The sequence below is a fragment of the Streptomyces beigongshangae genome, from assembly GCF_019710745.1.
Lineage (GTDB): Bacteria > Actinomycetota > Actinomycetes > Streptomycetales > Streptomycetaceae > Streptomyces > Streptomyces beigongshangae.
The window spans coordinates 56818-105427 of sequence record NZ_JAHKJW010000005.1 but is presented as its reverse complement, the minus strand read 5'-3'; the positions used below and the strand labels follow the sequence as shown (position 1 = coordinate 105427).

Below are 48610 nucleotides of genomic sequence, written 5' to 3'. Positions count from 1 at the left end.
GGTGGGAGCGGCGATCCGCCGCCCCCACCCCACCCCACTCCCTCGCAGCCCGCAGCCCGCAGAAAAGCTCTCGTACGTCGTACAAGGGTTGTTCTACGGTGTATGACATGCCAACCTCGCAAGGCCATCCCCAGCGGTGGCTGATCCTCGGTGTCATCTGTCTCGCGCAGCTGACCGTGCTGCTCGACAACACCGTGCTGAACGTCGCGATCCCCTCCCTCACCGAGGAACTGGACGCGGGCACCGCCGACATCCAGTGGATGATCAACGCGTACTCGCTGGTGCAGTCGGGCCTGCTGCTCAGCGCGGGCAGCGCCGCTGACCGCTACGGCCGCAAGAAGATGCTGGCCACCGGTCTCGTCCTGTTCGGCGCGGGATCGCTGACCGCCGGACTCGCCGACACCTCCGGGCAGTTGGTCGCCGCCCGCGCGGGCATGGGCGTCGGCGGCGCGCTCCTGCTCACCACGACGCTCGCCGTCGCGATGCAGATATTCACGCCCGAGGAGCAACCGAAGGCCATCGGCATCTGGAGCGCCGTCAACGCCCTCGGGTTCGCGACCGGTCCCCTGCTCGGCGGGTTCATGCTCGACCACTACTGGTGGGGCGCGATCTTCCTGGTCAACCTGCCGGTGGTGGCGCTGGCGCTCGCCGCGGTCATCTCCCTCGTACCGGAGTCGAAGAACCCGCGCGGCGACCGCCCCGACCTCCTCGGCGCGCTGCTCTCCACGATCGGCATGACCGCCCTCGTGTACGCGATCATCTCCGGCCCGGAACACGGCTGGACCTCCGGCCGCGTCCTCGCCACGGCGGCCCTCGCGGTCGTCGTCCTGGCGCTCTTCGCGTACTGGGAGAACCGGATCCCGTACCCCATGCTGGACCTGCACTTCTTCAGGAACCGGCGTTTCACGGGGGCGGTCGCCGGTGCCGTGCTGATCACCTTCGGGATGGGCGGCGCGCTCTTCCTGCTGACCCAGCACCTCCAGTTCGTCCTCGGGTACGGGCCGCTGGAGGCGGGACTGCGCACCGCGCCGCTCGCCCTGGCCGTGGTGGCCCTCAACTTCACCGGCCTTGCGGCGAGACTGACGGCGAAGCTGGGCACGCCGGTGTCGATCATCCTCGGCATGGTGCTGATGTCGGGCGGGCTGGTGTCGCTCGCGACCCTCGCCACGAGCGGTTACCCCGGCACACTGCTCGGCCTCCTGCTCATCGGCGCGGGCGCCGCGATCGCCAACCCCGCCATGGCGTACGCCATCATGAGCGCGATCCCGCCGGAGAAGGCGGGCGTGGGCGCGGGCGTCAACGGCACACTGGCCGAGTTCGGCAACGGCCTCGGCGTGGCGGTGCTCGGCGCGGTCCTCAACGCCCGCTTCGCCGCGCTGATCCCGTTCGCCGCGGCCTCGCTGCCTGCGACGCTCGCCGCCGCCGGCTCGGCGGACGAGCGCGCGCGGGTCACGGACGCGTTCGCCTCCGGTCTGGAGACCAGCCAGCTGGTGGGCGCGGTGGCCGTGCTGGCGGGCGGACTCCTGGCCGCCGGGTTGCTCCGGCGGGCGGAGAGGGAAGACTCCGCGGTGGCGGCGCAGGTGTGAGGCCCGTCGGCATCAGGGCGGGGCGGCCCCCGGCGTTCCGGGCGCCCTTCGCCGAGAGTTCCGAGGAAGGTGCGCCATGGTGAGGGCAGCCGACCGGGCCGGGCGCCCGGCGCGGACCAGCGTCTGGCTGGAGAGCAGGGCCCCGCGAGGCGGCGGCGCGCGGGGCGGCCAGCCGGCGCCGCTCGACCGGGAGCGGATCACCGGGGCCGCGGTACGGCTGCTCGACGCGGAGGGGCTGGCCGGGTTCTCCATGCGGCGGCTGGCCGCCGGGCTGAACGTGACCGCGATGTCCGTCTACTGGTACGTGGACACCAAGGACGACCTCCTGGAGCTGGCGCTCGACGCGGTCCACGGCGAACTGGAGCTGCCCGACCCGGACTCGGGGGAGGACTGGCGGGACCAGCTCCGGGCGATCGCCACCGGCTACCGGGCCCTCCTCGTACGGCATCCCTGGGCGTCGTCGCTCGCCGGGAGGTTCCTCAACATCGGACCGAGGTCGGTGGCGTTCTCCCGCACCGTGCAGCGGGTGATCCGCAGGACGGGGCTGCCCGCGCACCGGCTGACGGGGGCCATCTCGGCCGTCTTCCAGTTCGTGTACGGGTTCGGGACGATCGAGGGCCACTTCACGCTGCGCTCCGCCGAGGCGGGGATGAGCCCGGACGCGTACTTCCAGCAGGCGCTCAGCACCCTGCGGGAGGCTCCCGGGCTGGACGACGTCCTGGAGGAGTCCAAGGAGATCATGCGGGCGCGCGGGGGGAGCACGGTGGAGGAGATGTACGAGCGGGACTTCCACTTCGCCCTCGACGTGCTGGTCGCCGGGATCGAGACGATGGCCGCCCGGGAAGCGGGGGCGGGGCCGGTGCCGGTGCCGGAGGCCGGGGAACGCTGAGCTGAGTACGCGGGCCGGCGGCGGGTACCGGGCACAGTCGTTCCGCGGGGACGCTCAGGTCGGCTCCGGTCCGGGGGCAGCACCGCATCATGCGGGGAAACGAGTCGCCGCGGGAGGGTGGGGCGCTGGGGCGGTTGGAACGGCTTGGGCCGGAGCCCGGCCACCGGGGTGGGACGGCGACGGGACGGACCCCCCCGGTCTCCCCTCCGGTTCCCCTTCCCGGCTCCCTTCCGCCCGCCTCCCGGCTCCCTCCCGACTCCCTTCCGCCCGCTTCCCGGCTCCCTCCCGACCACCTCCCGGACCGTCGGCTAGCCCTGCTCCGCCGGCCTCGCGGGGAAGCCGCCGGTGGCCACCGGGCCCCACTTCACGGGCGTGATCCTGATGATGGACTTGCCCTGCTTCAGCATCGCCTCCCGGTACTCGTCCCAGTCCGGGTGCTCGCCGGAGATGTTGCGGAAGTACTCGACCAGCGGCTCGACCGAGTCGGGGGCGTCGATCACCTCGGCCGTGCCGTCGATCTGGACCCAGGGGCCGTTCCAGTCGTCGCTGAGGACGATGAGGCTGACCCGGTCGTCGCGCTTGGCGTTGCGGGTCTTGGCGCGCTCCGGATAGGTGGAGACGACGATGCGGCCCGAGTCGTCGACCCCGCAGGTCAGGGGCGAGCCCTGCGGGCTGCCGTCCGCCCTGCGGGTCAGCAGGACGGCGCGGTGCCGGGGCCGTACGAAGTCCAGCAGTTCGTCGAGCGATACGGAGGTGTTCGTCGCGATGTTCGGTGCCATGCGAGCAGCCTAGGCGGTGGACCGCGGCTGATCCTGCTCCTGCCGGGCCTACGCCTGCGGGAGTGTCTCCCCCTGCACGGCCTGGATGTCCAGCTCGACCTTCAGCGTCGTGCCGATGGCCGCGATGCCCGCCGCGACGACCTGGTTGTAGTTCATCGCGAAGTCCTCGCGGCGCAGCTCGGCGGTGGCGCGGAAGGCCGCCCGGGTCCCGCCCCAGGGGTCGGCGCCGGTGCCCAGGTAGGCCAGCGACAGGTCGACCGGGCGTACCACCCCGTGCAGGGTCAGCTCGCCGTGGACCGTCCAGCGGTCGGTTCCGCCGGCCGGGACCAGGCCCGTCGAGACGTACTGGATCTCCGGGTACCGCTCGACGTCCAGGAAGTCGGGCGACTTCAGGTGGCCGTCGCGCAGGGCGTTGCCCGTGTCGATCGAGTCGGCCCGGATCACCGCCTCCACGCGGGACTTGCCGACCTCGTCCGGCGCGATCTCGATCGAGCCGGCGAACTGCGTGAACCGCCCGTGCACGCTGGAGATCCCCAGGTGCTGCGCGACGGCGCCCACCGAGGAGTGCGCCGGGTCCACGGTCCAGGGACCGGGCGGCGGCAGCTCGGTGCCGCCCTGCCGGGCGAGGGTCACGGTGCCGATCTCGGCCCGGCCGCTCGCCGTGACGATGGCGCTCGACGCGACGGGCGCGTACCCGACGGCCGTGACGATCACCGTGTACGCACCGGGCGCGAGCGCGGTCGCGTCCCGCACGGTGCCTTCCTCGTCGGCCTCGGCGCGCACCACCTGGGCGCCCGTCATGTCGGTCACCGTGACGACCGCGTGCGACACGGCCCAGCCGTCCCGCGTACGGATCCGCGCGGTCAGTCCCATTTCACACAACCTCATCTCATGGAACCGGCCCGTGGAGCGCCTCCGCCAGGAACGCGCTCCACGGGCCGGGGTTCTCTGCTACTCGCCGGGGTGGGCGAGCCGGATGTCGTGGCCCTCGACGCCGCCGCCGCTGACGGTCAGTGCCGTGGCCACCGGCGGGTAACCGGTCGCGATGACCGTGTACTCGCCGCCGTCCAGGTCGGTGAAGGCGTACGCCCCGTCCGTCCCGGTGGTGGAGGTGGCGACCACGTTGCCCGCGGCGTCGACGAGCGTGACGCGGGCGTCGCCGAGCGGTCCGCCGGGTGCGTGCACGACGCCCTGGAGCCGCGCCCCGGAGGTGAGCTCGATCTCGACCCGGGTGACCCCGGTGCCGCCGACCTCGACGGGCAGGGCGCGGGGCCGGTGCCCGGCGGCGTTCACCGCTACGGTCACGGCGCCCGGCACCAGCTCGGCGAAGGCGAACTCGCCCTGCTCACCGGTGGTCCCGGTGGCCAGCACATCGCCGCGCACATCGGTCACGATGACCATCGCGCCCGCGACCGGCCGGCCGCTCTCGGCGGCCCGCACCGCACCGGACAGCCCGCTCGTGCCGCTCAGCAGGATGTCGTACGCGAGCGGCTCACCGTTCACGACGACCGTCGACGCCTGCGGCTGGAACCCGTCCGCGGAGGCGATCAGCACGTACGAACCCGTGCCGGGCGCGTCCACCGTGTAGGCGCCGTCGGCCTGGGCGACCGAGCGGCCCAGCTGACGGCCCGCGAGCGAGATCAGCGTGACGGCGGCCCGGGGCACGGGCGCGCTCTCGGCGCCGCGTACGAACCCGTGGACCGGGACCCCGCCGGAGGCGGAACCCGTTGTGGAGGCGGTACCGGCGGCCAGGGTGGCGACCGCGGAAAGGCGCTGGGCGCCCCCGGGGCCCGTACCGTCGACACTGCCGGTGCTGCCGACACCGTTGGTGCTGCTGACACTGCTGACACTGCTGACACTGCTGACACTGCTGACACTGCTGACGTCGCCGGAGCCGCCGTCCGGGACGGCCCGGCTCATGAGTCGCTCGTCGGCCTCGGCCGGGAACGCGCGGGCCGCGCCGGCCGCGGCCGGGGTGACCCCGGCGACCGCCGGGACATCGGCCTGGGTCTCGGCGGCCTGCGCCAGCCCGCCCGACGTACGCAGCGGGACCTCCTTGATGAAGATCGTGACGACGAAGGCGATGAACGCCATGGCGGCGGAGATCAGGAAGATGTCCGCGATGCCGTGCCCGTAGGCGCTCTCGACGACGGTGCGCAGCGGACCGGGCAGCGAGTCCACGTCCGGGATGCTGCTGCTGTCACCGGCGCCGCCGGCCGCGGCGGAGTACTTCGGGTCGATGCCGGCCAGGCCGTCCGTCGTGTAGTGCGTGATGCGGTTGGCCAGTACGGCGCCGAGCGCGGAGACACCGATCGCGCCGCCGAGGGACCGGAAGAAGGTGACCACGGAGCTGGCCGCGCCGAGGTCGGAGGGGGCCACCTGGTTCTGCGTGCAGAGCACCAGGTTCTGCATCATCATGCCGATGCCGAGACCCATGACCGCCATGAAGACGGCGACCTGCCAGTAGTCCGTGTCGTACCGGATCGTGCCGAGCAGTCCGAGGCCCGCGGTCACGAGCGCGCCGCCGGCGACCAGCCATGCCTTCCACTTGCCGGTCTTAGTGATGATCTGACCGGAGACGGTGGAGGAGATGAACAGTCCGCCGATCATCGGGATCGTCAGCACACCGGACATGGTCGGCGACTCGTCCCGGGCCAGCTGGAAGTACTGGCTGAAGAACACGGTGCCGGTGAACATCGCGATGCCCACGAAGAGCGAGGCGACGGACGACAGGGTGATGGTGCGGTTGCGGAACAGGCGCAGCGGGATGATCGGCTCGCTCGCCCTGGACTCGACGAGCACGAAGAGCAGGCCGAGCACGACCGCGCCGGCGACCATCGTGTACGTCTGCCACGACACCCAGTCGTACTTGTCACCTGCGAAGGTGACCCACAGGAGCAGCAGCGAGACCGCGGCGGAGATGAGGAACGCGCCGCCCCAGTCGACCTTGACCTCGCGCTTGACGACGGGCAGGTGCAGGGTCCGCTGGAGGACGATCAGCGCGATGACCGCGAAGGGCACGCCGACGTAGAAGCACCAGCGCCAGCCGAGCCAGCTGGTGTCGGTGATGACACCGCCGAGCAGCGGGCCGCCGACGGTCGCGACTGCGAACGTTGCGCCGAGGTAGCCGGAGTACCGGCCGCGCTCGCGCGGGGAGATCATCGCGGCCATGACGATCTGCGCGAGGGCGGAGAGACCGCCGACGCCGATGCCCTGGACCACACGGACGGCGATCAGCATCCCGGGGTTCTGGGCGAGCCCCGCCACGATCGACCCGGCGACGTAGATGACCAGGGCTATCTGGACGAGGGCCTTCTTGCTGTAGAGGTCGGCGAGCTTGCCCCACAGGGGCGTCGTCGCGGTCATCGACAGCAGCGTGGCCGTGACGACCCAGGTGTAGGCGGACTGGCCGCCGCCCAGGTCGCCGATGATCTCGGGCAGTGCGTTGGAGACGATCGTCGACGACAGGATCGCGACGAACATGCCCAGCAGCAGCCCGGAGAGGGCCTCCATGATCTGCCGGTGCGTCATCGGAGTGCCGTCGGGGGCACCTCCGTGCTTGGCGTGTGAGCCCCGCACACCGGCTGGTGTGGTCGTTGCCATGGGCTTCCTTTTCTTGTGGTGCGTCATAGGGGTGTACGGGTGGTCCGCGCGGCGGGTGCCTCTACGGGCTCCCCGGGCGGGACGGGAAGGACGGGCGGTGCGGCGGGGGGCGGCACGGCTGGTGCGGCCGGTGCGGCCCGGCAGTCGCCGAAGCTCGCGCGCAGTCGTCCGAGCAGGGCGTTGAGCTGGTCGACCTCGTCGTCGGACCAGTCCGCCAGGTGATGGGCGAGTGCGTTCATGTAGCGCTCGGAGAGGTCGGCGAGCATGTCCCGCCCGGCGGGGGTGAGCCGCAGGATGCGGGAGCGCTTGTCGGCCGGGTCGGCGGAACGGTCGATCCAGCCGCGTTCGGCGACGTGTGCCACGTGCCGGCTGGTCACCGACATGTCGATGGCCATCAGCTCCGCGAGCCGGCTCATCCGCATCTCGCCGTGCCGGTCGAGCAGCCCGAGCACGGCGGCCGACCCGGCCGGGCACTCGGACGGGAGGACCCGGCCCAGGCCCCGCTTCACGGCACCGATGGCGCTGAGCTGCTGGGCCAGCTCCTGGTACTGCCGTCGAGCGGCCATCGCACCTCCCTCGCTTGTTGCTTCAGGCAACTATAAAAACGGTTGGTTGCTGCAGGCAAACGAAATGAGGCCCAAGGGGATAAAACCTTGGCAAAGGCAAGTATTGGCAAACGTAAACCTGCTGGTGGCGGGGTTCGGAGGGCGGATCCGCTGGCCGGCACCACCGCAGAGGGACGCGCACCTCAGTGAGAGGCGCGCACCTCGGTAAGAAGGGTGGGCGCCATGAGGAGAAGGGTGTGCGCCACCGGAAGACGGCCCCCGAAACTTGGGGCCGCCGAACGCACCCGATAGGGTCACGCGCATGGCAAACACCCAGGGCCCCGAGGGCAACTACGACCCCGCGGGTAGCACCCAGATGTTCCGAGCGTTCGTCGACGACCCGCAGAGCCGCCGGCAGCAGGCTGCCTCCCGCGGCCCGCGCGTGGGCCTGATCGTCGGTGTGATCGTGGCCGTCGCGGTCGTCGCCGCGGTCGCCTGGCTCGCGCTCAAGTAGGCGGAGGGCGCCACCGGCGCCCTCCCTGTCCTCGGCCGCGCCCGTCCGAGAGAACCCGTCGCGCCGAGGCGCACCGTCCGGGTCTTCTTCCGGCTGCCCGCAGCGACCGGTGCGACTGGTGCGACCGGTACGGGCAGCCGTCCGCCCGTCCTTCCGTTCGGCCGGCTCGGCGATCACCCGGTCGACGCCGAGTGCGCCGCCAGGTCAGGAGGGCGAACTCCCGCGCTCCGAAACGCTCTTGTGTGTTGCCGCCCCTCCAGCGGCGCCGACTCCCCGCCTCACGCGGGCGTCACGGCTGCGGCGGACGACGCAGATGAAGCGGCTGAGGTGGTTGAGGTGGTTGAGGCGGCGGAAGCGGCTGAGCGGACGCCGGCATCCCCGCCTTCGCGGACGACAGCCGCCGAGGCGCCCGTGAGGGCCCCTCGGCGGCCACGTATCGACTGCGGCCCCACCTGCCGACGCATCGCATCACATTGGTGGCCGGAGCTATTGACGAACCGTCAATTCAGCAGCTTCATCAGGGTCGTCGGCCTCGTCGGCCTCGTCGGCCTCGTCGGCCTCGTCGGCCTCGTCGGGGTCGTCGGCCCTGTCAGGGACGGCGCCCCCGTCAGGGCGACACCGGGTCAGTCGGAGATGAGACCTTCCCGCAACTGGGACAGCGTCCGCGTGAGCAGCCGGGAGACGTGCATCTGCGAGATGCCGACCTCCTCGCCGATCTGCGACTGCGTCATGTTGGCGAAGAAGCGCAGCATGATGATCCGCCGCTCGCGGGGCGGGAGTTTGGCGAGCAGGGGCTTGAGGGACTCGCGGTACTCGACGCCCTCCAGCGCCGTGTCCTCGTAGCCGAGGCGGTCCGCGAGCGAGCCCTCGCCGCCGTCGTCCTCGGGGGCGGGTGAGTCGAGGGATGACGCCGTGTAGGCGTTGCCCACGGCCAGGCCGTCGACCACGTCCTCCTGCGACACCCCGAGCACGGTGGCGAGTTCGGCGACGGTCGGGGAGCGGTCCAGCTTCTGGGAGAGCTCGTCGCTGGCCTTGGTCAGCGCGAGCCGCAGTTCCTGGAGCCGCCGCGGCACCCGCACCGACCAGGACGTGTCCCGGAAGAACCGCTTGATCTCCCCCACGACCGTCGGCATCGCGAACGTCGGGAACTCCACGCCCCGTTCGCAGTCGAAGCGGTCGATCGCCTTGATCAGGCCGATCGTGCCGACCTGGACGATGTCCTCCATCGGTTCGTTGCGCGACCGGAAACGGGCGGCGGCGTAACGCACCAGCGGGAGGTTGAGCTCGATGAGCGTGTCTCGTACGTAGGCGCGCTCGGGGCTGTTCTCGTCGAGTGCGGCGAGCCGCAGGAACAGGGAGCGGGACAGGGTGCGGGTGTCGATCGCTTCCGAGGTCGGGGGGAAGGCCGGGGCTTCCGCGGCCGGGACGGCCGGAACCTCGACAACGACACTGTGAAGCACGTCGGGTGCTGATTCGCTCTTGTCGAGCGTGAGCACCTTCGAGCTGCCCTGGTCTGCGGACATGCCACCCCCTTTGGGTCGCGGACGGTCGCGGCGGACGCTCCCGTCGAAGGAACGCAGCCTCCACCTCAATACCGGCGGCGGGGCTGCGGCAAACGCGTCAGCGGAAGAATGTCACATGTCGGCAACACGCTGTAGTGACATGTCGACACAACAAGGGCGAATAGGCCCTGGAAAAAGGGGGTCTGACGGTTTTTCACCGCAGAAACGTCGGGAAAGGTTCTTGGGAGCGATTCGCTCCCCGGGGTTATGCCTCGATCCTGTTTGCGGATCGTAGCCTGGCGAAACTGCGGGCGAGCAACCTCGACACGTGCATCTGCGACACGCCCAGCTCCGCACTGATCTGGGACTGCGTCAGATTGCTGTAGTAGCGCAGCAGGAGGATGCGCTGCTCCCGCTCGGGGAGCTGGACGAGGAGGTGCCGTACGAGGTCCCGGTGCTCCACGCCGTCCAGCGCGGGGTCCTCGTAGCCGAGCCGGTCGAGGAGGCCTGGCAGTCCGTCGCCCTCCTGGGCGGCCTCCAGGGAGGTCGCGTGGTACGAGCGTCCGGCCTCGATGCAGGCCAGGACCTCGTCCTCGGTGATGTGCAGCCGTTCGGCGACCTCGCCGGTCGTGGGGGTGCGCCCGAAGGCCGTCGTGAGGTCCTCGGTGGCGCTGTTCACCTGCACCCACAGCTCGTGCAGCCGGCGGGGTACGTGGACCGTGCGGACGTTGTCGCGGAAGTAGCGCTTGATCTCGCCGACCACGGTGGGCATGGCGAAGGTCGGGAACTGCACGCCCCGCTCGGGATCGAAGCGGTCGATGGCGTTGATCAGCCCGATGGTGCCGACCTGGACGACGTCCTCCATGGGCTCGTTGCGGGAGCGGAAGCGGGCGGCGGCGTACCGCACCAGCGGAAGGTTCGCCTCGATCAGCGCGGCCCGCACCCGGCCGTGCTCGGGGGTGCCGGGCTCCAGGTTCTTGAGCTCGCCGAAGAGGACCTGGGTGAGGGCCCGGGTGTCGGCCCCGCGGCGGCGCTGCGGCCCCGGTTCCTGGGACTCGCCCGGTTCGTCCAGTCGTTCGAGGACCTGCGGCTTCTGCTGGGGAGGTGCTTGAGGCGCGGTACTGGCCGGCACGGTCAACTCCACCTCTGGGTTCGTCAACCCGTGAAAACACAAGTCCGAACGACGTTCGTCAGACACATGCATCAACTCATCGGTCAAAAGCGGTCATAGCATCACAAGACATGTGCACTGTGTGCAAGCACCTAGTCGCTTCGTGTTGCCCCGGACATACGGCGGCCCCCCGCCGTTCGGGCGGGGGGCCGTGGGTCCGTGCGGGGTGGGACGCGGTGCGGCCGGGTGTGCCGGGCGCGGGTGGGGTCGGACGCGGTTCAGATCTCGTAGTCGGCGATCACCCAGGTGGCGAACTCGCGCCACAGGGCGACGCCCGCCTGGTGGGCGGGGTGCTCCAGGTACCGCTTGAGCGCGTCCGTGTCCTCGACCGCCGAGTTGATCGCGAAGTCGTACGCGATGGGCCGGTCGGTGATGTTCCACTCGCACTCCCAGAACCGCAGTTCGGGGATCTGCCCGCCGAGTGCACGGAAGGCGGCGACGCCCTCCACGACGCGGGGGTCTTCCCGCCCGACGCCTTCGTTGAGCTTGAAGAGGACCAGGTGGCGGATCATGAGCACTCCATGGCGAACGCGGGCACGACGGCGGACAGGGCGAACAGGTGGGAAACTACGGGGAACGACGTCGGACACGCGGAAGAGGGCGAAGGTCGCCCGACGCCGACGCCGATATCGGTGCCGATATCGGTGCCGAGCAGCACGGCCGGCCGTCCGACCGTCCTGACCGTCCCGGCCTAGTCCTTGGCCCCGTCGGCAACCCACGTCATGAAGTCACCGACGGACTGAGCGGCGTTCGATATGCCCTCGAAGCCTATCTGGACGTAGTCCGCCGCCTTCTCGGGGTCGGTGATGATCACGTACAGCGCGAAGACCACGAGCACGTAGACGGCGATCTTTTTCGCGTTCACCGCCATTGCGGCCTCCCCCTGCGCCTGCCGGGACCCCTGTTGTCGGCGGTGAGTGTAACCCGACAGTTGATCCGATGATCTTTCAAACCCGTCGGAGTGATGCCGGAGGCCGGGAGGCAAGGAAGGAGACGTAACCACCGACGATCATCAGGGTCACACCCGCGAGGGAGAGGAGTGTGTGCGTCCACGCCGCTGCGTCGACCCACCACGAGCAGACGAAAAGGCCCAGACCCGTATCACCGGTCAACGCGCCGTAGCCCCAGAGGCGCGGACGGTAGGTGCGGCGCCGCAGCCACGGCACCGTCCAGCCCGAGCGGATCGCCGCGGCGGCGCCCACCGCGGAACAGACGGCCAGCACCCCCACGGCTCCGGTCGCCACCTGTCGCAGCATCGACCCCACCCCCCTCATCGCACCCGTTGCGGCGCGCGCACTCCGTCCGCGCTGATCATGACATCCGAGCGGCCGGTCACGCAGCCGACGCACGCGGCCGACGGCGGGCCGTACGGGGAACGGAACAGCGCGAAGGGCCCGGTCCATTGGACCGGGCCCTTCGTCTACCTGCGGTAGCGGAGGGATTTGAACCCTCGGTGACTTGCGCCACACTCGCTTTCGAGGCGAGCTCCTTCGGCCGCTCGGACACGCTACCGAGAGAGATCCTAGCCCACGATGGGCCGTGCTCGGAAATCCGTGTGCGGCGACCGATCCGGGCGGGACGGGGGCGGAACAGGGAGCGGTACGCAAGGGCGGTGGAGGGGTGGTGAGGAGAGTGGCGAGGGGGGCGGTAAGGGGTCTACCGGCTGCGGAAGAAGTCGGTGAGCAGCCTGGCGCACTCCTCGTCGAGCACACCGGCGATCACTTCCGGGCGATGGTTGAGCCGGCGGTCGCGTACGACGTCCCAGAGGGAGCCGGCCGCGCCCGCCTTCTCGTCGCGGGCGCCGTAGACGACCCGGTCCACCCGGGACTGCACGAGCGCGCCGGCGCACATCGTGCAGGGTTCGAGGGTGACGACGAGCGTGCAGCCGGTGAGCCGCCACTGCCCGGTCCGGGCGGCGGCCCGGCGGATCGCCAGCACCTCGGCGTGGGCGGTCGGGTCACCGGCGGCCTCGCGCTCGTTGTGCCCGGCGGCGAGCACCGTCGTGCCGTCCGGGGACAGCACGACGGCGCCGACGGGCACGTCGCCGCCGCGGCCCGCCAGCACGGCCTCGGCCAGGGCGAGCCGCATCGCGGTCCGCCAGGGGTCGCGCACGGGATCACCGACGGGATCACCGACAGGACCGGACACGGGACCGGACACAGGACCGGACACGGGACCGGACACAGAGGGCATGCCGACGGGATCGGGTACGGGAATGCCGACGGGACCGAGGACGGGGACGTCGGCGGGACCGGGTACGGGGTTCTGTTCCTCCGCTGCGTTCGACGGGCTCAGCGAACGGCCTCCAGGACCTCCGCCGCCCCGAGGACATCGGCGATCTCGCTGAGCGCGTCGGTGCTGTCCAGGGTCAGCAACTCCTTCTCGCTCACGCCGAGATCGGCGAGGACCTCGCGGTCTCCGATGGGTCCGGACGGCACGATCCGGCCCTTGGCGGTGGTACCGACGTCGTCGTCCTCGTCGTCGTCGGCCCCGTCCTCGGTCTCACCGTCCTCCGTGCCGTCGAGGTCGAGGGAGTCCAGATCGGCGACGCCGTCGTCACCGGGATCCCTTCCGAGCAGTTCGTCCGTGAGCAGGATCTCGCCGTACGAACTGCGTGCGGCGGCCGCGGCGTCCGAGACGTAGATACGAGGGTCCTCCTCGCCGTCCACGCGGACGACTCCGAACCACGCATCCTCCTGCTCGATGTAGACGAGGACCGTGTCGTCGTCGACCGAGGCTTCACGGGCCAGGTCGCTCAGATCCGACAGGGTCTCCACATCGTCGAGCTCTGTGTCGCTCGCTTCCCACCCGTCTTCGGTGCGCGCGAGCAGTGCGGCGAAGTACACCGTGACTCTCCCACTGGTCCTAGGCGTGCCGGTTGGGGGTCCTCCCGGCGGAGGTCGGGTGGGGGCTGCGTGCTCCGAGCCCCACCCACTCGGAATCGTGGCAGAAACAGAGCGTTCAGGAGAGGTCTTCGGCTCGCTGTGTCCCGGTCGCGTCCTCACGCCCGGTCGCGTGGCGCGTGCACCGCGCCGCCGTACGGCCTCACCTGGGCGCCCGGCGCCCACCGACAGCGGGATCGTACGCCGCCGGAACGTCCGCTCCGTACGCGGCTGTCCGAGGACTGCCCGGCGGGTCGCGCCGCGGGGGCCGTACGGGCGCGCCGGGGGCGGGCCGTGCACGGCACCGGGGCACGAACCGCTGCCGTACGGCTACCAACGGAATGTCCGCATGCGCATGGCGTGGCGAAGCCGGGCCGTCTTGGCCCGCCGCGGCTGCACCCTGTCGCGCAGCTCCCGCGCCTCCTTGAGGTCCCGGAGGAACTGGGCCCGGCGCCTGCGGCGCTGGGCATCACTCTCCAGGTCTTCCCGGTTCCACTGCTCCGGGTCCGGCATCGGCAACACCCCCAGTCGGTCATTCCCACTTTCCCTCCGGCAGGCGGTTTGATGCCACCGGTGATTTGCGCAGTGGCAGCGGCGAACTCCCACCGAACCGGCAGACCGGGTCAGGCGGGGTCAGGTGGGGTGACGAGGGCGGCCGGAAGCGGCGACGGGGGCACCCGGGGACGACCCGGATACCCTTGCGGCATGCGTCTCCACGTCGTCGACCACCCTCTGGTCGCCCATAAGCTCACCACGCTGCGCGACCGCCGCACCGACTCCCCGACCTTCCGCCGGCTCGCCGACGAGTTGGTCACCCTGCTCGCCTACGAGGCCACCCGGGACGTGCGCACCGAGCAGGTCGACATCGAGACCCCGGTGTCCGGCACCACGGGCGTCAAACTGTCCTACCCGCGGCCCCTCGTCGTACCGATCCTGCGGGCCGGCCTCGGCATGCTCGACGGCATGGTGCGCCTCCTGCCGACCGCCGAGGTGGGTTTCCTCGGCATGATCCGCGACGAGGAGACGCTGCAGGCGTCCACGTACGCGACCCGCATGCCGGAGGACCTCTCCGGGCGCCAGGTGTACGTACTGGACCCGATGCTCGCCACCGGCGGCACCCTCGTGGCGGCGATCCAGGAACTGATCAAGCGTGGTGCCGACGATGTGACGGCGGTGGTCCTCCTGGCGGCTCCCGAGGGCGTCGAGGTCATGGAGCGCGACCTCGCGGGCGCCCCGGTCACGGTCGTGACCGCGTCGGTCGACGAACGCCTGAACGAGAACGGCTACATCGTCCCGGGCCTGGGCGACGCGGGAGACCGCATGTACGGCGCGGCGGAGTAGGCGGCCCGCGCCGGGCTAGCAGTTCCTCTTCCTCGGCGAGGGCGCCGGTGCGGGGTCGGACAGGACGGTCAGGGCCCTGGCGGCGGCCTTCTCCGGCGCCAGGGCCTTGAAAGCCTTGCCGAGGATCAGGTCGACCTCCGCCGGCTTCACCCGGCTGTCGGTCTTCTTCTCGGCGCCGGTGACCTGCGTGGCGAGGACGGTCAGGGCGGTGTCGGCGGCAGCCTTCGCGCCGAGCACCACGCCGGGCCCCTCGACCTTCTTGTCGTACGCCTTCGAGGCGTTGCCCACCTCGCCGATCCTGAAGCCGCGCTTCTTCAGCGCGTCCGCGGTGTTCTTGGCGAGGCCGGTGCGGGACGTGGCGTTGAGGACGTTCACCGTGATCTGGCCGGGCTCCGGCACGGCCTTGACCGGACTCGCGGAGGGGGAGGGGGACCTCCCGCAGCCCGCTGCGGCCGCCGCGGCTGATGCCTTGTCGCCGCCGCCCGTGAAGACGTCGATGAGCTGCAGGGTCCCCCAGCCGACCAGACCGAGCGCGGCGACGGAGGCGACGACCGCGAGCACGAGGCGGCGCCCCCGGTTCCGGCGCATCCGCGGGTACTTGTCCCCCGTGATCCGGTACTGGCCGCCCATGCCAGGGGGAGTGAGCATGCTCATGAGCGCAGCGTAGTGCGCCGAGGCCGTGATGCCTACTAGATGATCATTGACCTGCGTTCAGTCCAACCCGAAAGGGTCAACCCGAACGTGGATAGCCTTCCGTGCGGGCTAGCCCACACGGGATACGTAGGAGACACGTAGGGACGCCTACGAGACGCGCACGAGACCGTACGAACGAGTGCGAACCGGATGCGAGTCAAATGCGAGCCGGAGAGGTCCTCGGTCAGGGCAGGCGGCGGCGCCCCGGGGCCCCGGCGCCGGGGCCTGGGACCCGGGGGTGAACCGAGCGGCGGGGACTCAGTCCAGTTCGAGGACGCGGGCGTGCAGGACCTGGCGCTGCTGCAGCGCTGCGCGGACGGCGCGGTGCAGGCCGTCCTCCAGGTACAGGTCGCCCTGCCACTTCACGACATGCGCGAAGAGGTCGCCGTAGAACGTGGAGTCCTCGGCGAGCAGTGTTTCCAGATCGAGCTGGCCCTTGGTCGTCACCAACTGATCGAGGCGGACCGGGCGCGGCGCGACATCCGCCCACTGCCGGGTGCTTTCCCGGCCGTGGTCGGGATACGGCCGGCCGTTTCCGATGCGCTTGAAGATCACACGGAAAGCCTACCGGCCAAGAGCTTCCGGGCGCAGCCATGGCGACGGAGTGCGGCGCTGGAAATGGCCTCGTAAATTCGGGCAAACCGGTAATAGTCCCGGATTGGACCCGGGGCGCGTCCGAGCAGGCTCCGGACACGTTGGAGGAAGTGCCTGAAGTGGCAGATGGTGGTGCTCTTGCCGGTCGAGCCGGTCGAGCCGGTCGAGCCGGCCCTCCGAAGTCGCGGACGGTGCTCCCTCGATTTCCTGACGACCCGGAAATTGCTCCCGCATGAATGTGTACGGGCCTTGCGTCCGGCCGGTGCGGTCAGGTCGCCCGCCAGTACCCCAGCGCGTTCACCCGCTGCTTCGGCAGGGCCAGTTCTTTGCGGAAGTACGCCGCCAGCGACCGCGTCGTCGCCGTGTCGCAGGCGATCCAGACGTAGGGGTCGGCGGTCTCCTTCAGCAGCTCCGGCGCGGCGGCCCGGACCTGGGTCACCAGATGGGCGCCCCCGTCGAGGCGGGGCACCGTGCGGAGGTCGTGGAGGGTCGTGTCCACCCGGAAGGGCAGGCCGTACGTGCCCTTACCGGCGCCTGCCCCGGTATTCGCGGCACGCCCCACCGTGCCCGCGGTGTCCACCGTGTCCACGGCGTCGGCGGAGCCGGCCGTGCCAACACTGTCGGCACGGTCGTCGGCGCCCGCGGCCGTCTCGAACCAGATCGTCGCGGGCACCCGGCCCAGTGCGTCCAGGAGGGAGTTGAGTGCGGGGAGGGACGCCGCGTCGGCGACGGCCAGCACCCGGGACGGAGCCGGGTCCGGGTGTGTGAAGCCCGTGCCCTGGACCGTGGCCTCGATCGTGTCCCCCGGCTTCGCGGTCCGCGCCCAGTCGCTCGCGCACCCCTCGTGCAGGGCGAACTCCAGGTCGAAGGTCCCTGCGGCCGGATCCGGGTCCACGAGGGTGTACGCCCGCTGGTGCGGTTTGCCCGCGTTGCCGAACCACAGGCGTACCCACATGGTGGGGTGCACCCCGGTCGCCGCGAGCATGCCGCCGTCGTCGAGGCGCAGCCGGCGGTAGTGCTCGGTCACGTCCTCCGCGCCCAGCACCGTGAACGTGAAGTCCTTGCCACGGAACAGTTTGAGGACCGCTCCCTCCCAGCCGTGCCCCTGCCCCATGGCGTTTTCACCCTTCGCGTACGATTCCGGCACACTTACTTAGGTGAGCCTAACCTAAAGCCCATGGGGGACACAGGGTGACTGTCGAGATCTACCGCGATACCTGGGGTGTCCCGCACCTGCGCGCGGACGACGTGCTCGAACTGGCCCGTGCACAGGGTCTGTCCACGGCGCTCGACCGCGCCTGGCAGATCGAGGTCGAGCGGCACCGGGCCCGCGGCACCTCGGCCTCGTTCCTCGGCGCGGACGCGCTCGCCTGGGACCGGTTCGCGAGACGGGCCCGGCTCGACGACACGGCGAGACGTTGTTTCACGGCCTTGGAGAGACGGGACCCCGAGACCGCCGCCTGGGTCCGGGCGTACGTCGACGGGGTCAACCAGGGCCTGCCCGAAGGGGCCCGCAGGACACCCGAGTTCGCGACGGTCTCCCTCGCCCCGGGCCGGTGGGAACCATGGACGCCGCTGGGCGTCTGGCTCGCCACGCACATCCTGTTCGCCGGGTTCCCCGCCAAGTTGTGGCGCGAGGAGGTCGTACGTCACCTCGGTCCCGACGCGGTCGGCCTGTTCGCCACCGACGGGACCGGGACGGCCGGCAGCAACGGCTGGCTGGTCACCGGCGAACGCACCGTCACGGGACGGCCGGTCCTCGCGGGCGACCCGCACCGCTTCATCGAGGCGCCGGGTGTCTACCAGCAGATCCGGCTCGCCTGCCCGGAGTTCGACGTCGTGGGCCTGGCCGTGCCGGGTGTCCCCGGCATCGCGCACTTCGGCCACACGGGCACGGTGGCCTGGTCGATCACCAACGCGATGGCCGACTACCAGGACCTGTACCGGGAGCGGCTCAGGCGGTCCGGCGCCGGTGCGGGACAACGCGTCGAGGCTCTCGGCCCGGACGGGAGGTGGCACCCCGCCTCCCGTCACGTCGAGACGATCGAGGTGGCCGGTGGCGACACGGCCGGATCCGGGGGCGGATCCGAAGCCAAGGCCGAAGCCGAGGTCGAAGTCGAAGTGATCGAGACCGCTCGCGGCCCGATCATCATCACCGGCGCCGACAACGACGGCGATGGCACCGGCACCGGCACCGGCAACGACGGCGATGGCGATGGCAACGACAGCAACGGCGATGGTGAGACCGCGGCCGGACCCATCAGCCTCCGCTACCCGCCCCGCGTCTCCGAGGACCTGGGCTTCAGCGCCCTCCTCCCCCTCCTGCGCGCCCGCCGCGTCGCCGACGTGGACCGTGCCTTCGACGACTGGGCCGAACCCGTCAACGTCGTCCAGGCCGCCGACACCGAAGGCGGCCTGCTCCACCGCGTCGCGGGCCGGGTGCCGTCGCGGAACCCGGTGAACGGCATCCGGGTCGTCGCGGCCTGGGAGCCCGGCCACGAATGGCGGGACCGGTACGTGGACATGCCGCGGGGCACGATCGAGGACGGCATCGCGGTCATGGCCAACCAGCGGGGCCCCGCCACCCCGCTCGGTGTCGAGTTCGCGCCGCCTCACCGGGCCGCCCGCCTGCGCGCCCTCCTCGTCCCGAGGAAGGACTGGAGGGCCGCCGACATGGCCGCCCTCCACATGGACACCCACCTGGCCTCCGCGACTCCGCTGCTGGACCGGATCGCCGCCCTCGACGGTCTCACCCCCGCGGCCGCCGCCCTGCGCGGGCGCCTCCTGGGCTGGGACCGACACATGGCCGCGGACAGCGAGGAGGCGGCCGGTTACGCGGCGGTCCGCAGCGCCGTCGTGCGCCGGCTCGCGGGCCACCCCGCCCTGGCCCCGCTGACCCGGCCCCCGTCGTACCCCGAGGTGCTCCGGCCCTGGCTCGCTCTCGCCCCCCGTGTCGCCTTCGCCCTGGAGAACCTCCTCAAGGCGCGGGACCTCTACGGGATCGACCGCGCCGAGGTCGTCGGAGCGGCCCTGGAGGAGGTCGCCGGGGACCCGCCGACGGGCACCTGGGGCGACACCCACCGCCTCGCGCCCTGGCGGGCGGTGCCGGACCCGGCGTACGACGAGGAGGAGCCCGCGCTCGCCGGTGACCACGACTGCGTGCTGTGCACCTCGGCCGTGCCGGGCCTCACCGACCGGGCCGCCCGGGGTCCCGCCGCCCGCTACGTGTGGGACCTGGCACGGCGTGAGGACAGCCTCTGGGGGGTGCCGTTCGGCGCGTCGGGCGTACCGGGCTCCCCGCACCACCGCGACCAACTGCCCCTGTGGCTGAGGGGAGAACTCGCCCCTGTGATCACCGACTGGAACCAGCTCGGCAAGAAGAACGAGGACAACCGTGACGAGTACGACGAGTACAACGAGTACAACGACCAGCGCGACCAGTACGACCAGCGCGACCAGCGCGACCAGCGCGACCAGTACGGCAACGACGCCGTACACGACCGGCCGTGATCGCGCCGCCGTCCACGAGGAGGCCGTCGAGGGCCTGGGCACCGTCCGCGTCGTCCCCGTGGACCCGGAGGCCGACCTGGACGTGCTCCACCACTGGGTGACGGCCGAACGGGCCCGGTTCTGGGGCATGGGCGGCTTCACCAGGGAGCAGGTGCTGGAGACGTACCGGCACCTCGGCTCGCTCGACACGCACCACGCGTACCTCGCCGTCGTGGACGGCGAACCGGCCGCGCTCTTCCAGACGTACGAACCGGAGGCCGACCGGGTCAGCGAGTGCTACGCGGTGGAACCCGGCGACATCGGCGTCCACCTGCTCATCGGCCCGCCCTCCGAGGGCGTCGGCCGGGCCGGCTACAGCAGCGCTCTGCTGAAGGCATTCACCACGTACGTCCTGCGCGTCCTCGACCGGCGGCGGGTCGTGGTCGAGCCCGACGTCCGCAACGAGCGGGCCGTCGCCCGCCTGCTCCGGCAGGGTTTCGTGCTCGGCCCGCCCGTCGTGCTGCCGGAGGTCGACCTGCCGGGGGTGTACCTGCCGGAGAAGGAGGCCCAACTGGCTTTCCTGCACCGGGACCGCGTCCACCCGCGGGGCGCCGCCGGGGAGCTGTAACGTCGGCGGGTGCCCGATGACATCACTCCCGAAGCCCTGGCCGCCCACTACCGGCTGGAACCCATTCCCAGGGAGGGCGGCCTCTTCCGCCGTACCTGGGCGGGTCCGGAACGGCCCGACGGGCGGCCCGAGGGTTCCGCGATCGTGGCCCTCCTGACCTCGCGGCCCGGTGACTTCTCGGCCCTGCACCGCCTCCCGTCCGACGAGACCTGGCACTTCTACCTGGGGGACCCGCTGGAGCTGCTGCTCCTCGCCCCCGACGGCACGTCCCGTACGGTCCTGCTCGGCCCGGACGTCCTCGGCGGCCAGCGCGTCCAGTTCACCGTGCCCGCGCGCACCTGGATGGGCGCGCGGGTCGCCGCCGGCGGCGCGTGGTCGTTCTTCGGGTGCACGATGGCGCCGGGCTTCACCTACGAGGGGTACGAGCACGGGGACGGGGCCGGACTCGCCGCCCGCTACCCGGCGGAGGCAGCGCGGATCGCCGCGCTGAGCCGCCCGTGACCGGCCGCACCGACCCCGCCCTCGCCCCCGGCGGGGGACCGTTCGGCGGACTGCTCGCCGGGCAGGTGGCGCTGGTCACCGGGGCCGGGGCGGAGGGCGGCATCGGGCGGGAGATCGCGCTGGGGTTCGCGGCGGCGGGGGCGGCCGTGGCCGTCCACTTCCGTACGAACGCGGAGGCGGCGGGGGAGACCGTCGACCTCGTCGCGCGGTCGGGCGGACACGCGGTGGCCCTGCGCGCCGACCTGACCGTGGAGGCCGAGTGCCACCGGGTCGTGCGCGAGGCCGCGGACTGGGGAGGCGGTGAGCTGACGGCCCTGGTCAACAACGCGGGCGTACAACCGGTCCAGGGGCTGCCGGGCATGACGGTGGCGGACTGGCGGGCGGTGGTCGACACCAACCTGTCGAGCGTCTTCGCCTGCACGCAGGCCGCCGCCGAACTGATGCGGGACGGCAGCCGGGGGAGCGGCGGGAGGGTCCAGGACGGTGGGCACGGCGGGCACGGTGGGCACGGTGGGCACGGCGGGCACGGCGGGCACGGCGGGCACGGCGGGCACGGTGGGCACGATGGGCGTGCGCGCAGCATCACCCACATCGCGTCCATCGAGGCCACGCATCCCGCCCCGCACCACGCGCACTACTCCGCGTCGAAGGCCGCCGTCGTCATGCACGCGCGCTCGGCGGCCCTGGAGTACGGTCCCTACGGAATCCGCGTGAACACCGTCTCCCCGGGACTGATCGACCGCGAGGGCCTCGCCCAGGCGTGGCCGGAGGGTGTACGGCGCTGGCGGCAGGCGGCTCCCACCGGGAGGCTGGGCCGCCCGGAGGACGTGGCCGACGCCTGTGTCTTCCTCGCCTCGCCGATGGCCTCCTGGATCACGGGGCACGACCTGGTCGTGGACGGAGGGGTCTCGGCACGGCCGACGTGGTGAGGCGGTCAGCCGGGCGGGGGCGGCGGTCGGGCGGCGCTGAACAACGTGCCGCGTACATCCGTATCCCCACGGAGGCCGCGGACGTACGGGACGGACGTACAGGGCTGACGTACAGGGCTGACGTACGAGCAGAGAAGCAGGACGTAGGAGAAAGAGAAGCGGGGAGAGGCGACGTGGGCCGAGTGCGCCGTACACACCGGGTGCCGCGGGGGCAGCGAATACGCCGGGCACAGCGGGTACACCGGGCACAGCGGGTACACCGGGCGCAGAGGCCGGGAGGGCCGCAGGCACCGCACGCACCGCAGGCGCTGGGGACGCCGGGGCCCCGCCGGGCCGCCGTCGTCGCCGCTCTCGTCGTCCTGCTGGGCACGCTGTTCCTGCTCGGCGGCGCCACTCCCGCGTCCGCCCACTCGGCCGTGCGGGACACCGACCCCCGTGAGGGGTCCGTCCTGCGCTCCGCGCCGCGGGAGGTCACCATGACCTTCACCGAGTCGGTCGGCGTCGGAGACGACTCGCTGCGCGTCCTCAGCCCGGAGAACCGGCGGGTGAACGCGGGCGGCGCCGAGCACGTCCCCGGCCGCTCCGACCGGGTCCGCGTACGGCTGCGCGACGATCTGCCGGACGGGACGTTCACCGTCGCCTGGCGCGTGGTCTCGGCGGACAGCCACCCGATCTCCGGCGCCTTCACCTTCTCCATCGGCGCGCCCTCCGAGACGACGGTCTCCCTGTCCGCCGAGCCGGCCGTGAACCCCGCCTCGGGCGCCCTCTACGACATCGCCCGCTACGCCGCGTACGCCGCCGTCGCCCTGCTCATCGGCGTCACCGTCTTCGTCCTCGGGTGCCGTCCGCCCGGTACCCGGCCGTTGCGGGGACTCGTACGCACCGGCTGGTGGGCCCTCCTGGCCACCACGGCCCTGCTCGTCCTCCTGCGCGGCCCGTACGAACGGGGTACCGGCCCGTCGACCCTCCTCGACCCGGCGCTCGTCGAGAACACCCTGACGAGCAGGCCCGGCTGGGCCCTGCTCGCCCGGCTGGCGCTGCTGGCGGGGGTGGCGGTCTTCCTCGTACGGACGGAGGCCGCCCTGCGCGGGTCCCCGGAACCGAAACCCGCCGTCCTCGCCGTCGGCGGTGTCCTGGCCGTCGCCCTGGCGGGCACCTGGGCCGCCGCGGAGCACGCGTCCGCGGGGATCCAGGTCCCCGCGGCGATGACCTCCTCCGTACTGCACCTCCTGGCGGCGTCGGTCTGGCTGGGCGGCCTCGGTGCCCTGCTCACCGCCCTCCACCGGTCGGAGACACCGCTCCCGGCCGCTTCCGTGCGCCGCTTCTCGCGCCTCGCGTTCACCTCGGTCGTGGTCCTGGTGCTGACCGGCGTCTACCAGTCCTGGCGGGGCCTCGGGTCGTGGGACGCGGTGACCGGCACCTCGTACGGCCGGCTCCTGGTCGCGAAGGCGGCCGCGGTGGTGGTGCTGCTGGCCGCGGCGGCCTTCTCGCGCCGCTGGACGGCCCGTCTGACGGACGACGCCGCGCAGCCGTCCGGGGCGCGCGTGCCGGCGATGGCGGGTGCGCCGGCGGGCGCCGAAGCGGACGGCACGAACCTGCCGCCCGACTCTCCCGGACCCGACTCTCCCGGACCCGACTCGCCCGGGCCCGGCTCCCGCGGGCCCGGCTCCCGTACACCGGACGCAGGGCCCGACGCGACGGCTGCGGAATCCTCGGGCCTGTCGGGCCTGTCGGGGCTGCCGGGACCGTCGGAGCCATCGAGGTCGTCAGGGCCGTCAGGGCCGTCGCCGTCGGCTTCCGGGGAGGAGACGGGCGCCCGTCACCGCCTCCTGCGGCGTTCGGTCCTCGCCGAGGTCGTCGTGGGCGTGGCGGTGCTGGTCGTCACGACGGTGCTGACCGGCACCCAGCCCGGCCGCGCCGAGCTGGAGACGGCGGCGGCCGAGTCCACCGCGTCCGCCGGGAGCGGCCCGACCGCGTCCACGACCCTGATCCCCTTCGACGTCGGCACCCCGAACGGCCACGGCAAGGTCCAGGTCCTCCTGGAGCCGGGCCGCGTCGGGGAGAACACGGTCGAGGCGGTCGTCCTCGGCCCCGACGGAGGCATCGCCACCGTCCCCGAGATCCGGCTCTCCTTCACCCTCAAGGCCCAGCGGATCGGCCCCGTCGACGCCGGACTCACCGACAAGGGCGGCTACTGGGGGACCCAGTCCCTCAACCTGCCCCTCGCCGGCACCTGGACGATGAAGGTCACGATCCGCACGTCGGACATCGACCAGGTGTCGGTGACGCGGGAGGTGGAGATCGCCCCCTGAGTCCGTTCTCGAGCCCGCAGCGGGCGCCGGCGTCACCAGGACGGCATGATCGCCTCGGGGTAACGGGACCCGGCAGCACCCTTGGGCAGGATCTCCTGGACGCGGGCCAGGTCCTGCGGGGTGAGCGTGACGTCCGCGGCGGCCACGTTCTCGGCGAGGCGCCGCGGACTGCGGGTACCGGGGATCGGGACGATGTCGTCGCCCTGGGCCAGCAGCCAGGCCAGGGCCAGCTGCGTGACGGAGATCCCCTTGGCGGCGGCGAGCGTGTTCAGTTCGCGTACGGCGGTCAGGTTCCGCTCGTAGTTGCCGGGCTGCCAGCGGTCGTCCCAGCTGCGCATGTCGTCGGCGGGATACTCGGCGGCGGGCTTCACCGCACCGGTCAGGAACCCCCGGCCGAGCGGCGAGTACGGTACGAAGCCGATGCCGAGCTCCCGCACCACGGGCAGCACCTCGGCCTCGACGGCCCGCTCGAACACCGAGTACTCGGTCTGCAGTACGGACACCGGGTGGACGGCGTGGGCGCGCCGGAGCAGGTCGGGTCCGGCCTCGCTGAGTCCGAGGTACCGCACCTTGCCTTCGGCGATCAACTCGCCGACCGTGCCGGCCACGTCCTCGATGGGGACATCCGGGTCGACGCGGTGCTGGTACAGCACGTCGACGTAGTCGGTACCGAGGTGGCGCAGGCTGTTCTCGGTGACCTCGCGGATGTGCTCGGGCCGGCTGTTGAGCGCGTAGCCCGCGGCGTCCTGCGGCGCGCTCATGTCGAAGCCGAACTTGGTGGCGATCACGACGTCGTCGCGGAAGTCCCGTACGGCACGGCCGAGCAGCTGCTCGTTGCTCCCGGTGCCCATGCCGTACAGCTCGGCGGTGTCGAAGAGGGTGACGCCGAGTTCGTACGCCCGGCGGACAGTGGCGATGCCGTCGGCCTCGTCACCGGCGCCGTAGGCCATGGTCATGCCCATCGTGCCGAGACCGACGGCGCCGACGGTCAGCCCCTGACCGCCGAGACGCCGGGCGGGCAGGGTCCCGTGCTCGCCCTGCCGCCCCTCGTCGGTCTGCTGCTTGCGGTGTTGTTCGTCGCCTTGCTGTGTCATGCGCTCAACGCTAGGAGCGCGGATGCCGCGGGGCATGGGCCGTCGACCGCATAGGATTGCCTGATCCTCTCAGGGCCGACTGGGAGGCGCACCCGGGACCGACCCTGTGGGCAGGTGCCCCACCCTTCGGGCGGACAAGGAGTACGGATGCTGGACGAGTTGTCCGCGGCCATCGCCCGGTACGGCGGGGACATGTGGTCCGACACCGCGGTGCCGCGTCAACGGCTGGTGACACTGGACGAGCCCGCCCCGCCGTTCGACCTGCTGTACGAACCGATGATCTGCTTCGTCGTCCAGGGCGCCAAGAGCAGCGTGGCGGGCGACCGGAGCTGGCGGAGCGGTCGCGGGCAGGTGTTCCTGAACTCGCTGGTCCTGCCGGTCACAGCCACGTTCGAGGAGGTGCCGTACCGCTCGGCGGTGCTGCGCCTGGACGGCGACGTGCTCGCCGACCTCCTGCTGGAACTGGAACCGGAGCCGAGCCGGATGCCGAGGCCGAACCGGACACCGGGGCCGAGCCGGACACCGGGGCCGGTCGGCCCGCATCCTCGTCCGGGTACGGAAGGGCTGCCCGGCTCCGACCCGGCCGGACAGCTCTCCGCACCGATGACCCCGGAACTGATCGACGCGGTCACGCGCTGGGTACGGCTGCTGGACAGCCCGCAGGACATCCCGGCCCTGGCGGGCCGTATCGAGGCGGAGATCCTCTACCGCGTGCTCGGCGGCGCCCTCGGCCCGGCCCTGCGGCACTTCACCCTGGCGGACTCCGCCGCGGCGCGGGTGCGTGCGGCGGCCCGTTGGATCTACGCCCGTTTCACCGAGCCGCTCGGCATCGACGCGATCGCGGCGGTGGCCCACATGAGCCCCGCGAGCCTGCACCGCCACTTCAAGGCGGCCACCGGTATGAGCCCCCTGCGCTTCCAGAAGCAGCTCCGCCTCCAGGAGGCCCGCAGGCTCCTCCTGGCCGGGGACACGACGGCGGCCCTGGTCGCCGCGAGGGTCGGCTACGTGAGCGCGACCCAGTTCAACCGTGAGTACCGACGGGTGTACGGCCTGCCGCCGGGCCAGGACACGGCGCGGCTGCGCGACCGGCTGGCGGACGCGGGCAGCCGGAGGGCGTGAACCGTCGCCCGGCCTTTCAGGACACAGACTCCTTCAGGACACAGACTCCTTCAGGACACAGATCTCTTCAGGACGCAGATCCCTGATGGACGAGCGTGCGCAGGGCGACGGAGGCGCGCGCGAACCCCTGATCACTCAGCAGGGCACGCGCTTCACCGCCGGACCCGTCCGTATCCCGGTGCCGGGACGGCCGCCGAAGCCGGACGAGCGCCCGAAAGTCGTACATACGCTTTTTCTGAGCAGAGTGAAGCTCATGTACAGGTACGCCCGGACGGCGGCCGACTGAGGGAGACTGGGGGCATGGCTGTTGGGAAAACAGCGGCCGTCGACTCAGTCATGCCCGTTTTCGCCGATGAGGTGCCGTGGTGAGCGGACAGGACCCGCCGCGGCTGCAAGTTCATCAGGCGGAGCAGAGACACGGCGGCATGCTGGTGTCCCTGACCGGCGAACTCGACGTGCAGACGAGTCTCGCGATCAGGGAAGCGATCATCCGCATCGCCCTCCCGCGCACGACGAGGTACCTCCTGCTCGACCTGTCGGGTCTGACGTACTGCGCCACCGGCGGGCTCTACAGCCTGCTGGGCATGACGGACGCGCTGGAGGTGGTCGGGGTGTCCGTGCAGATCGTCCGTATCAGCACGGCGGTCCAGGCCGTCGTCAGGACCTCGGAACAACTCACCCGGCTTCCGCTGACCGCCGCCGCCACGGGCCCGGACACCGGCGCGTCCTGGCCGCACCACTGAGACGGACGATGCCGGAGGGTCCTGCTGTTCGCGGTGGGGCCCTCCGGCGTCGGTGTCGGGTGAGGCACCGGGCCGTACAGCAGGTCTACCGGACCCCGTCGGCGGACCACCACGGAACTTCGGTGCGGACGCGGTCAGAACAGGAGGGCCTGTTCATCCGCTCCGAGGATCAGCAGGGACGGAGACAGGGCCATGGTGCCGCAGTGGTTGAACGGGTTGATGAACATCACCTGCTCCACATTGCCCGGGCCGACACCCGGACCCCCCTTCTCGGGAGCCAGGATGTTCTGGTCCGAGAAGGTCTTGCAGTCGTTGTCGGCGATCGGGCTGAGGGTGGCTGCTGCCGGACCGGCGCCGGCCAGAGCGATCCCCACGGCGCCGGTGACGATCGCGGCGCACCTCGTGTATTTCGTTGCCATGGCCAAGTAACGCGGACGGGAGAGGCGGGTAACGTCCGGCCCGTTCTCGGTCACTCGTTCCGACGTCGAACCCGGACACGTCGAAGGGCCCCGCTGCGAACAGCGGGGCCCTTCGACGTTAGTGCCCGGTGAGGCACTGGCGGAGGATACGAGATTCGAACTCGTGAGGGGTTGCCCCCAACACGCTTTCCAACTGTCCGCGCGGCCGTCCGGGGGCGTTCGTGGGGGTTCGCGCGGCAGGTCAGAGGGGGTGCGCGTACGGCGGTGAACGGTGGCGTCCGTCTGCGCACTGGACAAAGACCAGGACAACGAACGACTCAGAGCCGCAGCTCACATACGAGGGATGCCGCAACGAACTCCGCGCCAGCGGCGCCGTTGTCGCGCCCCGCGCGGTAAGGGTGCGGCGCGGTGGCGGGACACAAGTTCGGAGGGTTGCAACTCCGGGGCGTTCGCGTCGAGTTCGGACTGAGTAGTGTGAGCCTGTGGAGAATCCTCAATCATCCCAGAGCGTCTTGCGGGCCGTGGCTCTTCCGGACGCAGACCCCATGCGACCGATAGCCCTTGCTTGGGATAAATACTCGGATACGGCGCTTGCGGACTGGTACACGCTCCTTAGCCAGGACCCTGAGGAGGATGAGGTTCAGAGCTTCCTTGAGCTGCATCCGGCAATGATTCCGGGGGGCAGCGGTGATATCGGTCCGGGCGGGCATCATGGGTCAGATGCAGGTGCAGTTTTCCGGCGGCCGAAGTTGATAGGTGCCGGCCGGGGGTTCGAACCGGATTTCATGTGGGTCACGAGATCTTCTGGTCTTGTCACGCCGATTCTGATCGAAATCGAAAAGCCGTCGAAGCGCTGGTTCAGAAAGGACGGTCGTCCCACTAGTGAGTTCGTGGAGGCTCACGATCAGCTCAATGACTGGCGGTCTTGGTTCTCTCGCGACGGGAACCAGGCGATTTTTCGAAATACGTTCCTTTTCCTCGGCGAAAAGTACATGAATCGACCACTTGAGCCGCAGTACGTACTGATTTACGGTCGCGAGTCAGAATTTGGGTTCGGAGGTGGCCACACCAGCCCCGATGGCGTGCGGTATAAACGAGATCAACAGCGAGCAAGGGATGAGTCGTTCATGACGTTCGACGCACTGCGTCCACGTTACGATCACTCCAATTCGATGACTCTGACCATGACGGCCCGCGGTCCGGAAGTGTATGCGTTCTCGCCAGTGTATGGAACGAGTGCGTTTACCGGAGAGGAAGCCCTAGTCCTGGGTGATCCACAAGTGGCTCTTTCGAGGTCGGTCATGATGACAGACGAGCGGCGCGCCTACCTAGCGAAGCGATGGGCCTATTGGCGGGATCATGAACGGCAGAAGAAGGATCTAAACGACATTCAAATCCGCCGGACGGGAATTGAGTAAGCCTCACGCGGACAACTCTGCCGAGATTTTTCATCTCGCTGGTCCCGTGCATCCTGCTGTTAAGGCCATGCAGCGCTCGCAACTGCGAGTTGCCCCAGCCCTGTGAATGAACAATTACAACCACCGCGCGCGGGTGATAGGCGAATATATCCGCATGGTCCCGATAGGGATTTCGTGATCGAGGCCGGGCCAGTTTTCTGTTTGCGCTGTTCAGGAAGGGAGAAACCCCGGTTTCTCCTTTCCTAGGTCTTGCAGGTGGTTCAGGTAGTCCTGTGCCGTCGGTTCGGTGCTGTAGCGCTGCCGCATGACGGCTGCGAGTTCTCGGCTGGTCATGATCAGGGACGGGACAGACTGACGCTGGCCCTGTAGGGCGCGCTCGCCGTGAATGACAGCTTGTTCGAGGTCGCCCTCCCGCGCTGCGGCGACCCCCAGGGTTACCCGCGCTTCGGCGTTCCGCATGGGCGACCGCTCTGTGCCGTCGAAGTCAGTTCCCGCACGCAGAACCTCATCCGCGAGTGTCCGCGCAAGTCGGTCTTCCCCGACCAGCCGATAGCAGTCCATCGCGTAGAAGTCGAACTTGGCGGGGTCGACGACAAAGTGGTTGTCCAGGTTCTCGGGATATGGCATCCCCTCTAGCAGCCGGCGCCCCTTGTCGAGGGCTACCTCAACTTGCCGACGGTCCCCGAGCCGCGCCCATGCTTTGGCTTCCTGGCCAGCGAGCTGCACGGCGACACCGTGGTGTGCTGCTGTCTCTGCCCCGGCTTGCGCTGCGGCGATGACTCCGCGGTAGTCGCCGGTCGTGAGGGCGAACCACGCCCGCATCTCGTGTGCCCACCCCGCAACCTCGGAGTGGTCGGACTCGGTCGCGAGCGAGAGCGCGGCACGCCGCGTCGACTCGGCTGCGTGGCGGTCGCCGGTGTCGTACTCGACGCAGCCGACCAGCAAGGCGAGCCAACCCGACAGCGCGAGTACCTCGCGATGCTGGGCAAGCGTGAGGCTCTTCGTGTGCAGGTCGACAACGCGGCGAAGCCACTGCCGACCCTCGATAAGGAGCTGAGCGCTCGGCATGAACGGGTACTCGGAGCAGAGGCGGTCCGTAGTGATCCGGAGCGCATCGAGCGTCGCACTGTCGACGTCCGAGCGGTTCAGGCGACTCACGATCTCCAGAGTCTCCATTCCGCTCGCTGCCAGGATCTCCTTGTCTCCGTCCCGCCGGGACGGAGCAGGGAAGAGGGCGTGCGTCACTGTGCCGAACACGGCCGCGATGATCGGTTGATAGAAGTCGTTCGGTGCCTGGCCGGACTCCCAGCGCTTCCACTGGCGAATCATGCTGTCCTCTGCCGGCAGCTCCGTGGGTGCGTGCGCACGCAGGGCCCTGACTGCGTCACGCTGTGACCAGTCGCGCGCCTGTCGTTCGGCAGCGATGCGTCGCGCCCATGCGGGCCTGTCGTCAGTCATGCGCCCTCCTCCGAGTGCCTACTCCGAGTCTCGCGCGCGGGCAGGGGGGACAGGGAAGGGGATAGGGGGGTGTCACTGGACATGTCCCCACCTCCTTCCCGCCGTCCCCTGGCTGTCACTTACCTCACACACTCCGTTACTCCCATGCTGGTTGCAGATCAAGCGTCACCTGGTGCGGAGCGGCTTTCCAGCGCTTCGAGTCGTTCGGTCAACGTCTTGAGTTGGGAGCGGATTTCCTTGATGTCATCACGCACGTTGCTACCCGGAGTGGACCCGTCGCTGACGAAGTTGCCCAGGTTCCCCGCCGACACGATCAACCCCTCGGTCCGGAGTGCGGCTAGCCCGTTCTGGATGGTCTGGCTGGCGTACCCGAAGCGGTCCATCAGCTCTCGCTGAGAGGGGAGTTTCTCCCCCGGCTTCATCTTCCTGATGTCGTCGCGGAGCGCGTCTGCGACCTGCACCGCCTTCGGCTTAGGCCCTCCTGTGACAGTCATGCCTTGAGGGTACCCACCACAGCGAACTAGTGCGCATCACCTCGCAAGGGTTGTGCACCACAGCAGACTAGTGCAAGCTAGTCAGCAAGAAAGGGCCCTGAATCTTGGGGCTGTTCCTAGCTTCGTGGCGCCTCGCGCCACGGCTGACTTCAACGGCGAGAGGTCCCCGGGTGGCACCCCGGGGACCTCGGTCGGGCCGTTCCGTCGATTGAGGAGAGACGACCCATGAAGTGCATCGTTGCTGGTCATGAAGCCGTTACCGCGACGGAGTTCGCGGAACTGGCGTTCGGTATCGACCCGGAGTTGTTCACCGACCCGGTGGGGGAGTCCGAGGGTGATCGGGTGGTGCGGCTGGACGTGGCGCGCGAGGTGCTCGCGGAGCTGCGGGAGTCGGACCCGCCGGCAGCGGCGTACGCGGAGACGCTGCTTCGTACGAGCCCGCTGAGGGACGCGCGGGCCGTGGCCCGCCGGCCGCGGACGCGCCGCACGGCGCGCGGCTCCGTGGTGCGTACGGCGGTGGCGGCATGAGTGAGCGCGAGATCCTCGACAGCTTTCCCGCCGGTCACCCGCGCGGCTCCTGGCCGGCTGAGGAGCGGGCCGCGGCTCTGCGGGAGCAGGGTGAGAGCGCCACGGTCGTCATGGACCTGGACACGGACAGCTTCCTGATCGTCTTCGAGGGGGCTGCCGTATGAGCGGGACCCTGACGCTGGATGAGGTGGCCGTGCCCCTGCGGGCGCTGCGTCTGCTGTCCGTGGACTTCGGGCACTTGCCGGCTCCGTCCGTGCACGTGTCGACGATCTACCCGGAGCGGCTGGAGTTGGCGTTCTACGACGACCTCTCCGGCTTCGAGAGGTGGCGGGAGGCCCTGGGGGTCGCCCCGGACGCGGTGACCTACCGCGTGCAGAACGGCGGACGGACGGGAGTCCTGAGCACCAGCGTCGACCACGCGGGCGCCACGGTGCACCTGATCGCTTACGCGGACGTCATCACCCCGGCGTTGGTCGGGGGTGCGGCATGAGTGCTCCGGCCCGCGTCGACGCTTCGTTGACGTCCGTCGAAACCGCGTCGACGCCCGCCGCGGTGGACCACGCGATCACCGCTCTTGCGGCCGTGCTCACAGTGCTCCTGACGGCCGTGGCGTTCTGGCTCTCCTACGAGCACCTGCAAGAGGTTGCCGCGCGGCACGGCATGCAAGAGGCGGTCGCCCGGTCGTGGGCGTGGCCGGCCACGGTGGACCTGTTCATCGTGATCGGTGAATTGTTGATCCTGCGTGCCTCGCTCGCTCACCGGGTCGACTGGTGGGCAATCGGCCTGGTCACCGCAGGTGACGGGGCCTCCATCGCGTTGAACGTGGCGGGTGTCGGTGAGGGTGCCGGGGCCCTGAACTATGTGGTGGCCGCGGTTCCTCCGGTGGCCGCGCTGCTGGCCTTCGGTGCGCTCATGCGGCAGGTCCACGCCTACCTCGCCCGACGGGCGTCGACGGGCGTCAACGTCCCGCCGCCGGGCGTCGAAACACCCTCGACGCCCGTCATGGTGAGCGTCGACCGCCCGACCGCCCCGCCGGCTGCGCCCGTGGTTTCGGTGCCTGCGGCCGTGGCCGTGCCGGTGGCTGTGGAGGCTGCGTCGACGCCCGTCACCCCGGATCCGGTCCCCGTCGACACCGCGTCGACGCCCGTCGACCTTTGCGCCCCGGTGGTCTACCCGAACCGGGTCGATCAATTGGTACGCGCCCTGTACGGCACCGACTTCACGCAGCCGAGCACGGCCCGCATGACACAGGCGATGGCCGCGGCGGGGCTGGGGACGTCGGAGTCGACGGCCCGCACCGCACGCGGACGGGTCAAGACCCGTGAGCCGCACCTGGCCGACCTCCCGACCGCGCTCGCCGGCTGAGCGGGAGGACGGCGCTCATGTCGTACTCCTACGCCAAGTGCTTCGACCCGTCCGGCGCCCGCCACGGGATACCCACCTTCCCGTGGCGCTGCGCCCCCGACGGCTACGCCACCCGTCGGCAGCTCCGTGCCCGTGGCCTGCGCCCTGGTGGGCAGCCGGTCGCCGGGCAGGTGCTGCGCCCGCGCTACCGGCGCGGCCCGCTGGTCGCCTACCTCTACCGCCTCGACTGCGCCAAGCCCGTCCGCCCGATGACGCCGGCGAAACGGGCCGCGCTGGCCAAGGCCAACACCGCGCGTCGCACGTGCCCGCAGTGCCGGCGGGATGCCGGCTACGTCATCCCCACCTCGCTCGGCATGTGCGTGCCCTGCGCGTACCCCGAGGACGAACAGCGCGCCGCCTGAACATCCCATCGTCCAGTCTGGAAGGGGCCTTTCATGGCCAGCCCGAAGACCGTCCGTATCCCGCGCCAACGTGGCCGCGGACGGCAGCCGTACATCGTCGTCGTGCCGGAACACCGGCACTCCCTGACCGGGCGCGCCGCTTCTGCGCTCGCGCTGTTCGTGTGGGATCACCGCCGTGCGCTCGCCCCCACCGGGCTGGCGTTACTGGCGTTCGTGCTCACCGCCGTACTGCACACGCTCGCGTGGTGGGCGGCTCTCGTGCTCGCCCCCGCCGCGCTCGCGCCCCTCGTCTGGTTCGCCCTCGTCCAGCGCCGCCACCCCGCCGACGGATCCGCGCTCGCGTGGCGGATCACGCTCGCTGCCGTCTCGGCTCTCGCCGGGGGGTGGGTGGCTCTCGCGGTCGCGGTCGGTCCGCTCGCCGGTCCGCTGGAGGTCTGGTGGCTGCTGCTCCTGCTCGGCACACAGACCGCATGGCTCATCGTCCGCCGCACCCACTGACCTGAGGAGATGACCGCATGGCAGACAACGGATCCGCGAACCGGGCCAACAACCGGGCCTACCGGCAGGCGCAGCACGCAGCCCGGCCGCGCGTGAACGCCAACACCGGGGCCAAGTCCAACAAGTTCACCAACGCGGGAGCAGCGGTCGGAGGGTTCGTCGGTGCGGTGGGCGGCTCGTTCGTCCCGCCCGTCAACATCACCGTGAACAACAACCGGGCCCGCGGCAACAGCGGCCGGCGCGGGCACGAGACCCTGCTCCCCGCCCCGGACTTCAGCTCCCCCGCGCTGATCCGCAACTACTGCAACACCCTGCGCGCGGCTGCGGTGACCTTGTCCATCGAGGTGGCCATGGGTGCGGAGATTTTGAACGGCGTGCTCGCGGCGGTGCCGGACCCGGAGGGACGCGCGTTCGGCTCCCGCCTGCGTGCGGCCAAGGTGTCGCGCAAGATGCGCCGCGCCTCCGACGACCTGCGCCACGCGGCCAAGAGCGCGGCTGCGGCCTACGCGACGTTCCAGCAGGAGTACGAGGAAGAGATCAACCGGGTGCGCCACCGGGCCCGCAAGCCGCAGGCGCCCGTCATCGACTGGTCGCAGCAGTAAGGAGGGTTGACCATGGCAAGGAACAGCAGCGGTAGCCGCGCGCGGCACACCGACTACCTCGGCGACGGCATCGTCGCCGAGTACCGGGGTGAGGGTCTGCTCCCCGGGCAGGGTTCCGGGGGCGGGATCGGCGCATACCTGCTCAACCGGGCCAAGCCGCATCTGCCGCCGTGGCTGGGAGTCGGCGCGGCGGGTGTCGCGGGCGCGCTGGGGAACTGGCGGTGGGGGGAGAGCGCTCCGGCCGGAGTGGGTCTCACCCTCGCCTCCGTCGCCCTTACGGGTGTCACCTGGTGGGTCGGCCGCAACACCTCCGCTCAGCGCCGGCTGCACTCCGCGATCACCGTTGCCGCGGGCTCCGCGTGGGTGACCGGAGCATGCCTCGCCGGGCCGCTCGCCGGACCTTTGGACGACCTGTATCTGATGGGCGGGCCGGTCGTGGCCCTGTCGTGGAACGTGCGGATGATCCTGCGCACTCCGGACGGGGAAGCGAGCGGGCAGGGCGGCGACAAGGGACTGCTCGAAAAGATCGGTCTGGCCCGTGCGCAGATCGGCGCCGCGAAGGTGGAGCCGAACCGGGTCACCGCGCCCATCGCGCTCGCTGCGGGGGAGCAGACCAACGACGACGTGACGAAGGCGCTCGGACTGCTCGCGTCCGCGCTGGACCTGCCCGCCTCCGCGGTGCGCTACCAGCCCGACCCGGACTCCGTGCGCCGCGGTGAACTGGTCATCGTCCCCGAGGACATGCTCGCGGAGTTCGTCGAATACGACGGGCCCTCCAACCTCGGAGGCTCCATCGCGGACCCGCTGCTCCTCGGCCGCTACGACGACGGCGCGCCGATGCACCTGTGGCTGCCCGGCGACCCGGAGGCCGACCGCAACGGCACCCACGTGCTCATCGCCGGCGGCTCCGGCTCCGGCAAGGGCGACACCGCCCTGAATCTCCAGACGGAGATCCTTTCCCGCTCCGACGTGCTGCTGTGGCTGTCCGACCCGAAGATGTTCCAGGACTTCCGCCCCCTGCTCCCCGGCATCGACTGGGCAGCCGAGGGCGGCACCCCCACTGAGGTCATGGTGGAAGCCTTGCAGGAAGTCATCCCTGCCCGCACGCGGTGGCTCGGGCAGCACTCCTACCGGCAGTGGCTCCCGCAGGCAGCACAGCAGCAGAACGACCCCCAGCACTCCTGCCGGCCGGACGGCACCGCGTGCGGCTGCGCGGGGATGCCGTTCCTCGTGGCCTGGATGGAAGAAGCCGCAAGCACCCTGCGGGCCCTGGGAGACGACGCGTTCACCGGGATCTCGCAAGAGGCCCGCTCCGCGGGTGTCTCCCTGATCGTCTCCCTGCAACGCCCCTCCTACGACCAGATGTCCACCAGCACCCGCGCCGCCCTGCCGTCCGTGATCGCACTCGGCTGCGACCCCCGCGACGAGGGATTCTCCCTGCCCGACCGGGTCCTGGACGCAGGCGCGCACCCGGGAGCGTGGGGCAACCGCAAGCCCGGCTACTGCTACCTCGTGAGCACGGGCGTGCCCGAGGACCGTTACGCCTCCCCGGGGCGTACCCGTGCCTTCACCCACCGGTCGGTGTCCCTCATGGAAGTCGTCGCCGCGTGGGCACAGCGCAACGGCGCCACCGCCGACCCGATCACCGCCGGGGCCGCCGCATCCATCGCCGGAAAGGCGTACAGCGGCCGACCGGTCCCCGGGGACGGGCAAGGCGCACCGCACGTCGATCCGGAAGACGACGACATGGACGACGCCCCGCGACACGACCCCGAAGACGAGCAGATCGACCCGGAGGAGGAACTCCCCGCGGCGCAGGACGGAGACGATGCCCCGATCTTCGGAGAGGGCACCGGCCGCAAGCCGAAGGGGGAAGAAGCCCGCCGGCTGCTCGCGGAGGCACTCGCGGAGTTCGAACGAGACGGACAGATGATCATCGGTCCCAAGGATCTGTCCGACTGGTGCGACCGCCACAACCTCTCCCGCCCGTGGGTATCCAAGAAGCTCGCGGAGGCAGCCGCGGAGGGCCGACTCGCCCCGACGAACACCACCGGCCGGTGGCGCATCGTGCCGTCCCTAACCCCCGCGTGACACCTGACACCGTCACGGCCCCGTGACACCCAAACCCCTAGGCAGGCGCAGGTGTCACGCGCCCTGACACCCGCCCCTGACACCCCTGTGACACCCGCCTGACACCGCACCCGAGGGAGCCCGATGAGCACCCCGCAACGGCCTACGGCCGTGGAAGTCCACCACCCCACCCCGCTCACCCCCACCCACCCGATGCCGCTCGTGCCCGCGCAGCCGGCCCCCGTTTCGTCGGTGGCGTCCGTGGTCCTGCCCGACGGGCGAGTCGTCACCGGCTACGCCATAGAGCCGGCCAAGCCCGAACCCCCTGCCGTCAAACCGGCCGTATCGCGCACGGCGGTGAACATCGCGCTCGGAGGGATCGGGTTCGGCGCCGTGTGCGGCGGGCTCGTGCTCCTGACGACGTTCATCGCCGCGCTCACCGCGCTCATCACCCAACTGATCACTCTGGCCGCGGTCATCTTCGGCGGATGGATCGCAGTCCAGATCCTCGGCACGAGCAGCCGCCGCGGCGGGACCACGGTCAACATCCGCAAAGCCGTGATCAAGCGGAACAAGTTCTACAGCTAACTACGCCAAGGGCGGCCCCCATCGTCTCGCCAAAGCCGCGGGGCCGCCCTTGCCAGCCAGCACCCATCACAGGAACTGGAGACCTCCAGAATGACCCAACCGACCATGATCCGGCGAGTGCGCGGCCCCCGGCCGCGGCTGCTGGATGCGTTCTGCCGCCAGGGCGGAGCCGGCAAGGGCTACGACCACGCCGGATTCGACGTGACCGGCATCGACATCGACCCGCAACCGCTCTACCCCTTCCGGTTCATCCAGGGCGACGCGGTCGACTTCATCCGCGAGCACGGAGCCGAATTCGACTTCATCCACGCCTCACCCCCGTGCCAGCTCGACAGCGACTGCCAGCGCCTGCACGGCAACACCCACCCCGACCTGATCGACCCCACCCGCGCCGCCCTGGAGACGACCGGGCGACCGTGGGTGATCGAGAACGTACGCGGGGCGCTGCCCAAGCTCCGTGAACCCGTGATGCTGTGCGGGCCGATGTTCGGTGTGGAGACCTACCGGCACCGGTACTTCGAACCCGGCGGGGGCTTCATCCTCGAACAGCTCCCGCACCCCGCCCACACGGTGCCTCAGGCGAAGATGGGCCGCCCCGTCCCGCCCGGCCACTTCGGGCAGTTCGTCGGCAACTTCTCCGGCGTCCCCCTCGCCCGCCGCGTCATGGGCGTGCCGTGGATGACCCGAGAGGGCATCCGCGAGTGCATCCCGCCCGCCTATAGCGAGTTCATCGGCCGCGCCGCGCTCGCCGTGCTCACTCCGGTCCTGGAGGTGGCGGCATGAATGCGACCCTGCTGAACGCAGCACTGAGCGCCGCGGCACGCGGCTGGCCCGTCTTCCCGCTGCGCCCCGGCACGAAGCGGCCCGCGCTGCACAGCGAGACGGCATGCCCCCGCACCGGCCCGTGCGCGAGCGGGCACCGCAAGTGGGAACAGCGCGCCACCACCGACCCCGAGCGCATCCGCGCGGCCTGGTCACAGGCGCCGTTCAACGTCGGCATCGCCACCGGCCCCTCCGGGCTGGTCGTCATCGACCTGGACAAGCCCAAGAACCAGAACAACGGCAACGGCAGTGCGGACGCGCCTGACGGCGCGGCGACCTTTGAGGCGCTCTGCGAGCGCACCGGGCAGTCCGTCCCCCGCACCCGCACGATCCGGACCGCGAGCGGCGGACAACACCTGTACTTCACCGCCCCCGCCGCGGTACGCCTCCACAACACCGCAGGGACCCTCGCCCCACTGGTCGACACCCGCGCATGGGGCGGCTACGTCGTCGCAGCCGGCAGCACCATCGGCAGCCGGACGTACGAGGTCGCGGGCCCCGCGCTGATCAACTCTCTGCCCCCGGGACTGCTCGCCCTGCTCATCCCGCCGCACCCGTCCACCCCACCCCCGCTCACGCCGACAGTGGCGCGCACGGGGCGGGCCGCCGAAGCCGCCCTCACCTGGGGGCGCAGGAACGTGCGGCAGGCGCCGGAGGGCACGCGTAACGTCCGGCTGCTGGAGAGCGCACGCGCCCTGGGCCGCTTCGTCGCATGGGGCGACATCCCCCGCCACGTGGTCGAAGACGCATTTCAAGGGGAGGGAGAGGCTGCCGGACTCACCGCGGCCGAGTGCAGGACCACGATCCGCAGCGCACTCGACTGGTCCATCCGTACCTGCCGCCCGAGGACGGCAGCATGACCAGCCACCCCGACCCCCTCTTGAAAAGCATCCCCGGTACCCCCACCGGGTCCGGCCCCGCCGAACCTGCCGCACCCGCGACCGGCCGTGGCGCGCCGAAGGTCGCCGCCGAAGGCGTCCGCACTGCTCTTGTCCTTGATCCGGAGGCGGTCGCTGTCTCCGGCATCTGCCCGGGATTGCGGGTGCGGTTCACCCGCCCGCCCGTGGCCGACTGGCTCTGTGCCTGCGGGCACCACGAGCGCGCCCGGGGCCGCGCTGCCGTCACCGCACTCACCACCCGCGTGATCGTCGGCATCTGCCTGCACGACACCCCCGCACAGGAAGGGAGGGCCGCCGCATGACCGCCACCACCCCCGCACCGTCCATCGACGGCGCCGCGCTGCTGGACGAGGTGGAAGCCTTCCACCGCCGGTTCAACATCTTCCCCACCGCAGCCGCGTACGTCGCGGTCGCACTGTGGGACGGACACGCCCACCTGATCGACTGCTTCGAGACCACGCCCCGCATCGCGTTCCTGTCCCCGGAGCCGGGATCGGGCAAGTCGCGGGCCCTGGAGATCGTGGAGACCCTGACCCCCCGACCGGTCGCCACGGTGTCCGCATCCGCCAACGCCCTCTACCGGCTGGTCGACTCAGCCGAGGGACTGCCCACCGTCCTGTTCGACGAGGTGGACACCATCTTTGGCCCCAAAGCAGGGGCGGATGAGGCCCTGCGCGGATTCCTGAACGCCGGCTACCGGCGCATCGGCGGCGCCCTGCGCTGCGTCGGGGACGGCTCCAACCAGACAGCGCAGATCTTCAACTCCTACTGCGCCGTGGCCATGGCAGGTATCGGCTCTCTGCCGGACACCGTGCTGACCCGCTCGGTCATCGTCCGCATGCGCAAGCGCGCACCGAACGAGAAAGTGGAGCCCTACCGGCAGCGCACCCACGAGAAGCAGGGCCACGCCCTGCGTGACCGCCTCGCCAAGTGGGCCGACACCGTCCGCGACCAGGTCGCGGAAGCGTGGCCCGAACTGCCTGAAGGAGTCTCCGACCGGCCCGCCGACGTCTGGGAACCCCTGCTCGCAGTCGCGGACGCAGCCGGCGGGGACTGGCCCGTACGGGCCCGTACCGCCTGCCTGGAACTGATCAGCGCGTCCCACGACAACGACGAAGCCTCCCTCGGGGTCCGGCTGCTGACCGACCTGCGCGACAAGGTGTTCTGCGGTGACGACCGGATGCCCACCGCCGCGATCATCGAATGCCTGCTCCGCATGGACGACGCCCCATGGGGCGACCTGGACGACAAGCCGATCAACTCCCGCACCCTCGCCCGGCTGCTCGGGCAGTACGTCACCCCGGCCAACAAGCCGATCAAACCGCGCGGCATCCGCACCCCCTCCGGCTTCCCTAAGGGCTACTACGCGGAAGACCTCACGGACGCCTGGATCCGGTACTGCTCCCCGTCCCCCGGAGAATCCGCCACGTCCGCCACGTCCGCCACACCCCAGGTCAGCGGGGGTGCATCCGTGGCGGATACCGCCACAGCCATCCGCCACACGTCTGCGGAAACCGCCACACAGCCGATCCTCACCGGCTGACCAGACCGGCAGCTCTGCAAGCCGCCACACCTGACGGGTGTGGCGGCACCCATCCGCCACAAAAACGCTATCCGCCACACGATCAAGGCTCTGACCTGCGATGTGGCGGCGTGGCGGACGTGGCGGATACCCCAGAAGGGGGCCGACGGGCCCCCGCTCCTCCCCTCGCGACGAAGGAGCAACAACCGAATGGAAACGGCCCGTCCCGCCGACGCATTCGACCCCACCCTCGTGCTGCTGACCGTTGAAGAGGCGGCCCGTCGCCTTCGAGTCGGCCGCACCTTCTGCTACCAGCTCATCCGCTCCGGAGAGCTGGAGTCCATTCCCGTCGGCCGGCTCCGGCGCGTCCCCGCGGATGCGCCCGCCGAATACGTCGCCCGTCAACGTGCGGCCCAACGAGCCGCTTGACCGCACCCCGGGCGGCGGACTGCCCCGGGCAGGACAGTCCGCCGCCCGGATCTCGGTACCCAAAAACAGGAGTCTGGCTGTGGCAGAAGAGAAGAAGCGCACCCGCCGCGCCAACGGCGAATCCGCCATCTACTTCGGGAAAGACGAGCGTTGGCACGCTCGGGTCCCGATGGGCTACAAAGACGACGGGACGCCCTACCGCCGACACCTGACGCGCCTGACGCGCAAGGAATTGGTGGACGAGGTTCGCAAGCTGGAGAAGCAGCGCGACGAAGGTTCAGCGCAACAACCCGGCAAGCCGTGGACGGTCGACAAGTGGCTGTGGCACTGGGTCGAGAACATCGCCAAACCGACCGTGAGCGAGAACACCTACGACGGCTACGAGGTGGCCGTGCGCGTGCATCTCGTGCCCGGTGTCGGCAAGCACCGCATCGACCGCTTGGAGCCCGAGCACCTGGAAAGCCTGTACCGCCGGATGCAGAAGAGCGGGAGCAAGGCTGGCACGGCTCACCAGGCCCACCGCACCATCCGGACCGCCCTTGGAGAAGCGGCACGGCGCGGCCACGTGGCGAAGAATGCCGCCGCGCTGGCCAAGCCGCCGCGGATGGAAGAGGCGGAGGACGAGGTGGAGCCCTACTCGCTGGATGAGGTGCAGAGTCTGCTGATCGAGGTGAACAAGCGCCGGAACAGCGCCCGCTGGATGCTCGCGCTCGCGCTCGGTCTGCGACAGGGTGAGACGCTCGGACTGCGCTGGTCTGACGTCGACCTGGACAACGAGTACCTCAAACTGCGCCGCAACCGTCTGCGTCCTCGCTACGAGCACGGGTGCCCGGAAGCCTCGCCGTGTGGCCGGAAGGCGGGGTACTGCCCGAGCCGGAAGCAGGTCCGGCGTGAGACCAAGAACACGAAATCCCGCGCCGGCCGCCGCGCGGTGCCCCTGCCGAGCCCGCTGGTCGCCATGCTCCGCACGCATGCCGAGGTACAGGCGCGCGAGCGCAAGACCGCGGGCAACCTGTGGATCGAGTCGGACTACGTGTTCACCAGGGCGCTGGGCGGCCCGCTGAGCCCGAACACGGACTATCACGACTGGAAGCGGCTCTTGGCGGACGCGCAGGTGCGGGACGGCCGGTTGCACGACGCACGGCATACCGCGGCCACCGTGCTCATGCTGCTCGGGGTCCCGGCCCGGGTCATCGACCAGATCATGGGGTGGGAGCCGGGCACCTCCGCACGGATGCGGGCGCGTTATCTGCACGTGCCGGACGCCATGCTCAAAGACGTCGCCCGGAAGATCGCCGATGCCATCTGGGGGCCCGCGGAACCCGCTGTGGACAAAAACCAGGACAACGAGAGCTGAGAACCGTCGAAGGGCCCCACCGCGAACGGTGGGGCCCTTCGACATCGTGCCCGGTGAGGCACTGGCGGAGGATACGAGATTCGAACTCGTGAGGGGTTGCCCCCAACACGCTTTCCAAGCGTGCGCCCTAGGCCACTAGGCGAATCCTCCGGGGCAAACAATACAAGACGTTGAGCAGTGCTCGCGAACTCGTTCCCCCCGCCCGGATCGGGTACTGTGTGCGCAGCCCCTCACGTGGCGCTATCTGACTGAACTCCCCCAGGGCCGGAAGGCAGCAAGGGTAGGTTGGCTCTGGCGGGTGCGTGGGGGGCGCTTGCGTGTGCGGGGCTGCGAGGCCGTGGGGCGCCGGCCGGGGCGAGGCGCCACGCGCGGGCCCGGGCGGTGGTCCTGTGGCGGTGGGCGGGGACGTGCGGCGGGCGGTCCTCGTTGTCAGTGGGCGCCTATAACCTCGTACGTGTGTCGTCTCTCGCGCTGTACCGCCGTTATCGCCCGGAGTCGTTCGCCGAGGTCATCGGGCAGGAGCATGTAACCGATCCGCTGCAGCAGGCGCTGCGGAACAACCGGGTCAACCACGCGTACCTGTTCAGCGGGCCGCGCGGCTGCGGGAAGACGACCAGTGCGCGGATCCTGGCGCGCTGTCTGAACTGCGAGCAGGGGCCCACGCCCACCCCGTGCGGAGAGTGCCAATCCTGTCGCGACCTGGCCAGGAACGGGCCCGGCTCCATCGACGTCATCGAGATCGACGCGGCCTCCCACGGTGGCGTGGACGACGCCCGTGACCTGCGCGAGAAGGCGTTCTTCGGACCCGCGAGCAGCCGGTACAAGATCTACATCATCGACGAGGCCCACATGGTCACGTCCGCCGGCTTCAACGCGCTGCTGAAGGTCGTCGAGGAGCCGCCGGAGCACCTCAAGTTCATCTTCGCCACCACCGAGCCCGAGAAGGTCATCGGGACGATCCGGTCGCGGACGCACCACTATCCGTTCCGGCTCGTTCCCCCCGGCACCCTGCGGGAGTACCTCGCCGAGGTCTGCGGGCGCGAGGGCATGGCCGTCGAGGACGGGGTGCTTCCGCTCGTCGTGCGGGCTGGCGCCGGGTCCGTGCGTGACTCCATGTCCGTCATGGACCAGCTCCTCGCCGGAGCCCGCGCCGACGGTGTGACGTACGCCATGGCCACCTCCCTCCTCGGGTACACGGACGGCTCGCTGCTCGACTCCGTGGTGGAGGCATTCGCCTCGGGTGACGGTGCGGCCGCCTTCGAAGTGGTCGACCGGGTCATCGAGGGCGGCAACGACCCCCGCCGCTTCGTCGCCGACCTGCTGGAGCGGCTGCGGGACCTCGTGATCCTCGCCGCAGTGCCGGACGCCGGCGAGAAGGGACTCATCGACGCCCCCGCCGATGTGGTGGAACGGATGACGGCCCAGGCCGAGGTGTTCGGCGCCGCCGAGCTGAGCCGCGCGGCCGACCTCGTCAACACCGGGCTGACGGAGATGAGGGGCGCCACCTCGCCCCGCCTCCAGCTCGAACTGATCTGCGCGCGGGTGCTGCTGCCCGCGGCGTACGGGGACGAGCGGTCCGTCATGGCCCGCCTCGACCGGATCGAGCGCGGGGTGAACTTCACGGGAGCGGGCGCCGGTGCTCCCGCCGTGCCTCCGATGGGCTACGTGCCCGGACCCGACGCACATCCGGGGGGTGCGCCCGTGGGGCTGCAGGGGGGCCCGGCCGGCAGCCCCGCCGGTGGTCCCATCGGCGGTCCCGCCGCGGCCCGTGCCGCGGTACGGGGCGGTGCCGGACCGGGCACGGCAGCCGGACCGGGCACGGCAGCCGGAGCGATGCCGGGTGGCGGGGGAGGGGCCGGTGCTCCCGGTAGTCCCAGTGGTCCCAGTGGTCCCAGTGGTCCTGCTGGTTCTGGCGGGGACACGGGGTACGGGGCGGCTCATGCCCCGGTCGCGGAGCAGCCGCCCGCGCCGAGCCCGGCTCCCGCGGCCGACGGTGCGGCTGGTGGCGCAGCCGGTGGTGCGCCCGGTGCCTGGCCCACCGCGACAGCCGTCGGCGGCGGCCGGCGGCCCGGTGGCTGGCCGACCGCGACGCCCGCGGGCGGAGGACAGCCCCCGTTCGGGGCGTCCGGCGCACCATCCACCGCGTCCGCCCCGGGCGGTTCCGGCGGGGTCCGCCCGTCCCCTCCGTACGCCCCTGCCGCTGCTCCTGTCTCCGCTCCTGCCTCCGCCGGGCCCGGCCTCTCCGCCCCTTCCGGCGGCGGTCCGGACCCCCGCACCCTCTGGCCGAACATCCTGGAGGCGGTGAAGAACCGCCGCCGCTTCACCTGGATCCTGCTCAGCCAGAACGCGCAGGTGACCGGCTTCGACGGCACCACCCTCCAACTCGGCTTCGTCAACGTCGGCGCGCGGGACAACTTCGCGAGCAGCGGCAGTGAGGAAGTGCTGCGACAGGCGCTGTCCGAGCTGTTCAACGTCCAGTGGAAGATCGAGGCGGTCATCGACCCGTCCGGCGGCTCGGTACCGCCGGCCGCGCAGAGCGGCGGGTTCGGCGGCGGTTTCGGGGGTGGGGGCGGGGGCGGAGGTTACGCACCGGGTGGTGCGGCGCCGCAGCAGGGCGCACCCCGTCCTGCCCCGCAGCAGCCGGCGGCCCCGTCCCCCGGCCCGGCCGCCGCCCCGGCCGCCCGGAACCAGTCGGCGTCCGCGGGCGGCCCGCCGCCCTCGTCGGCCCATCAGCCGCCGCCCCGCCCCTCCGCTCCGGAGCCGCCTCCCATCTCCCCGGAGGACGACATCCCGGAGGACGACGACCCCGACCTCGACGAGTCGGCGCTGTCGGGCCACGAACTGATCGTGCGGGAACTGGGGGCAACGGTGGTCGAGGAGTTCACCAACGAGTGAGCGGCGAGCGGTGAGCAGTGGGTGTGAGCAGTGGGTGTGAGCAGTGAGGAATGAGCGGTGAGTGGCGGGCCTGCCGCTGTCCGTCCCCGGCGCCAAGGCTGCCCACCCCGGCACCAAGGCTGTCCCCCCGGCGCCAAGGCCCCGTCGGCCGGGTGCCCGCTAGGCTGACCCCCGTGAAGGTCCTAGTAATCGGCGGCGGCGCCCGCGAACACGCCCTGTGCCGCTCCCTCTCCCTCGATCCCGACGTCACCGCCCTGCACTGTGCCCCGGGCAACGCGGGCATCGCCGAGGTGGCCGAGCTGCACGAGGTCGACGCCCTCGACGGCAAGGCCGTGGCCGTGCTGGCCGCGGACCTCGGCGCCGAGCTGGTGGTCGTCGGCCCGGAGGCGCCCCTCGTGGCCGGGGTCGCCGACGCCGTGCGCGAGGCGGGCATCCCGGTCTTCGGCCCCTCGCGGGAGGCCGCCCTGCTGGAGGGCTCCAAGGCATTCGCCAAGGACGTCATGGCGGCTGCGGGCGTACCCACCGCCCGCTCGTACGTCTGTACGACACCCGCCGAGGTCGACTCGGCGCTCGACGCCTTCGGTGCCCCGTACGTCGTGAAGGACGACGGTCTCGCGGCCGGCAAGGGCGTCGTGGTGACCGGCGACCTCGCCGAGGCCACGGCCCACGCCAACGCCTGCGAACGGGTCGTCGTCGAGGAGTTCCTCGACGGCCCCGAGGTCTCCCTCTTCGCGATCACCGACGGCGTGACGGTCGTCCCGTTGCAGCCGGCCCAGGACTTCAAGCGCGCCCTCGACGGCGACGAGGGCCCGAACACCGGCGGCATGGGCGCGTACTCGCCCCTCCCGTGGGCCGACCCGAAGCTGGTCGAGGAGGTCGTGCAGACCGTCCTGCAGCCGACCGTCGACGAGCTGCGCCGCCGCGGCACCCCGTTCTCCGGGCTGCTCTACGCCGGCCTGGCGATCACCTCGCGCGGTGTGCGGGTCATCGAGTTCAACGCCCGCTTCGGCGACCCCGAGACCCAGGTCGTCCTCGCCCGTCTGCGGACCCCGCTCTCCGGCATCCTGCTCGCGGCGGCCGAAGGCACCCTCGCCGACCTCGAACCGCTGCGCTGGAGCGACGACGCGGCCGTCACCGTGGTCATCGCCTCGCACAACTACCCCGCCACCCCGCGGACCGGCGACCCCGTCGAGGGCCTCGACGAGGTGGCCGCCCAGGACGCCCCGCACACGTACGTCCTGCACGCCGGTACGAGGCGTGACGGCGGCGCGGTCGTCAGCGCGGGCGGCCGGGTGCTCTCGGTGACCGCGAGCGGTACGGATCTCACGCAGGCCCGCGCCCGTGCTTACCGGGCGGTCGACCGGATCCGCCTCGACGGATCCCAGCACCGTACGGACATCGCGGCGCAGGCGGCGCAGGCGGCGGAAGCCGCAGCCGGGTAGTTCATAACCCTGGGTTACGGCTGCCACCTGCAGCGTCACCTCCCATACGGCACCTCCGGGCCCCGGATCCAGCACTGGATCCGGGGCCCGTCCGTCAGCTACCTCTAGCCAAAGCCATTCCATCGAGTGACCGATCCTCCATCCGGCTGACGACGGACCGGGCCCCAACTATGGTGCGGCGCAAGCGTTCCGGCACTTGGCCCACCGGCATTGCGATGTCCGCGGTGGGTGCCACAGTGGGGGAGTGAGCAACGCCATGAGGTCCGCCGGCGGTGGCTGGGTATGCACATGCCGGACGGGCGATAGGGGGTGACGGAGGTCGTGTCCGGTATGGGAGTGGAGTGGGGCGCGCACACCGCGCGCTCACGGGCCCTCGCCGTGCTGCGCATCCGCAGCAGGGCACTGGCCGTCGCCCTGCTGCCCGCGGCCGTCGCCGTCGTCCTGCTCGTCGGCGGGTCGACCGGGCACCTCGACGGTCCGGGCTGGGGCGTGGCACGCGCGGTCGTGACGGCCGTCGCCGTGTCGGCGCTGCTCTCGGCGGCGGGCATCGCGCTGGTCGTGGCCCGTTCCCGACCCGCCGTGAGCCCCACGGTCCCGGTCGCCGAGGAGTCGGCGCCGGACCTGTACCGCATGGTGCGGGACCTGGCCGACCGCCTCGAAGTGCCCGCGCCCTCCGCGATAGCGCTCACCCCCGACTGCGACAGCTGGCTGGAGGACCGCACCCATCCGGCCCACGGGCCACCCCGTCCCGGGTCCGGCGAGGAGATGGTGGGCGGTGGCCGCGCCCTGCCGACGGCCCACCGGCGTACGCCCGCCGCGCCCGTCCTCGTCATCGGCTCGCCCTTCCTGTGGTGGATGCGGGTCGGTGAACTGCGTGCCGTCCTCGCGCCGGTCGTCGCGGGTACGGGGCCGTCGGCGCACCCGGACATAGCCGCGGCCCGGCGTTTCGTACGGGGCCTGGACGCGGCCGTGGCGGTGACCTCGGCCCCCGGGCGCGGGCCCCTGGCCCGCCTGGTGCTCGGCGGGGCCGGCTGGGTGACGCGGCTGCTGCTGCGCGGCTGCCGCGGACACGCGGCCGAGATGGAGCGGGGTGTCGCGGCCTCGGCGGCGGAGCGCGCACAGGCGGTGGACTACGGTCTGCGGATCGTCGCCCAGGAGCAGGTGGGCCTGGCGTACGCGGGCTGGGACCGGCTGCTGACGAGGGTCGCGCTGCCCGCATGGCGCATGGGGCGGTGGCCGTCCCGGCTCGACGCGGGCGTCGTCGCGGCGCTCACCGAACTGTCCCGGCGCGACCGGCTCGCCGAGGGCTTCGCCTCCCGGCTCGGCGAACGCCCCGCGTGCGACCTCCTGGAGGAGCCGGGCGCGATCGACGAGGCGACGTCCCTGCTGGCCGCCCGCCTCTTCCACGGCGGTCCCGCCGAGACCGGCCCCGACTGGGCACCGGTCGACTGGGCCGAGTACCCGGACGAGGTCGTCGACCGCAAATGGCGTACGGACGCGGCACGGCTGCACCGCGTACTGGACGTGCTGGGCGTCACCCGCGGTACGCCGGAACCCGGCACGTCGGAGCCGGACGCCCCGGACCCGGGTGCCTCGGACCCGCAGGGGCCGACCCTGTCCCGGGTGATGGACCACCTGACCGTGGAACGGCCCGAGCCCGAACCCGAGCCCGCGCCCGTGCCCGAAGCCGAGCCCGAACCCGCGCAGAGCGGCCGGCCCGGGGCCGACCGGGCCGACCGAACCGAGAGCGACGAGGACGGCGAGCCCTCGACCGCACGCGGCGCCCAGCTCGCGGCGCGGCTGAGCGCCGAACTGGCGCGCGAGGAGGCCGCGACCGCCGCCGGGCCGACGGCGCCGTCCGTGGCCCCCGCCGGGCAGGGCGGTCCCGACCTGGCGCTCTGGGACGACGGCGCGCTGCCGCTCTTCCCCCTGCAACCGCCGCGGACGGGTCGCGAGCTGCTGAGCGACCACGTGACGGCGATGGTCTGCTGCGCCGCGATGGACACGGCCGGAGCCATGCCGGGACTCGACTGGCTGGACGGCCCTTCGCTCCTCGTCGGCGGCGAACGGCCCGCCGACCTGGGACCCCGGGTGCTCAGCCTCGTGGAGGAGGGCGACCCCGCTCCCCTCCGGGCCTGGCTCCTGAACCTCGGCGTACGTCCCGAGAAGCCGGTACGACTGGTCTGATGGTCTGAGGACCGGTCCCGTACGCCCGTCTGGGCCGCCCCACGGCGACCCGGACCGCCGGCCCACCACCTCCCACCCCCCTCGCTCCCCGGGGGCGCGGGGGCCCCGTACGCGCCCTGCCGCCATCTCCCGCCCGGGGGAAGGCAATTCGCGACGAACGGTAACGGTATGCATGCGTAATGTGATGTGCTGGGCCCGGTCACCAGGCCGTACATCGCCCGCAGAGGCTGACGGCACACGAGGGAGGGAACGTCGTATGAGGTCGGAACAGTCGGAACGACCCGAGCGGTCGGCACGGCCGG

51 protein-coding genes, 2 tRNA genes and 1 other RNA gene (1 of these 54 cut by a window edge) are annotated in these 48610 nt (G+C 71.2%); 33 read left to right on the top strand and 21 right to left on the bottom strand.

Annotation, left to right across the window (positions count from 1 at the left end; translation table 11 throughout):
- Positions 1-107 precede the first annotated feature (107 nt).
- On the top strand, positions 108-1586 hold the full coding sequence (locus KM933_RS05640) for an MFS transporter (protein WP_221348737.1): 1479 nt from the start codon (positions 108-110) through the stop codon (positions 1584-1586).
- A gap of 76 nt (positions 1587-1662) precedes the next feature.
- Positions 1663-2475: a TetR/AcrR family transcriptional regulator gene (locus tag KM933_RS05635; RefSeq protein ID WP_221348735.1), complete on the top strand. Its 813-nt coding sequence runs from the start codon at positions 1663-1665 to the stop codon at positions 2473-2475.
- A gap of 308 nt (positions 2476-2783) precedes the next feature.
- On the opposite strand, the gene KM933_RS05630 is transcribed toward KM933_RS05635, so the two are convergent.
- From KM933_RS05630 to KM933_RS05615, 4 genes are all read right to left on the bottom strand, one after another.
- Complete coding sequence (locus KM933_RS05630; protein ID WP_221348734.1) at positions 2784-3254, bottom strand: PPOX class F420-dependent oxidoreductase; 471 nt, start codon at positions 3252-3254, stop codon at positions 2784-2786.
- A 48-nt stretch (positions 3255-3302) separates the two neighbouring features.
- Positions 3303-4127, bottom strand: coding sequence for a YceI family protein (locus tag KM933_RS05625; RefSeq protein WP_221348732.1), 825 nt, complete (start codon positions 4125-4127; stop codon positions 3303-3305).
- Between the two features lie 78 nt (positions 4128-4205).
- Positions 4206-6785 carry an MFS transporter gene (locus KM933_RS05620; RefSeq protein WP_488269381.1) on the bottom strand — a complete coding sequence of 860 codons (2580 nt, stop codon included), beginning with the start codon at positions 6783-6785 and terminating at the stop codon, positions 4206-4208.
- A 95-nt stretch (positions 6786-6880) separates the two neighbouring features.
- Positions 6881-7423 carry a MarR family winged helix-turn-helix transcriptional regulator gene (locus KM933_RS05615; RefSeq protein WP_221348727.1) on the bottom strand — a complete coding sequence of 181 codons (543 nt, stop codon included), beginning with the start codon at positions 7421-7423 and terminating at the stop codon, positions 6881-6883.
- 301 nt (positions 7424-7724) lie between these two features.
- Here KM933_RS05615 and KM933_RS05610 point away from each other — a divergent pair, with 301 nt between their 5' ends.
- Positions 7725-7916, top strand: a complete 192-nt coding sequence (locus KM933_RS05610; protein ID WP_173894866.1) for a hypothetical protein — start codon at positions 7725-7727, stop codon at positions 7914-7916.
- Positions 7917-8539: 623 nt separating this feature from the next.
- On the opposite strand, the gene KM933_RS05605 is transcribed toward KM933_RS05610, so the two are convergent.
- The 9 genes from KM933_RS05605 to KM933_RS39025 all read right to left on the bottom strand — a co-directional run bounded on the left by KM933_RS05605 (position 8540) and on the right by KM933_RS39025 (position 13984).
- On the bottom strand, positions 8540-9439 hold the full coding sequence (locus KM933_RS05605; protein WP_221348725.1) for an RNA polymerase sigma factor SigF: 900 nt from the start codon (positions 9437-9439) through the stop codon (positions 8540-8542).
- Between the two features lie 244 nt (positions 9440-9683).
- The gene (locus KM933_RS05600) at positions 9684-10550 is read right to left on the bottom strand and encodes an RNA polymerase sigma factor SigF (RefSeq protein WP_173894872.1); all 867 of its coding nucleotides are present in this window, start codon (positions 10548-10550) and stop codon (positions 9684-9686) included.
- Positions 10551-10807: 257 nt separating this feature from the next.
- Positions 10808-11101: a Dabb family protein gene (locus KM933_RS05595; protein ID WP_221348721.1), complete on the bottom strand. Its 294-nt coding sequence runs from the start codon at positions 11099-11101 to the stop codon at positions 10808-10810.
- Positions 11102-11280: 179 nt separating this feature from the next.
- Positions 11281-11460, bottom strand: coding sequence for a hypothetical protein (locus KM933_RS05590; protein ID WP_173894862.1), 180 nt, complete (start codon positions 11458-11460; stop codon positions 11281-11283).
- A gap of 76 nt (positions 11461-11536) precedes the next feature.
- Positions 11537-11845 (bottom strand): hypothetical protein, encoded by a 309-nt coding sequence (locus tag KM933_RS05585; RefSeq protein WP_221348719.1) that lies wholly within the window; start codon positions 11843-11845, stop codon positions 11537-11539.
- A gap of 171 nt (positions 11846-12016) precedes the next feature.
- Positions 12017-12101 (bottom strand) — tRNA-Ser (locus KM933_RS05580).
- 144 nt (positions 12102-12245) lie between these two features.
- On the bottom strand, positions 12246-12677 hold the full coding sequence (gene tadA / locus KM933_RS05575; RefSeq protein ID WP_260333127.1) for a tRNA adenosine(34) deaminase TadA: 432 nt from the start codon (positions 12675-12677) through the stop codon (positions 12246-12248).
- A 203-nt stretch (positions 12678-12880) separates the two neighbouring features.
- The gene (locus KM933_RS05570) at positions 12881-13435 is read right to left on the bottom strand and encodes a tRNA adenosine deaminase-associated protein (protein ID WP_221348715.1); all 555 of its coding nucleotides are present in this window, start codon (positions 13433-13435) and stop codon (positions 12881-12883) included.
- Between the two features lie 366 nt (positions 13436-13801).
- On the bottom strand, positions 13802-13984 hold the full coding sequence (locus tag KM933_RS39025; protein ID WP_173894845.1) for a hypothetical protein: 183 nt from the start codon (positions 13982-13984) through the stop codon (positions 13802-13804).
- Positions 13985-14176: 192 nt separating this feature from the next.
- Between KM933_RS39025 and upp the strand changes: the two genes are divergently transcribed.
- Positions 14177-14812, top strand: coding sequence for a uracil phosphoribosyltransferase (upp, locus tag KM933_RS05565; protein WP_173894844.1), 636 nt, complete (start codon positions 14177-14179; stop codon positions 14810-14812).
- A gap of 15 nt (positions 14813-14827) precedes the next feature.
- Here upp and KM933_RS05560 read toward each other — a convergent pair whose 3' ends face one another.
- The 3 genes from KM933_RS05560 to KM933_RS39020 form a co-directional block, all read right to left on the bottom strand.
- A complete protein-coding gene (locus KM933_RS05560; RefSeq protein WP_260333091.1) occupies positions 14828-15466 on the bottom strand; it encodes a LytR C-terminal domain-containing protein in 639 nt (212 codons plus the stop codon).
- A gap of 297 nt (positions 15467-15763) precedes the next feature.
- Positions 15764-16060: a type II toxin-antitoxin system VapB family antitoxin gene (locus KM933_RS05555; protein ID WP_003999914.1), complete on the bottom strand. Its 297-nt coding sequence runs from the start codon at positions 16058-16060 to the stop codon at positions 15764-15766.
- 307 nt (positions 16061-16367) lie between these two features.
- Entirely contained in the window at positions 16368-17213 is an 846-nt protein-coding gene (locus KM933_RS39020; protein WP_260333090.1) for a siderophore-interacting protein, read from the bottom strand.
- A gap of 77 nt (positions 17214-17290) precedes the next feature.
- Between KM933_RS39020 and KM933_RS05545 the strand changes: the two genes are divergently transcribed.
- The 5 genes from KM933_RS05545 (at position 17291) to KM933_RS05525 (ending at position 23958) form a co-directional block, all read left to right on the top strand.
- Positions 17291-19609 carry a penicillin acylase family protein gene (locus KM933_RS05545; protein WP_221348713.1) on the top strand — a complete coding sequence of 773 codons (2319 nt, stop codon included), beginning with the start codon at positions 17291-17293 and terminating at the stop codon, positions 19607-19609.
- A gap of 34 nt (positions 19610-19643) precedes the next feature.
- On the top strand, positions 19644-20216 hold the full coding sequence (locus tag KM933_RS05540; protein ID WP_260333124.1) for a GNAT family N-acetyltransferase: 573 nt from the start codon (positions 19644-19646) through the stop codon (positions 20214-20216).
- A gap of 21 nt (positions 20217-20237) precedes the next feature.
- Positions 20238-20717: a cupin domain-containing protein gene (locus KM933_RS05535; RefSeq protein ID WP_221348982.1), complete on the top strand. Its 480-nt coding sequence runs from the start codon at positions 20238-20240 to the stop codon at positions 20715-20717.
- Positions 20714-21646 (top strand): SDR family NAD(P)-dependent oxidoreductase, encoded by a 933-nt coding sequence (locus KM933_RS05530; RefSeq protein ID WP_221348710.1) that lies wholly within the window; start codon positions 20714-20716, stop codon positions 21644-21646. The genes KM933_RS05535 and KM933_RS05530 overlap by 4 nt, the downstream gene beginning before the upstream one ends.
- A gap of 173 nt (positions 21647-21819) precedes the next feature.
- Positions 21820-23958: a copper resistance CopC/CopD family protein gene (locus KM933_RS05525; protein ID WP_308013269.1), complete on the top strand. Its 2139-nt coding sequence runs from the start codon at positions 21820-21822 to the stop codon at positions 23956-23958.
- 32 nt (positions 23959-23990) lie between these two features.
- On the opposite strand, the gene KM933_RS05520 is transcribed toward KM933_RS05525, so the two are convergent.
- Complete coding sequence (locus KM933_RS05520; RefSeq protein WP_260333121.1) at positions 23991-24980, bottom strand: aldo/keto reductase; 990 nt, start codon at positions 24978-24980, stop codon at positions 23991-23993.
- A gap of 219 nt (positions 24981-25199) precedes the next feature.
- Here KM933_RS05520 and KM933_RS05515 point away from each other — a divergent pair, with 219 nt between their 5' ends.
- The 3 genes from KM933_RS05515 to KM933_RS05505 all read left to right on the top strand — a co-directional run bounded on the left by KM933_RS05515 (position 25200) and on the right by KM933_RS05505 (position 26914).
- Positions 25200-26171, top strand: a complete 972-nt coding sequence (locus KM933_RS05515; protein ID WP_221348706.1) for an AraC family transcriptional regulator — start codon at positions 25200-25202, stop codon at positions 26169-26171.
- Positions 26172-26256: 85 nt separating this feature from the next.
- Positions 26257-26457 (top strand): hypothetical protein, encoded by a 201-nt coding sequence (locus KM933_RS05510; RefSeq protein WP_221348704.1) that lies wholly within the window; start codon positions 26257-26259, stop codon positions 26455-26457.
- A 79-nt stretch (positions 26458-26536) separates the two neighbouring features.
- Positions 26537-26914 carry an STAS domain-containing protein gene (locus KM933_RS05505; RefSeq protein ID WP_221348702.1) on the top strand — a complete coding sequence of 126 codons (378 nt, stop codon included), beginning with the start codon at positions 26537-26539 and terminating at the stop codon, positions 26912-26914.
- Positions 26915-27048: 134 nt separating this feature from the next.
- Here KM933_RS05505 and KM933_RS05500 read toward each other — a convergent pair whose 3' ends face one another.
- The gene (locus KM933_RS05500) at positions 27049-27387 is read right to left on the bottom strand and encodes a hypothetical protein (protein WP_221348700.1); all 339 of its coding nucleotides are present in this window, start codon (positions 27385-27387) and stop codon (positions 27049-27051) included.
- 491 nt (positions 27388-27878) lie between these two features.
- Between KM933_RS05500 and KM933_RS05495 the strand changes: the two genes are divergently transcribed.
- Positions 27879-28751, top strand: a complete 873-nt coding sequence (locus tag KM933_RS05495) for a Shedu anti-phage system protein SduA domain-containing protein (RefSeq protein WP_221348698.1) — start codon at positions 27879-27881, stop codon at positions 28749-28751.
- Between the two features lie 210 nt (positions 28752-28961).
- Here KM933_RS05495 and KM933_RS05490 read toward each other — a convergent pair whose 3' ends face one another.
- Both KM933_RS05490 and KM933_RS05485 read right to left on the bottom strand, forming a co-directional pair.
- Complete coding sequence (locus tag KM933_RS05490) at positions 28962-30209, bottom strand: NsdA family TPR-like regulatory protein (protein ID WP_221348696.1); 1248 nt, start codon at positions 30207-30209, stop codon at positions 28962-28964.
- A gap of 158 nt (positions 30210-30367) precedes the next feature.
- A complete protein-coding gene (locus KM933_RS05485; RefSeq protein WP_260333089.1) occupies positions 30368-30703 on the bottom strand; it encodes a GntR family transcriptional regulator in 336 nt (111 codons plus the stop codon).
- Positions 30704-30928: 225 nt separating this feature from the next.
- Between KM933_RS05485 and KM933_RS05480 the strand changes: the two genes are divergently transcribed.
- The 15 genes from KM933_RS05480 to KM933_RS05410 all read left to right on the top strand — a co-directional run bounded on the left by KM933_RS05480 (position 30929) and on the right by KM933_RS05410 (position 41784).
- Positions 30929-31231, top strand: a complete 303-nt coding sequence (locus tag KM933_RS05480; protein WP_221348694.1) for a hypothetical protein — start codon at positions 30929-30931, stop codon at positions 31229-31231.
- Entirely contained in the window at positions 31228-31395 is a 168-nt protein-coding gene (locus KM933_RS05475; protein ID WP_221348692.1) for a hypothetical protein, read from the top strand. Before KM933_RS05480 ends, KM933_RS05475 begins: the two co-directional genes overlap by 4 nt.
- On the top strand, positions 31392-31721 hold the full coding sequence (locus KM933_RS05470) for a hypothetical protein (protein ID WP_221348689.1): 330 nt from the start codon (positions 31392-31394) through the stop codon (positions 31719-31721). The genes KM933_RS05475 and KM933_RS05470 overlap by 4 nt, the downstream gene beginning before the upstream one ends.
- A 62-nt stretch (positions 31722-31783) precedes the next feature.
- Positions 31784-32596: a DUF2637 domain-containing protein gene (locus KM933_RS05465; RefSeq protein WP_308013268.1), complete on the top strand. Its 813-nt coding sequence runs from the start codon at positions 31784-31786 to the stop codon at positions 32594-32596.
- A gap of 17 nt (positions 32597-32613) precedes the next feature.
- Positions 32614-32997: an RRQRL motif-containing zinc-binding protein gene (locus tag KM933_RS05460; protein WP_221348685.1), complete on the top strand. Its 384-nt coding sequence runs from the start codon at positions 32614-32616 to the stop codon at positions 32995-32997.
- Positions 32998-33030: 33 nt separating this feature from the next.
- Complete coding sequence (locus KM933_RS05455; RefSeq protein ID WP_221348683.1) at positions 33031-33495, top strand: hypothetical protein; 465 nt, start codon at positions 33031-33033, stop codon at positions 33493-33495.
- Positions 33496-33512: 17 nt separating this feature from the next.
- The gene (gene traA, locus KM933_RS05450; protein WP_260333088.1) at positions 33513-34097 is read left to right on the top strand and encodes a plasmid transfer protein TraA; all 585 of its coding nucleotides are present in this window, start codon (positions 33513-33515) and stop codon (positions 34095-34097) included.
- 12 nt (positions 34098-34109) lie between these two features.
- Entirely contained in the window at positions 34110-36188 is a 2079-nt protein-coding gene (traB, locus tag KM933_RS05445) for a plasmid transfer protein TraB (RefSeq protein ID WP_221348681.1), read from the top strand.
- 123 nt (positions 36189-36311) lie between these two features.
- Complete coding sequence (locus KM933_RS05440; protein ID WP_221348679.1) at positions 36312-36755, top strand: hypothetical protein; 444 nt, start codon at positions 36312-36314, stop codon at positions 36753-36755.
- Positions 36756-36845: 90 nt separating this feature from the next.
- On the top strand, positions 36846-37538 hold the full coding sequence (locus tag KM933_RS05435) for a class I SAM-dependent methyltransferase (RefSeq protein ID WP_221348677.1): 693 nt from the start codon (positions 36846-36848) through the stop codon (positions 37536-37538).
- Positions 37535-38437, top strand: coding sequence for a bifunctional DNA primase/polymerase (locus KM933_RS05430; RefSeq protein ID WP_221348675.1), 903 nt, complete (start codon positions 37535-37537; stop codon positions 38435-38437). Before KM933_RS05435 ends, KM933_RS05430 begins: the two co-directional genes overlap by 4 nt.
- Positions 38434-38778, top strand: a complete 345-nt coding sequence (locus KM933_RS05425) for a hypothetical protein (RefSeq protein WP_221348673.1) — start codon at positions 38434-38436, stop codon at positions 38776-38778. Before KM933_RS05430 ends, KM933_RS05425 begins: the two co-directional genes overlap by 4 nt.
- Positions 38775-40019: a DUF3631 domain-containing protein gene (locus tag KM933_RS05420; RefSeq protein WP_221348671.1), complete on the top strand. Its 1245-nt coding sequence runs from the start codon at positions 38775-38777 to the stop codon at positions 40017-40019. Before KM933_RS05425 ends, KM933_RS05420 begins: the two co-directional genes overlap by 4 nt.
- 189 nt (positions 40020-40208) lie before the next feature.
- On the top strand, positions 40209-40427 hold the full coding sequence (locus KM933_RS05415) for an excisionase family DNA-binding protein (protein ID WP_210881310.1): 219 nt from the start codon (positions 40209-40211) through the stop codon (positions 40425-40427).
- A 79-nt stretch (positions 40428-40506) separates the two neighbouring features.
- Positions 40507-41784: a tyrosine-type recombinase/integrase gene (locus KM933_RS05410; protein ID WP_221348669.1), complete on the top strand. Its 1278-nt coding sequence runs from the start codon at positions 40507-40509 to the stop codon at positions 41782-41784.
- A 62-nt stretch (positions 41785-41846) separates the two neighbouring features.
- Here KM933_RS05410 and KM933_RS05405 read toward each other — a convergent pair.
- A tRNA-Ser gene (locus KM933_RS05405) sits at positions 41847-41934 on the bottom strand.
- Positions 41935-42005: 71 nt separating this feature from the next.
- Between KM933_RS05405 and ffs the strand changes: the two genes are divergently transcribed.
- The 5 genes from ffs to KM933_RS05380 form a co-directional block, all read left to right on the top strand.
- Positions 42006-42104: signal recognition particle sRNA small type (gene ffs / locus KM933_RS05400), an RNA gene on the top strand.
- A 136-nt stretch (positions 42105-42240) separates the two neighbouring features.
- Entirely contained in the window at positions 42241-44679 is a 2439-nt protein-coding gene (locus tag KM933_RS05395; RefSeq protein WP_221348667.1) for a DNA polymerase III subunit gamma and tau, read from the top strand.
- A gap of 173 nt (positions 44680-44852) precedes the next feature.
- Positions 44853-46121 carry a phosphoribosylamine--glycine ligase gene (gene purD, locus KM933_RS05390; RefSeq protein WP_221348665.1) on the top strand — a complete coding sequence of 423 codons (1269 nt, stop codon included), beginning with the start codon at positions 44853-44855 and terminating at the stop codon, positions 46119-46121.
- 330 nt (positions 46122-46451) lie between these two features.
- Positions 46452-48308 carry a M48 family metalloprotease gene (locus KM933_RS05385; protein ID WP_260333117.1) on the top strand — a complete coding sequence of 619 codons (1857 nt, stop codon included), beginning with the start codon at positions 46452-46454 and terminating at the stop codon, positions 48306-48308.
- A 256-nt stretch (positions 48309-48564) separates the two neighbouring features.
- Positions 48565-48610, top strand: the 5' end (the start) of a protein-coding gene (locus KM933_RS05380; RefSeq protein WP_260333086.1) for a N,N-dimethylformamidase beta subunit family domain-containing protein. It continues 1541 nt past the right edge of the window; only the first 46 of its 1587 coding nucleotides appear in the window; its start codon is at positions 48565-48567; the stop codon falls past the right edge of the window.

Bases quoted from the DNA above. Each gene is read 5' to 3' on its own strand.
- KM933_RS05640 (WP_221348737.1), top strand. From the start codon at position 108: ATGCCAACCTCGCAAGGCCATCCCCAGCGGTGGCTGATCCTCGGTGTC.
- KM933_RS05635 (WP_221348735.1), top strand. From the start codon at position 1,663: ATGGTGAGGGCAGCCGACCGGGCCGGGCGCCCGGCGCGGACCAGCGTC.
- KM933_RS05630 (WP_221348734.1), bottom strand. From the start codon at position 3,254: ATGGCACCGAACATCGCGACGAACACCTCCGTATCGCTCGACGAACTG.
- KM933_RS05625 (WP_221348732.1), bottom strand. From the start codon at position 4,127: ATGGGACTGACCGCGCGGATCCGTACGCGGGACGGCTGGGCCGTGTCG.
- KM933_RS05620 (WP_488269381.1), bottom strand. From the start codon at position 6,785: ATGACGCACCGGCAGATCATGGAGGCCCTCTCCGGGCTGCTGCTGGGC.
- KM933_RS05615 (WP_221348727.1), bottom strand. From the start codon at position 7,423: ATGGCCGCTCGACGGCAGTACCAGGAGCTGGCCCAGCAGCTCAGCGCC.
- KM933_RS05610 (WP_173894866.1), top strand. From the start codon at position 7,725: ATGGCAAACACCCAGGGCCCCGAGGGCAACTACGACCCCGCGGGTAGC.
- KM933_RS05605 (WP_221348725.1), bottom strand. From the start codon at position 9,439: ATGTCCGCAGACCAGGGCAGCTCGAAGGTGCTCACGCTCGACAAGAGC.
- KM933_RS05595 (WP_221348721.1), bottom strand. From the start codon at position 11,101: ATGATCCGCCACCTGGTCCTCTTCAAGCTCAACGAAGGCGTCGGGCGG.
- KM933_RS05590 (WP_173894862.1), bottom strand. From the start codon at position 11,460: ATGGCGGTGAACGCGAAAAAGATCGCCGTCTACGTGCTCGTGGTCTTC.
- KM933_RS05585 (WP_221348719.1), bottom strand. From the start codon at position 11,845: ATGCTGCGACAGGTGGCGACCGGAGCCGTGGGGGTGCTGGCCGTCTGT.
- tadA (WP_260333127.1), bottom strand. From the start codon at position 12,677: ATGCGGCTCGCCCTGGCCGAGGCCGTGCTGGCGGGCCGCGGCGGCGAC.
- KM933_RS39025 (WP_173894845.1), bottom strand. From the start codon at position 13,984: ATGCCGGACCCGGAGCAGTGGAACCGGGAAGACCTGGAGAGTGATGCC.
- upp (WP_173894844.1), top strand. From the start codon at position 14,177: ATGCGTCTCCACGTCGTCGACCACCCTCTGGTCGCCCATAAGCTCACC.
- KM933_RS05560 (WP_260333091.1), bottom strand. From the start codon at position 15,466: ATGAGCATGCTCACTCCCCCTGGCATGGGCGGCCAGTACCGGATCACG.
- KM933_RS39020 (WP_260333090.1), bottom strand. From the start codon at position 17,213: ATGGGGCAGGGGCACGGCTGGGAGGGAGCGGTCCTCAAACTGTTCCGT.
- KM933_RS05515 (WP_221348706.1), top strand. From the start codon at position 25,200: ATGCTGGACGAGTTGTCCGCGGCCATCGCCCGGTACGGCGGGGACATG.
- KM933_RS05510 (WP_221348704.1), top strand. From the start codon at position 26,257: ATGGACGAGCGTGCGCAGGGCGACGGAGGCGCGCGCGAACCCCTGATC.
- KM933_RS05495 (WP_221348698.1), top strand. From the start codon at position 27,879: ATGCGACCGATAGCCCTTGCTTGGGATAAATACTCGGATACGGCGCTT.
- KM933_RS05490 (WP_221348696.1), bottom strand. From the start codon at position 30,209: ATGACTGACGACAGGCCCGCATGGGCGCGACGCATCGCTGCCGAACGA.
- KM933_RS05485 (WP_260333089.1), bottom strand. From the start codon at position 30,703: ATGACTGTCACAGGAGGGCCTAAGCCGAAGGCGGTGCAGGTCGCAGAC.
- KM933_RS05480 (WP_221348694.1), top strand. From the start codon at position 30,929: ATGAAGTGCATCGTTGCTGGTCATGAAGCCGTTACCGCGACGGAGTTC.
- KM933_RS05475 (WP_221348692.1), top strand. From the start codon at position 31,228: ATGAGTGAGCGCGAGATCCTCGACAGCTTTCCCGCCGGTCACCCGCGC.
- KM933_RS05470 (WP_221348689.1), top strand. From the start codon at position 31,392: ATGAGCGGGACCCTGACGCTGGATGAGGTGGCCGTGCCCCTGCGGGCG.
- KM933_RS05460 (WP_221348685.1), top strand. From the start codon at position 32,614: ATGTCGTACTCCTACGCCAAGTGCTTCGACCCGTCCGGCGCCCGCCAC.
- KM933_RS05455 (WP_221348683.1), top strand. From the start codon at position 33,031: ATGGCCAGCCCGAAGACCGTCCGTATCCCGCGCCAACGTGGCCGCGGA.
- traA (WP_260333088.1), top strand. From the start codon at position 33,513: ATGGCAGACAACGGATCCGCGAACCGGGCCAACAACCGGGCCTACCGG.
- traB (WP_221348681.1), top strand. From the start codon at position 34,110: ATGGCAAGGAACAGCAGCGGTAGCCGCGCGCGGCACACCGACTACCTC.
- KM933_RS05440 (WP_221348679.1), top strand. From the start codon at position 36,312: ATGAGCACCCCGCAACGGCCTACGGCCGTGGAAGTCCACCACCCCACC.
- KM933_RS05435 (WP_221348677.1), top strand. From the start codon at position 36,846: ATGACCCAACCGACCATGATCCGGCGAGTGCGCGGCCCCCGGCCGCGG.
- KM933_RS05430 (WP_221348675.1), top strand. From the start codon at position 37,535: ATGAATGCGACCCTGCTGAACGCAGCACTGAGCGCCGCGGCACGCGGC.
- KM933_RS05425 (WP_221348673.1), top strand. From the start codon at position 38,434: ATGACCAGCCACCCCGACCCCCTCTTGAAAAGCATCCCCGGTACCCCC.
- KM933_RS05420 (WP_221348671.1), top strand. From the start codon at position 38,775: ATGACCGCCACCACCCCCGCACCGTCCATCGACGGCGCCGCGCTGCTG.
- KM933_RS05415 (WP_210881310.1), top strand. From the start codon at position 40,209: ATGGAAACGGCCCGTCCCGCCGACGCATTCGACCCCACCCTCGTGCTG.
- KM933_RS05385 (WP_260333117.1), top strand. From the start codon at position 46,452: ATGGGAGTGGAGTGGGGCGCGCACACCGCGCGCTCACGGGCCCTCGCC.